Source organism: Ihubacter massiliensis (genome assembly GCF_024125305.1).
Lineage (GTDB): Bacteria > Bacillota > Clostridia > Peptostreptococcales > Anaerovoracaceae > Hominibacterium > Hominibacterium faecale.
In genome coordinates, this window is sequence record NZ_JAMXVH010000001.1 from 2,356,978 (window position 1) to 2,414,648 (window position 57,671).

Sequence of the window (57,671 nt, forward strand, 5' to 3'; positions counted from 1 at the left end):
AAGGTCGGGTAGTATTTTCGCCGCTTCGCTCTGAAAATCTCCACCCTACCCTTGACACGCCGCTAATGCGCGGAGAAAATCGACTTCGCCAGTGCGCCGGATTTGAACAGGGAGAAACAGAGGATAACGGTATAGGCTGCAAGGGAGAATATCGCGCTGTGCAGGTTGTCCGCTATTATCATGTTGTTCACCAGTACGGCATAAATGCCGACGCATATCATTATGAGGAAGCCTTGAAAGCCGATAGCGAACAGGGATTTTAGGTAGTTGTTTCCTATCTGTCCCCATTCCCGGTTAGTCATTGTTGCAAACGGGATAGGCGATACCGAACAGTAAAGGTAAATTTCTATCATTCTTCCGTAGAGGATAACGGTTATCAGTACGGACATTATCTTCATGCACAAACTCACAAGTGAGGTTTCCATGACAAGTAAGAGCAGTTCGGGGATTTCCATAGCGTCAAGCCCGCTCTGCATGGAAGCAAGGGCGGCGGCAACATCAATGTTCGTGCTGCCGCCGATTACCCCCGCCGCGCCGGAAACAACGTGCTGCGCCATATCGAACACCGCCATAGTGATGTCAAAGGTATGCGTCACAAGGTAGACTGCGACGTATGCCTTGAATACCCACTTGAAGAACATGGAAGTGTCAACGTCGTGCATATTGTTCTTTTCCGTTACCATGCTGATAAGCTCATAGCATAGGACGTAGGTAATGACAAGCCCCGCAATGGGTACGATTACATTCTCCGATAGCGTCCGTATCATGGAGAAGATACCCGCGTTCCACCCTTGCGGGGTCTGCCCTACCTCTGCGGCGATAGTGCCGACTTTCTCGTTCACGTCCCCGAACATAGTTGACAGATTACCGTTTATGGCTCCTATGAGGATTTCCTTTATCCATTCGTTAATCGCGTCAAGTATGCTCTGCATAAGCCTTTACCCGCGCTTCTTAACCGAACAGGCCGGAAAGCAGCGGTACAAGGGTCATGCCGATAAGGGCAACGCCGCCGCCCGCCATGAGCTGCTTCATGCCCTGGCTTTTCGCGCCCGGATTGTCGTTGCCGTAGCCCTCCATGAGGTTAATCACGCCCCAGATACCAAGGCCAGCTCCAAGAGCGATAACAAGGGTCTGCAAAACGCCTACTGCCGAATTAAAAAATGCCATAAAGTTCTCCTTTCTTGCCGCGTGTGCGGCTGCCCGAAAAAGGGCATAAAAAACGGCGGCCAGTTTTGGTAACTGCCGCGGTCATAAGCCCGCCGGGGTTCGGCGGGTTCCCCACGCCGCCTAAATGTCTGCGGCGCGGCGGTATTCAGTTGTAAGGGCTGCGGCTTCTGCCGCTGTGTGCTGCGCCGGGGGAGTGGGGGCGCGTATCATGTAGCCTGTGTTTACGTTTCTGATTGTGATACCTCCTTTAAGTTTTTTTGCTCTTATGAATGAAAGAAAGAGAGGGTGCGGTTTTCGTCGTAGCAGTCGGCATTGTGGGAATGTGTATAACTGCCTTGCTTATGGAGTTGTGGGAAACGCTGTTTGCAGGACGTGGGAAAGCTGCCCTTTGCTTTTCCATGTGCTGTGAACGGCGTTTTCCATGACGGAATAGGCAGTTATGCACATTTCCATAATGCAAAGGTCTTTTCCCTGTCCTTTTCTTTTACGCTTCTGTATCTTCCGGCAAGTCTGCCGCGTCAATCTCGTAATAGTCAAAGACTTCATCGGGCTTGACGATAGCGGGGCGGCGGCGCAAGTGCTTCTCCATGTCAAAGGCGTTCTTCGGGTCTGCATCGGACAGGTACTTGTATTTCGGGTGCTTCGTTATGTCGAATTTGTCCGAAAAGAACGGGCGCACCCCGCGTAGCTGCAAGATACATTTCCCTCCGTCCATGACCGCGATTTCGTCCTGTGTCATAAGCTCCTTTCCCAATTTCTGATAGTTCAGCCCATGCGAAAGCTCCCGCCCTCTGGTTTCGGAAGTGTTGAAGCTGTCGATTGTTTCCTTGCCTAAAATTTCCGATATTTCTTTGAGCGTCGTTTTCTCCTTGCCGCCCAAGAAAAGCGTGGTGTCGCAGTTGCCGACTATGGTATCGGCGTTGTCCTTGTAAATGGCTTTTAGCTGTGACTGGCTCTGCAAGATGATTGACGCGGATATTTCCCGGCTCCTTATGGTGGCTATGAGCTTTTCAAACTTCGGTATCTGCCCGATATTCGCAAATTCATCAAGTAAGCACCGTACATGGACGGGAAGCCGCCCGCCGTACACATCATCTGCCTTGTCGCACAAGAGGTTGAATAGCTGTGTGTAGAGGATACTCACGACAAAGTTAAAGGTATCGTCGGTGTCACTGATAATGACGAAAAGGGCGGTCTTTCTGTCGCCTATGGTGTCAAGCTCCATTTCGTCGGTTTCCATAAGCTCGCGCAGCTCCTTAATGTCGAATGGGGCTAACCTCGCGCCGCATGAGATAAGTATGCTTTTTGCTGTCTTGCCCGCCGCAAGTTTGTATTTTTTGTACTGCTTGACCGCAAAATGTTCCGGGTCTTTTTCTTCCAGACGTTCAAACATGAGGTCAACCGGGTTCTGGAAGTCCTCGTCGTCCTCGCGGGCTTCCGACGCATTTATCATTTCAAGCAGCGTCGTGAAGTTCTTTTCCTCGTCCGGGGCTTCGTACCAGATATAGCCGATTAGCGCGGTATAGTAGAGCTTTTCCGCTTTCACCCAAAAATCCTCGCCGGATTTCTCCCCGTCGCCTTTGGTGTTGGCGATAATGGTATTGACTAACTTCAAAATGTCCTTTTCGCTCCGCAGATAGGCAAAGGGATTGTAGCGCATACTCTTTTTGAAATTGATTGTGTTCAGCACTTTTATCCGATAGCCGCCCCGCTGTAAGAGCTTCCCGCACTCGATTAAGACGGTGCCTTTCGGGTCTGTGACGACGTATGAGCTGTGCATTTGCATAAGCGACGGTTTGACGAAAAATCTCGTCTTGCCGCTGCCGGAACCGCCGATTACAAGAATGTTCTTGTTGCGGGCATATTTCGGCTGCTTCGGTCGGCTGTTCATGGTGAGCCGTTCCGTCTGCGTGAGGGGGATATTGTTCTCAAATACCGGGTCTGTGTACGGCTTTATGTCCTCGGCTGTCCCCCAACGTGCAGAGCCGTATTCCATGCCTTTCCTGTACTTCTTCGCGTTCTTGCCCTTGACGTAGATAATCAGCCGGACAATGACCGCCCCCGCAATGCCGATAAGCAAATCGGCGGGGTGGAAGCTCGGCGCGGCACTGGAAAAGGCGGCGGTAAAACCGTCCCCAAGATGTAACAGCTTCGCGCTCGTGTCCGCGCCGGGGGATAAGCGGACAGCCGCGCCCACTTTATCAAAGAGCCAGACAAAGAGCAGATACGGGAGATTGAGGATAAGCAGCTTCTTGATTTCCGGCTTCATAATTCCCGCCCCCTGTCTTTGTTTTTTACTTTCTCTCGCTGTGCGTTTCTGCCCTGTGCGGCTTCTTTAAGGCTTGTCAGCAGCTTTCGGATAGAGGGCTTCCTGTCCTGTGTCAGCTTCTTTGCGGAAAACTCCTTAAAGGCTGCGGTCAGCACGTCCGCGTCCCGCCCCTTGAAGAAAACAAGATAGCGGGGCGGGCTTTCCGTCGTGTCCTTTTTCAGCGCGAAGTCGATACCGTACTTTTTCGCCGTACTCTCAAAGGCTTTGATATTGCCCTCGGTAATCTCAATGTTGGAAACGCCCGCGTTCTGCTTCATAAGCTGCTTTAAGCTCTGCTTGCCCTGTGGCTGTTTCGCAAGCTGCTTCTTGCCCTTTGACAGTATGGCTTTCATTGCCTTTTGGAGCGTCTGCGCGGTCAGCTTCCCGGTCTTGATGTAAAGGGCTATGGTCTTTTCGTTTACTTCGTCTTGCATTTACCGTCCTCCTTTCGCGGTAGTCAGATAGTGGTTAAGGGGGAACGCCGCTTCTGGGGCTTCCCATAGGCTTTAGATACGGACGCGCAGACCGTTCAAGTCCTCGGCTCTGATACCCACAAGATACCAGTTGTCGCCGTATTCAATCCGGGTAGGCTTCCACTTGCCCCGCACGAACACGTCAAAGCACTCGCCGCAATGCAGCCCGCCATAGTAAGTATTGAGGTCAAAGCGAATGTCGTAACGGTCAGTGCGCTCGTCAAATACCAATGCTCCTGTTCTCTGTGCCATAATAAAATCCTCCTTTTGTTGTTTACAGGCTTTCGCCCGGTTTGAATGAATAAGGGTCGTGCGGCTCCTGTGGCGCAAGTGCGCCGCTTGCCATGTCATGGGCGACAAGGGAAGTGTAATAGTTGCCGATTGTGGACGGGGCATTGAAAAGGGCTGCTTTCAGATATTGCTTGATGTTGCGGATTTTGGTTGTGTTCTCCCGCATACAGTCAAGCACAAAGCGGATATGCTCGCCGTCCAGTTTCATAAACTTTGACTTCACAAGCTCTGCCGGGTAGTCGTCCCCCGCAATCCGCACCCGCTTTCTGGCGGTGCATACCGTTTCAAGCATGAGGTCTACAATCTCGTCAAGCCTGTCCCCGTCAAATTTCATGTCCTGTTTGAGAATGTCGTAGTCGATATTGTCCTTGATGATTTCCCGGTATATCTCTACTGCGCTCTGTGCTGCCGCTTCCGTTCCTTTCCGTTCCGGCGGCGTAGCCGCTCCCCCGCAAGGTGAGGGGTTAGGGGAAAGGATAGGAATGGAATGGGTACTTGATAAATCCGTATTTGATTTTTCTTTTTTTGGTAAGTCAGTTCTTTGTATATCTTTATTTAATTGCGTTGGATTTTCCAACGTAGGTTTTTCCAATGTTGGTTTTCCCTGTGTTGGATTATCCAATGTTGGATTTTCCAATGTAGGTAAATCCGGCGTAGGCGGCTGCGGCTGCTCGAATATCACATAGTCCGCGCCCCGCAAGCGTCCTTTCTCGTCGCGCTCCCTTGAACGGACGATATACCCGGCGCGTTCAAGCTCCCGTATGGCTTCGCGGATAGCGTCTATCTTCTCCCGGTTGATAAGGGATAAGCCTTTCAAGGTGTAGTCCCAATCTTCGGGGAGTGACAGCATTTGCGACAACAGCCCCTTTGCCTTTAGAGAAAGCTCCTTGTTGCGTAGGTGGTGGTTGCTCATTACGGTGTAGCCCTTGTTTCGTTCCACCCGGAAAACTGCCATAGTAAATCACTCCTTTTGCTGTGGATTTGTTACGCAGTAGAAGCGCGGTTTCGGGGGATAAGGTATAAATCCCTTGCCGCGTCAGATACGCGCCCGGAAAGCCGCTTGTAGCAAGGCTTTTTCTGCCCCTACTGCGTAACAAAGGGCATGAAAAAAGCGGCGTTCCTGTTCTCCCTGTGTAGAGAGTGGGAAACGCCGCTTTTGCGTCGTATTCAGTTTTTAGTACAATACCCGGCTTGTCCGTCGCTCGAAAAACCTTGATTTTCCAGTGTTTTCAAAAGTATCGTTATCTAACGTCAGCTTTCAACCGTCCTGGCTTCCAGCGGATGCTTGCCGACATCAAGGCGGGCAAGATCAAGCGTGTCATTGTAAAGGATATGAGCCGCTTGGGGCGCGACTATCTGCAAGTAGGAATGTATACGGATATTGTCTTTCCTGAATTTGGCGTTCATTTTGTTGCCGTCAATGATGGAGTGGACAGTACGCGGGGCGATAATGAGTTTACCGCGATCCGCAACGTCTTTAATGAGATGTACGCCCGGGATACCTCAAAGAAGATACGCGCCACTTGGCAGAGCAAGGGGAAATCCGGCGAACACCTCACTACAATCCCGCCTTATGGGTATATGAAAGACCCGGAGGATAAGAAAAAATGGATTGTGGACGAGGAAGCTGCTGCTATTGTTCAGAAGATATTTTCCCTCTGTGTGGATGGGCTGGGGCCAACGCAAATTGCAAAGTGGCTGTGTAAAAATCAAGTCTTAAATCCTACCGCTTACTGCCACACTAAAGGGCTACCGGCAAGCAATAAGCCTACGGCTGATCCTTACAAGTGGACAAACGAAACGGTATCACGCATTTTGTCTCGTATGGACTATCTGGGGCATACGGTGAATTTCAAGACCAAAAAACAGTCCTACAAAAGCAAGAAGAAACTTTGGAATGACCCGACGGATTGGATGATCTTTGAGAACACCCAGCCGCCGATCATCGAGGAAAGCGTTTTTCTGATTGTGCAGAACATCCGCAAATCCCGCCGTCGCCCCACCAAAATGGGTGATATGGGAATGTTCTCCGGGCTTCTTTACTGTGCGGAGTGCGGCGGAAAGATGTATCAATGCAGAGCGACACACTTCACCGAGGAACAGAAATACTTTATCTGCTCCACCTATCGCAAGGATCGGACGCTTTGCACGACACATTCCATCCGTAACGTGATTCTGCATGAAATCGTCCTGCGGAATCTCCGCGAGGCCATCCAGTATGTCAATGAGCATGAAGCCGCGTTTGTTCAGGACGCAGCAGACAGCAGCATGAGGGATCAGAGCGCAGACCTGACAAGGAAACGAGAAACGCTCTCTAAAGCAGACCTGCGGATCAGCGAGCTTGATACGATTATTTCCCACCTGTACGAAGATAATGTTACTGGTAAGCTGACGGATGAACGCTTTATCAAACTGTCCCATGACTATGAACATGAACAGCGGAACTTGAAGAACATGGCGGAGGTTTTGCGGCAAGACCTGAAACAGCAGGACAAGCAGCAAACCGATGTCAAGGCGTTTGTATCTGTGGTTAAGAAATACACAGACATGAAAGAGCTTGACGCCACCATTCTCCGGGAGTTCATAGACCACATCGAGGTTTCCCACGCTGACAGGAAATCCAAGACGCGGGAGATCACCATCGTTTACAACTTTATCGGTGCATTTGACTTTTCACGGGCTATCGAAGAAGCCCACCATTCCAATCAAAAACAGCAAGAAACGGCATAGCCGTTTGAGCTATACCGTTTCCTGCTTCAATGTTTTCTTAATTCACCGCCCCTAACCGGTGGTCTTTTTTAATATCAATCTTTAATTACTCGATGATCTCGGATACGACGCCGGATCCGACTGTTCTTCCGCCTTCTCTGATGGCGAATCTCAGTCCTTCTTCGATCGCGATCGGTGTGATCAGCTCGATTGTCATGGTGATGTTATCTCCAGGCATGCACATTTCTGTTCCTTCTGGCAGCTGCAGATCTCCCGTTACGTCCGTTGTTCTGAAATAGAACTGCGGTCTGTATCCGTTGAAGAACGGCGTATGTCTTCCGCCTTCTTCCTTCTTCAGCACGTATACTTCGCCTTTGAACTTTGTGTGCGGATGAATCGTTCCCGGTGCGGACAGTACCTGCCCTCTTTCGATTTCATCTCTCTGCACGCCTCTCAGCAGCGCTCCGATGTTGTCTCCGGTTTCCGCTACGTCCAGCAGCTTTCTGAACATTTCGATTCCCGTTACAACGACCTTTCTCTTTTCTTCGGTCAGTCCTACGATTTCTACTTCTTCTCCTACCTTCAGGCAGCCTCTTTCGACTCTTCCAGTCGCTACTGTTCCACGGCCTGTGATGGAGAATACGTCCTCGACCGGCATGATGAACGGTTTGTCGTTATCTCTCTCCGGTTCCGGAATATAGCTGTCTACTGCTTCGAACAGTTCCACGATCTTGTCTCCCCATGGGCCGGCAGGATCTTCCAGCGCGCCCAGCGCCGACCCTCTGATGATCGGTGTGTCGTCTCCTGGGAATTCGTATTCGTCCAGCAGTTCTCTTACTTCCATTTCTACCAGATCCAGCAGTTCTTCGTCATCTACCATGTCGCATTTGTTCAGGAATACGATGATATATGGTACGCCTACCTGTCTCGACAGCAGGATGTGTTCTCTTGTCTGAGGCATTGGTCCGTCGGTCGCTGCTACTACCAGGATCGCTCCGTCCATCTGAGCTGCTCCTGTGATCATGTTCTTTACATAGTCCGCATGTCCCGGGCAGTCTACGTGCGCGTAGTGTCTGTTGGGTGTTTCATACTCTACGTGAGCGGTCGCGATGGTGATTCCTCTTTCTTTTTCTTCCGGAGCTTTATCGATCTGGTCGAAAGCTACCTTTTCACCCAGCTGGTATCTCTGCTGCAGGGTCGTTGTGATCGCTGCCGTCAGAGTTGTCTTACCATGGTCTACGTGTCCAATGGTTCCGATATTGATATGTGGTTTGTTTCTTTCAAACTTTGCCTTTGCCATTTTTATTCTCCTTTCTCTCGACCCGCACCTGGCGGATCGCAATCCCTTCTTCCCACGGCCATGCCGTTTTCGTGGAAGAAAGGTTATTTATTGATGGATTCCACCAAGTTATCGGGCAGTTTCTCAAAGTGGTCGAACTGCATAACATAAACGCCTCTGCCCTGTGTCTTTGAACGCAGGTCTGTCGCATAACCGAACATTTCGGAAAGGGGCACATAACCTCTTACCGCAACTGCGCCGTTGTTCATGTCAGACCCTTCGATTCTGCCTCTTCTTGAACTGATGTCTCCGATTACGTCGCCCATGTATTCATCCGGAACTGTAACCTCAACTTTGAAAATCGGCTCAAGGAGTACAGGTTTCGCTTTCTTGCAGGCTTCTCTGAATGCCATGGAAGCGGCAATCTTGAAGGCCATTTCAGAGGAATCGACTTCATGATAGGATCCATCATAAAGTTCAACGCCAACGTCAACAACCTGATAGCCGGCAATCGGACCTGTCTGCATCGCTTCCTTAATACCTTCTTCAATTTTGCCGATGTATTCCTTCGGAATCGCACCGCCCACAATTGCATTGGTAAACTCGAAGCCTTCGCCCGGTTCTCTCGGGTTAATTCTGATTTTAACATGTCCATACTGTCCACGGCCGCCGGACTGCTTCGCATACTTATGGTCAACATCAGCAGGCTGTGAAATCGTTTCTTTGTAGGATACCTGTGGCTTACCTACGTTGGCCTCTACTTTGAATTCACGCAGCAGTCTGTCTACGATGATTTCAAGGTGAAGTTCACCCATACCCGCGATGATGGTCTGACCGGTATCTTCGTTGGTATAAGTCTTGAAAGTCGGGTCTTCTTCCGCAAGCTTTGCAAGCGCGATACCCATTTTTTCCTGACCGGCCTTTGTCTTCGGCTCAATGGCGATTTCAATTACCGGATCGGGGAATTCCATAGATTCGAGGATGATCTCATGTTTATCATCACACAGAGTATCCCCTGTCGTAGTATCTTTCAATCCTACTGCAGCTGCAATGTCTCCGGAATAAACCTCTTCGATTTCTTCCCTCTTGTTGGCGTGCATCTGCAGGATTCTGCCAATTCTTTCTTTCTTGCCCTTCGTTGAGTTGTAAATGTGGGAGCCTGCTTTGAGACTGCCGGAGTACACTCTAAAGAAGGCCAGTTTTCCCACAAACGGGTCGGCCATGATCTTAAATGCCAGAGCAGAAAACGGACCTTTATCATCAGCAGGCCGTTCTTCTTCCTCTTCTTTTCCCGGAACAATTCCCTTGATCGGCGGAATGTCCAGCGGAGAAGGCATATAATCCACAACAGCATCCAGCATCATCTGAACACCTTTGTTTCTGTAAGCGGAACCGCAAGTTACAGGAATCATTTCGCCGGCCAGAGTCTGCACTCTGATGGCGTCTTTGATTTCTTTCTTTGTCAGTTCTTCGCCCTCCAGGAATTTCATCATCAGCTCCTCATCCGTTTCGGCAACGGATTCCACCAGCTTGTCTCTCCATTCCTGAGCAGTATCTTTCAGGTCTTCCGGAATTTCCTCAACAGCAAATTCCTTTCCTAAGTCGTCTTTGTATATCTCTGCTTTCATCTCTACTAAGTCGATAATCCCAATAAAATCTTCCTGGGCACCGATTGGCAGCTGAATAGGCACTGCATTGGCCTTCAGTCTGTTTTTTACCATGTCTACGACTCTGAAAAAGTCAGCTCCCATGATGTCCATTTTGTTGACGAAGATCATTCTCGGAACACCGTACTTTTCCGCCTGTCTCCAAACAGTTTCGGACTGGGGCTCAACCCCGCCCTTGGCGCAAAGTACAGTAACCGCTCCGTCCAGTACTCGCAGGGATCGCTCTACCTCAACGGTGAAGTCCACGTGTCCCGGTGTATCGATAATATTGATTCTAACGTCTTTCCATTGTGCTGTAGTAGCAGCAGAGGTGATAGTGATACCACGTTCCTGTTCCTGTTCCATCCAGTCCATTGTGGCGGCGCCTTCATGCGTTTCGCCGAGTTTGTGCGTTCTTCCTGTATAGAAAAGAATTCGTTCTGTGGTTGTGGTCTTACCGGCGTCAATGTGCGCCATAATCCCAATATTTCTAGTTTTTTCTAATGGAAAACTTCTAGGCATCATATCCTCCCTTCTACCTGTTTTTACGCATTACCATCTGTAGTGAGCAAAGGCCTTATTGGCTTCTGCCATCTTATGCGTATCTTCTTTTTTCTTCACGGATGCGCCCGCATTATTGGATGCATCGATCAGTTCTTTGGCCAGTCTGTCGGCCATCGTCTTTTCGCCTCTGGCTCTGGTGTATTTTGTCAGCCATCTCAGTCCCAGGGTCTGACGTCTTTCCGGTCTTACTTCTACCGGTACCTGATAGTTGGCACCGCCGACACGTCTGGCTTTTACTTCCAGAACCGGCATGATGTTGTTCATTGCTTTTTCAAATACTTCCAATGGATTTTCGCCAGTCGTTTCTTCTACCTGTTTGAAGGCACCGTAAACGATCGCCTGGGCTGTTCCTTTTTTGCCGTCTAACATGATGCTGTTGATCAGCTTTGCTACAACGACACTTCCGTATACTGGATCTGGAAGCACTTCACGCTTTGGTACGTTTCCTTTTCTTGGCACTTCTCTTCCCTCCTTGCCATATTACTTCACTTTCCACGGTCTCGTGGAAAATTACTCTCCCCGCTTTCCTGAATACTCGAATTGAAAACGGGCAAGTGTGCTTTCGGTACTCGAGAGTATCAGCCTTATCCCGCCGAAACTCCCGCGGCGCTCATGACATAATAGTCTGTCCAGCAAGCGTTAGCAAGCTGCAAGACAAAGTTTATGCTAGAAATCCCAGCGAACTAAGTGAGCGCATGGATTTCATCGTATACATAAATCTATGATCAAGAACACGCTTTATTTCCCGATTACTACTTCTTAGGGCGTTTAGCGCCGTATTTGGAACGGGCTTTGCCTCTGTCTGCTACGCCAGCAGTGTCAAGTGTACCGCGAACGATGTGATATCTTACACCTGGCAGGTCCTTAACTCTTCCGCCTCTGATGAGTACAACACTATGTTCCTGCAGGTTGTGGCCGATACCAGGAATATAGGCTGTTACTTCGATACCATTCGTAAGACGAACCCTTGCAACTTTTCTAAGAGCTGAATTCGGCTTTTTCGGGGTAACGGTCTTTACAGACGTACATACGCCTCTTTTCTGAGGTGAATTAACGTTGGTCGGAACTCTTCTAATGGAGTTCATACCCTTACCCAGAGCCGGTGCAGTTGACTTTTTCACGCTGCTGGTTCTGCCCTGACGTACTAATTGGTTGATAGTAGGCATTCTTTTCTCCTTTCTTGCGCTGCTGTCCGCAGCCTGTTTGTCTATTTCAAACTCGATTTGAGCTTAAAATCTTTTTATGCACTCGAATCTCGGGCTTTGTCAAGCCCGAGACCGAAGTTAATTCTATCATAGGTTTCCACAAAAAGTCAATTTAATTCAAATATTTTTTATAATACAGGAAATATCCATTGCGTAGCATTTCCTGTATTTCAAAAAAGTTTACCTTGTGAAAGTGAGCGCGAAGCGCGAATAACGTTTCCGAAGGAAACTTTTTTATTCTTCATCAAACTCGATGATCTCGGAAGATTCTCCTTGAATCGGCGCCTGAGCTGCTTCTGCGTCGGCATCTGCCAGTTCCAGATCAGCATCATCCTCCAGCTCAAAGATTTCTTCGATATCGGCTTCAATTTCGTCGACTTCGATTTCCGGCTGACGGCTTACAGCCTCCATTTCCGGAGCTTCTGCCAGAAAATCATCATCCTCTTCTTCCTGCTCAGCCATCATCGCCGTATAGGCCTCCATGAGAGCTGTATTTACACCATAATCCAGGTCGATATTCTTATAACGTTTCATACCGGTTCCCGCAGGGATAAGTTTACCAATGATAACGTTTTCCTTAAGACCAAGCAGCTTATCGTTTTTACCCTTGATCGCCGCGTCGGTCAGCACTCTTGTGGTTTCCTGGAAGGATGCCGCAGACAGGAAGGAATTGGTTGCCAAGGAGGCCTTGGTAATACCAAGAAGAATCCTTTCGTATTTAGCCGGTTCCTGATCCTCCGAAAGCGCCGCATTGGCCTCCTCGATCTCATGCTTGCTGTACTGTCCTCCCGGGAGCAGCTTGGTTTCACCCGCATCGGTGATCTTGCACTTGGAAAGCATCTGACTTACGATTACTTCTACATGCTTGTCGTTGATATCTACACCCTGTTGCTTATACACTCGCTGCACTTCCTTGAGCAGGTACTGATATACACCCTCTACGCCGTTGAGCCTTAAGATATCCTTCGGATCCAGCGGTCCTCTGGTAATATTCTGTCCTGCCAGCACATAGTCGCCTTCTTTCACATTGAGTCTGGCGCCGTAAGGCACGATATATTCCCGTTCCTCTTCGCCGCGGACTTTAACCAGCGTCTTGTTGTCTTTTCTGGCTTCGATGGAAACCACCGTGCCGTCCGCTTCGCAGATTTCGGCCAGACCTTTCGGCTTTCTGGCTTCGAACAGCTCCTCAACTCTAGGCAGACCGTGGGTAATGTCGGAACCCGCTACACCGCCAGTGTGGAACGTTCTCATGGTCAGCTGGGTACCCGGTTCTCCGATGGACTGGGCGGCTGTGATGCCGACCGCCTCACCGATATTAACCGCTTCGCCGGTGGCCAGGTTGCGGCCGTAGCACTTGGCGCAGATTCCCGTCTTGCTGTGGCAGGTCATTACCGAACGAATGGCTACGGATTTGATGCCCGCATCTTCGATGGCCTGTGCCTGATCTTCTGTGATCTCTTCATTCTGCTCCACCAGCATCACGCCAGTTTCCGGATGATAGATATCCGTAAGCGAGGTTCTGCCGATGATACGCAGTTTCAGCGATTCGATTACTTCCTTGCCGTCTGTGAAGGCTCTTACTTCGATACCTTCGTCTGTGCCGCAGTCAAATTCGCGGACAATGACGTTATGGGAAACGTCAACAAGTCGTCTTGTCAGGTAACCGGAGTCAGCCGTTCTCAGCGCCGTATCGGCCAGACCCTTTCTGGCGCCGTTGGAGGAAATAAAGTATTCCAGTACGGACAGCCCTTCACGGAAGTTGGCTTTGATCGGCATTTCGATGGTTTTACCTGTGGCGTTGGCCATCAGACCACGCATACCGCCGATCTGTCTGATCTGGTTCTTGCTGCCTCGAGCTCCTGAATGGGCCATGATGAACAGATTGTTCAAAGAACCCAGGGAGTCCATCAGAGCGTCGGCCACATCGTCGGTCGTCTTGTTCCAAATCTCGATAACCTTCTCATATCGTTCCTGGTTGGAAACAAGTCCTTTACGGAAGGCTTTTTCATATTTGTCAACCATTTTTTCCGATTCTTCAATGATCCCCTGTTTTGCTTCTGGGATCTCCATGTCGGAAATACCAATGGTAATGGCTGCTCTTGTGGAATAGTGGAAGCCCATGTCTTTGATATAGTCCAGCATGATGGCCGTCCCGGTGTTTCCGTGGATCCGGTAGCAGCGGTCGATGATCTGTCCCAGCTTTTTCTTATCGCACAGGAAGTCGATTTCCAGCGCATAAGGATCGGCTTCCCGATCGACAAAGCCCAGGTCCTGCGGAATTTCCTGGTTGAAGATAAATCTTCCAACCGTGGATTCCACCAGCTTGCCCCGCTTGTCGTCTTCGTCCTTATACATGCGGACTTTTACTTTGGCGTGAAGCCCCACTTCTTTATTCTGATAAGCCATCAACATTTCGTCGATGTCGGTAAATACTTTTCCGTCGCCCTTTTCGGCCGGCGTGTCTCTTTCATCCACGCCAGGATGGGTCAGGTAGTAGCTTCCCAGGATCATATCCTGCGTCGGCGTTGTGATCGGAGAACCATCCTTGGGCGCCAGAATGTTGTTCACGGAGAGCATGAGGAATCTGGCTTCCGCCTGAGCTTCAACAGAAAGAGGTACGTGTACCGCCATCTGGTCGCCGTCAAAGTCAGCGTTGAAGGCTGTACATACCAGCGGATGAAGTTTGATAGCTTTTCCTTCCACCAGCACCGGCTCAAAGGCCTGGATACCCAGTCTGTGAAGGGTCGGAGCACGGTTGAGCATAACCGGGTGTTCCTTGATGACGCCTTCCAGCACATCCCACACTTCCGGCCTTACTTTTTCAACCATTCTCTTGGCGCTCTTGATGTTGTGGGCGTAACCGTTTTCCACCAGCTTTTTCATGATGAAGGGTTTGAACAGTTCCAGAGCCATCTTCTTAGGCAGACCGCACTGCCAGAAGCGCAGCTCCGGTCCGACTACGATTACGGAACGGCCCGAGTAGTCGACACGCTTACCCAGCAGGTTCTGTCTGAAACGTCCCTGTTTTCCTTTGAGCATGTCAGACAGGGATTTGAGCGGTCTGGATCCCGGTCCTGTTACCGGCCGGCCTCTTCTGCCGTTATCGATGAGGGCGTCCACCGCTTCCTGGAGCATTCTCTTTTCGTTTCTCACGATGATATCGGGCGCGCCCAGCTCCAGCAGACGGTTGAGTCTATTGTTACGGTTGATTACTCTCCGATATAAATCGTTCAGGTCGGAGGTGGCGAATCTGCCGCCGTCCAGCTGAACCATCGGTCTCAGATCCGGCGGGATAACGGGAATCACTTCCAGGATCATCCACTCCGGTTTATTGCCGGATGCTCTCAGAGCTTCGAGAACCTCCAGACGTCTTACAATACGGATTTTTTTCTGTCCGGTGGCGTCCTTCAGCTTGCCCCGCAGTTCTTCAGACAACTCTCCCAGGTCGATATGGGTCAGCAGCTCTCTTACTGCTTCCGCGCCCATGGCAGCCTTGAATTCATTTCCGTATTTCTCTTTTGCTTCTCTGTACTGCTGTTCGGTCAGCACTTCTTTATACGCGAATTCCGTGGAACCGGGATCGAGCACAATATATGCGGCAAAGTACAGGACCTTTTCCAGATTTCTCGGCGATATGTCGAGAACCAGTCCCATTCTTGACGGGATGCCCTTAAAGTACCAAATATGGGATACCGGCGCGGCCAGCTTGATGTGGCCCATCCGCTCTCTTCTAACCTTTGCTTTTGTAACTTCAACACCGCATCGATCGCAGACGATTCCTTTGTAACGAATCCTCTTGTACTTTCCGCAGTGACATTCCCAGTCCTTTTGAGGTCCAAATATCCTTTCGCAGAAAAGGCCTTCCTTCTCCGGCTTTAAGGTCCTGTAGTTAATAGTTTCAGGTTTTGTAACCTCTCCGTGCGACCATTCCAGGATCTTCTCTGTGGAAGCCAGGCCGATCTGCAGGGATTCAAAATTATTTAACTCATAGTTGTTGTTTTCACTCATTGGTCACTTCTCCTTCCCTATTCCCTATAACCGTTCATCCGGATCTTCGGCCAGCACGTCGTCTTCCAGGTCATCCTCCAAATCGTCATCGTCCGGCCCCTCTTCTGAGAAACCGCCTTCATCGAAGATTTCGTCTTCGTCGGCAACATCAGGATCAGCGTCGATAATATCTTCGATGGCGGACAAACCTTCCATCTCTGGCGCCTCCTTGATTTCAATCTCTTCGTTGTCCTCGGTCAGAACTTTTACATCAAGTCCCAGACTCTGCATTTCTTTGATCAGAACCTTAAAGGATTCGGGGATTCCCGGTTCAGGAATGTTCTCGCCCTTGACGATTGCTTCATAGGTCTTGACACGCCCTACGATATCGTCAGACTTAACCGTAAGGATTTCCTGCAGAGTATATGCAGCACCGTATGCTTCCAGTGCCCAAACTTCCATTTCCCCAAAACGCTGTCCGCCGAACTGGGCTTTTCCTCCCAGAGGCTGTTGGGTAACCAATGAATACGGACCTGTACTTCTGGCGTGAATTTTGTCGTCTACCAGATGGTGAAGCTTCAGCATATACATGTAGCCCACGGTTACCGGATTATCGAACTGCTCGCCAGTACGTCCGTCTCTTAATTTCAGTTTACCGCTTTTATCAACGCCGACTTCATCCAACAGCTGAATGATATCCTTTTCGTTTGCTCCATCAAATACCGGCGTAGCGATATACCAGTCTTTTCTCTTGGCCGCCAATCCCAGATGAACCTCCAGCACCTGTCCGACGTTCATTCGGGAAGGTACACCCAGAGGGTTGAGCATGACCTGCAGGGACTGGCCGTTTTCCATAAACGGCATATCTTCTTCCGGCAGGATTCTGGAAATAACACCTTTGTTTCCGTGGCGTCCGGCCATCTTGTCTCCCACGTTGATTTTCCTCTTGGTGGCAATATAGCAGCGCACCAGTTTGTTTACGCCTGGAGGCAGCTCATCGCCGTTTTCTCTTGAGAAAATCTTTACGTCGACTACAATACCAGTCTCTCCATGAGGAACACGAAGCGAGGTATCTCTAACTTCTCTGGCTTTCTCTCCGAAAATAGCCCGCAGCAGTCTTTCTTCCGCAGTCAGCTCCGTTTCTCCCTTTGGAGTTACTTTGCCAACCAGAATATCGGATGCGTTAACTTCAGCACCAATTCGGATAATGCCTTCTTCATCCAAGTCCTTGAGCGCGTCTTCGCCCACATTGGGGATATCTCTGGTGATCTCTTCCGGTCCCAGCTTGGTATCCCTGGCTTCGGATTCATATTCTTCAATATGGATGGATGTGAGAACATCCTCCATAATCAGTCTTTCATTGAGTATGATTGCATCCTCGTAATTGTAGCCTTCCCAAGTCATGAAGCCGATCAGCAGGTTTTTGCCCAGTGCGACTTCACCGTTTTCAGTGGAAGGACCGTCGGCAATTACTTCTCCGGCCTCTACATGTTCGCCGTGACAGACAATCGGTCTCTGGTTAATGCAGGTTCCCTGGTTAGAACGTTTAAATTTAAGCAGTGTGTATTTATCCGTTCCTTTTCCGTCATCCCTGCGGATGGTGATTCTATCGGCATCGACGAATTCTACCGTACCGGAATTTTTAGCCAGCTGTACGACACCCGAATCCTTAGCAGCCTTGTGCTCCATTCCGGTTCCGACGATCGGCGCTTCCGTTACCAGAAGCGGAACAGCCTGACGCTGCATGTTGGAACCCATCAGCGCCCGGTTGGCGTCATCGTTTTCCAGGAAGGGGATCATCGCAGTAGCCACAGATACAACCTGCTTGGGCGAAACGTCCATATAGTCGATTTGATCTCTCGGCATCAGGTCGATTTCTCCGCCTACACCGCGGGAAGCTACCTTCAGATTGACGAAGTGTCCTTCTGAATCCAGCGGTTCGTTAGCCTGGGCTACGATTTTATCTTCTTCATCATCGGCCGTCAGGTAATGGATTTCATCCGTTACACGGCCTGTCTCTTTATCTACTACACGATACGGAGTTTCGATAAATCCATATTCATTGATAATTCCATAAGTTGTTAAGGAGCCAATCAGCCCAATGTTAGGGCCTTCTGGTGTCTCGATGGGGCACATTCTTCCATAATGGGAATGATGTACGTCACGTACTTCGAATCCGGCTCTCTCTCTGGACAGTCCTCCCGGACCCAGAGCCGACAGTCTTCTCTTGTGTGTCAGCTCGGCCAGCGGATTGGTCTGGTCCATAAACTGGGATAGCTGGGAGCTTCCGAAAAATTCTTTGATGGAAGCCGTCACAGGACGAATGTTCATCAGCGCCTGAGGCGTTGCGATTTCGATATCCTGTGTGGTCATTCTCTCTTTAACGGTTCGCTCCATTCTGGCAAGACCGATGCGGAACTGATTTTGCAGCAGTTCGCCCACGGTTCTCAGTCTCCGGTTGCCCAGATGGTCGATGTCATCAACTTCTCCAATTCCATAGTTCAGGTTGAGGATATAGCTGACTGAGGCGATGATATCGGCGATGAGAATATGCTTGGGCGACAGGTCATGCTTTCTGGAAACCAGGGCTTCTTTAAGAGATGCTTCATCGCTTCCTTCGTTTTCACTGAGTATTTCCATCAGTACCGGATAATAAACCTTATCCGGAATCTTGGTGTCGGAAAGGTCGAATTCCACGTAGGTGCTGATGTCGACGAACTGGTTGCCGATTATTTTTGTCACGGTCTCTTCATCGTTTCCATACGCGAAGATATGATGGACGCCGGCGTTTTCAATCTGGCGGGCCATCTGTGCATCGATGCGCTGGTCTTTTTCAACCAGAATTTCACCGGTATTGGGGTCTGTCACATCTTCTGCTGCGACACGATCCACGATCCGGTTGAAGAGTCCCAGTTTTTTATTGTATTTATATCTGCCTACTTTGGCAAGGTCATATCGTTTCGGGTCAAAAAATAAGGAATTGAGCAGAGACTCGGCGCTTTCCACGGTAGGCGGCTCTCCTGGTCTGAGCTTTTTATAGATTTCTTTCAAACCTTCTTCGTAGCTGTCAGTCGCATCCTTTTCCAGGGTTCTTCTAAGTCTTGCGTCTTCTCCGAAGGTATCAATAATCTCCTGATCGCTTCCCATCCCCAGTGCTCGAAGGAGTGTTGTGACAGGCTGTTTTCTGGTACGGTCAACTCTTACTGAGATGATTTCATTGGAATCCGTCTCATATTCAAGCCATGCCCCCCTGTTTGGAATAATCGTCGTCGAGAATAGATTTTTACCCGACTTGTCTATTTCTACCGCATAATAAGGTCCCGGAGAACGCACCAGCTGAGTTACCACCACTCGCTCGGCGCCGTTATAGATGAAGGTACCTTTTTCGGTCATCAGCGGGAAGTCCCCCATGAATACTTCCTGCTCTTTTACTTCCCCTGTTTCTTTATTGATTAATCTTACTTTTACTTTAAGTGGAGCTGCATATGTTACATCGCGTTCCTTACATTCCTCCTGCTCGTATTTGGGAGGATCGTTTAAGGAATAGTCGATAAATTCAAGCACTAAATTTCCTGCATAATCCTTAATCGGGGATATGTCCTCAAAGACTTCCTGCAGGCCTTCTTTGATGAACCAATCGTAGGAATCCGTTTGAATCTGGATCAGATTTGGCATTTCCGCGACTTCATTGATCTTGGAAAATGTCATACGGTCTTTTCTACCTAATTTTACTGGCTTTGGCATATTTATCACTCCTTATATCTCTAACAAATTACATTTGCGTGGCAGTCTAATATGATATCACGGAGGTGTCAATTTGTCAACATTATTTTTGGAAATTTCTAGTTTTTTGCTTTTGAGTGAATAGATTTGGTCATTTGCGATGGGGATTTTGCCCGATAGGCGGGGCGTGATCGGGTGCAGCCCAGCGAGGGGAGGCGACGCATAGAAATAAGGAATATTTATTTTTACAGCAACCGATTTTGCCTGATGTGCCGCATTGTTCAAGCCGCCGCTTGATTGATCAGCTACCTGGCCTTGGCCCTATCAGCCTTGGCACGAGATTTAGACCAGCCCGCCAGGATCCAGTCAGGTTCTGGAAGCAGGCTGCGATCCGGGAAACGTTCTGTAAAAAACAGCATTTTTTATACGCAAAAGCAGGCGGGAACGCATCCCGCCTGCCAGATTGTCCATAACTGCGCTTATTTCAGTTCTACCTTTGCGCCAACTTCTTCCAGCTGACCCTTGATTGCTTCGGCTTCTGCCTTTTCAATGCCTTCTTTTACGTTGGACGGAGCTCCGTCAACCAGCTCTTTTGCTTCCTTCAGTCCCAGGCCGGTGATTTCTCTTACAGCCTTGATAACCTTGATCTTTTCTCCGCCAACTTCTGCCAGAACAACTGTGAATTCAGTCTGTTCTTCTGCTCCGCCTGCTGCTGCTCCGTCAGCTGCCGCTACTACAACGCCTGCTGCTGCGGACACACCAAATTCTTCTTCGCAAGCCTTTACAAGCTCGTTTAATTCCAGTACGGACATTTCTTTTATAGCTTCAATAAATTCAGCTGTTGTTAATTTTGCCATTCTAATTTACCTCCAATTAAATTTTAATGATTCATAATAAAACTTTCGTTTAAATTGTTTCTCTTAAGCTTCTTCTGCCGGTGCAGCTTCTGCTCCGCCTTCGCCTTTTTCAGCGATCTGGTTAAGCACACGTGCAAAGTTGGTGATCGGGGACTGGATGCTTCCCATGAACTTTGCGATCAGGTTTTCCCTTGACGGGATCTTGGCGATCTGTTTTACGCCTTCTGCATCAAAGAATTCACCTTCAATGACACCTGCTTTGAATTCCATTTTTTTGTATTCTTCGATCACTCCATTGATGACTCTGGCCGGAGCCGTAGCATCGTCGTAGCTGATGGCGAATGCGCTGGGTCCTTCCAGGGCCTGACCCAGGGACTCATAGGGAGTGCCTTCGATAGCTCTCTTAGCCAGCGTATTCTTGTAGACGGTATAGTCCACATCTGCCTCACGAAGCTTTCTTCTCATTTCGTCAGCCTGCGCAACTGTGATTCCCATATAGTCGATCACTATGGCAGCCTGCGCTTTTTCCAGCTTTTCTTTTATCTCGTCAATGATGACCTGTTTTTCCTGCCATGCTTCTTTTGACATACGTTTCTCTCCTTTCCTGAGATTTGGTTTGCGGTACGCCGTAAATGAAAAGCCTTGATCTGCGAAGACAAATCAAGGCCAATATACATTCATTTATATTGTACCTCGGCGGGATGATTAAGCTCGTATCAACATACTCGCCCCCGCTGTCTACGGTTATTATTCTTATTTTGTTTTAAATCTTAGCCAAGCTTCTGCGCGTTGACTTTGATTCCAGGTCCCATACTTGAAGCAACCGTTACGCTCTTCAGATACTGACCTTTAGCTGCAGCAGGTTTTGCTTTGATAACAGCTTCCAGCAGCGCATTGAAGTTATCTTCCAGCTTTTCCTTTCCAAAGGAAGCCTTTCCGATCGGTGTGTGGATAATGTTGCTCTTGTCAAGGCGATATTCCACTTTACCTGCTTTTACTTCCTGGATGGCTTTTTCAACATCCATTGTAACTGTACCGGATTTTGGGTTCGGCATCAGGCCCTTAGGACCTAAAATCTTACCCAGACGTCCTACAACACCCATCATGTCAGGAGTTGCGATAACCACATCAAAGTCAAACCAGTTTTCTGTCTGGATTCTCTGGGCCATTTCCTCAGCTCCCACAAAATCAGCGCCTGCCGCTTCTGCTTCCGCTGCCTTCGGTCCCTTTGCGAATACCAAAACTTTCTTTGTTTTGCCTGTTCCGTGCGGGAGAACGATAGCGCCTCTGACCTGCTGGTCAGCGTGTCTTCCGTCTACACCAAGTCTGATGTGCACTTCAACAGTTTCGTCAAATTTTGCCTTGGCTGTCTTAGTAACCAGCTCCATGGCTTCCGGTACTTCATATACCGCCTGTCTGTCATATGCTTTTAATGACTCTTTGTAATTCTTACCTCTTTTAGGCATCTTAAACCTCCTTGTGGTATTAGCGGCATTCTGCCTCCCACGCTCTTAGTCTTCTACTACGATTCCCATGCTTCTTGCAGTTCCCTTGATCATCTCTGTAGCTGATTCAAGGCTTGCTGCATTAAGATCCGGCATCTTTGTCTTTGCGATTTCTTCGACCTGTGCGGTTGTCAGTGTAGCCACCTTTTTCTTGTTAGGCTCACCGGATGCAGTGTCAAGTCCCGCGGCCTTCTTGAGCAGAACTGCTGCAGGCGGTGTTTTGCAGATGAACGAAAACGATCTGTCCGCATAAACAGTAATCACTACAGGAATGATCATGCCTGGCTGGTCCTGAGTTTTGGCGTTGAACTGTTTACAGAAGTCCATAATGTTAACGCCGTGCTGACCCAGAGCAGGTCCTACTGGAGGAGCCGGATTTGCGTTGCCGGCCGGAATCTGAAGTTTGATATAACCTTCAACTTTCTTAGCCATTGTGTTTCTCCTTTCTCTTAGATTTTATCTACCTGTGCGAAGTCAAGCTCCACAGGCGTATCTCGTCCGAACATGGAGATTCTAGCTTTCAGCGTCTGTTTTTCCATATTGACCTCTTCTACTACTCCCATAAAGCTTTCGAATGGTCCATTGATAACCTTTACACTGTCGCCCACTTCCACATCCAGATCGATGTATATTTTCTCGATACCCATTCTTCTCACCTCTTCTGTGGAAAGAGGGATCGGGTCGGAGCCATGACCTACGAAACCTGTTACGCCCTGGGTGTTTCTCACCAGGTACCAAGATTCGTTGGTAACAATCATTTTTACAATAACGTACCCAGGGAACATTTTCCTGGTTTTGATCTTCCGTTGTCCGTTTTTAATCTCTACCCGGTCTTCCGTCGGCACAACAACGTCAAGGATCAGATCCTGCATTCCCCGATTTTCAACGATCTTCTCAATATTCACTTTCACCTTGTTCTCGTGGCCGGAATAAGTGTGGACGACATACCACTTGGCTTCACCGTCACCCCTCAATCCTTCCAGCTCTTCGATGTTCAGCTTTTTCTTCGGAGGTTCTTCCGCAGGAGCTTCATCTGCCGTTTCGGCCTCAGCCCGTGCAGAAGGAGTTTCCTCTTCCGATACCTGATCAGAGCAGGCCCCGTCCGCAGTTTCCTCAATTACAGAGGATTCCTCCGCCGCAAGGTTTTCTTCCATGATAGTATCCTTTTCGTTCTCTCCCATTGCACCTTCAGTCCTTTTTATCTTTCATTACATAGTAATACCAAGCAAGCCTTTGAGCGCTGCCAAAAATCCGGTATCAATCGCCCAGAATGCGACAGCAAAGACAGCACAGGCAACCAGTACGACCACCGTATAGGAACCCAGTTCCTTCTTTGTCGGCCATACTACCTTTTTCATTTCCAGCTTGACACCCTTAAAGTAGTCTTTCAGGCTGCCTCTTTTTTTCTTAGGAGGAGCTACAGGAACTTTTCGTTTTACGTCCTTGTCCTTTTTTGCCATGATTACTACTCCTTATTTGGTTTCCTTATGAATCGTATGTTTCTTGCAGAACTTGCAGTATTTCTTGATTTCGATACGATCAGGATCGTTCTTCTTGTTCTTGATTGTATTGTAGTTTCTCTGCTTACATTCTGTGCAAGCCAATGTTACTTTAACTCTCATCTTGATTGTCCTCCGTTTAACTCAAAATTCAGAGCCTCAGAAAGCTCTGTTTGTAATCATCATCATAAAGTCGCTTGATAATTGTATATTAGCGGCTCGTCAATGTCAAGAGATTTTTACCAATTCTAGAGATCGATTTCTTTGGGATCGTCTTCTTCAATTTGGTACCACTCTTCATCCACGAATCCGCCTTCGCTGATTTTTTCCAAAGGCATGATCATATACTTGCCCCAGGCCTCTACTGCTACGCTGCCATCGGGAAGCAAAATTTCCCCTGTACCTTCAAACAGTTTGCGGTTCCGTTTTGTCACCCTGGCAACTGCCTTCAGGTCCGCTTCCGTTGGAATGGGCTTTTTGTACTTCATATGCAGTTCGACGGTTACGCCCCAAAAGTCATCCCGGCCGTCGGCCGCTGCCCGGCCGATCAGTTCGTCCAAAACACCTGCGGCCATTCCGCCGTGCATTCTGCCCGGGTAGCTCTGGTGCCAGTCCTCCGATCGGAATGTAGCTGCGATTTCGCCATTTTCCAATTCATAAAACCGGCAGCCCAGGCTGGCTTTATTTTGGTCGCCGCAGACGATACATCTGGCACTGTTGTTTTGTTTTCGTTTTACCCTTTGCTTCATGATTTACTCCATTTTAAAACTGCGGCGGATGCCGCAGCTTTCAGTTTCTGTTCTTATTATATTCTTTTATTCGGTCTCCGTCAAGAGATCAGGACCAGCCTTTTTGCTTTTCTCCTATTGGTGCAGCGGAATTTCTTTTCCATCCAGCAGCACGCTTTCCACCTGCTGCATATCGATTAGCTTGCCAAGCACGCCCTCCATAGTTCCTGAGGAATGACTTCCGTCGGACAGCCAGGAAGAACCGTCTATCTGAACAGGTACCGCCGCTCCATCCTTCATTTTAATCTTCAGGGCGGTCAAGGACTCCCATCCCGCTTCCACATCTTCGTAATAGCGACCGACTTTGCCCTCCACAAAACAGGAAATCGGAGAAATGGTAATTTTTTCGATCACCAGAGAACCTTCTCCGGCGGGAATTTCAGCTGACGGTTTATAGGTCTTGGAAACATCCTTGTAGGCCAGCTTAAAGTTGAGTTTCCAGCTGCCTTCGATCAGAACTTTTTCATCGCCCTCTTGCACATTGATCACTTTTCCAAGATTTTTCAGTTTTAGTTCCACTTCCCGATTATTGGCCGCTTCATCTGATGACAGCTCCATGAGCATACTGAGAGTTTTTCCATCTGCTGATACGCCGTCCTTCATCGGGCTCAAACTCAGCATACCGGTCTGCTGGGACTCCATATCAAAGGATTCAAAGCAGCACATCTGGTCCAGCTTAAGATCGGTCAAGGAAGTCACCTCCAGCAAAACAAAGACCCGGTGCCCGTCTCCCACCGCTTGTTTGGCCTCGATGCGCAGACCATTTTTTTCGACAGCCGCATTGATATCCGTTACCGATTGGGTAATCTGATCACTAGTTCCCCCCAACAGGCTTGCCAGTCTGCTGTCCAGCTTTAGCACCTTTACGGTAAACGCTCCGCAGGCAAGGAGCATGACAGCGGCAAGGGCAATGGCGGCCGTCCTTCTGAGATGACGAGTTTTTCGGGGAGTACGTTCTTTTTCTATCTGTTCCACAACACACGCAAGTATCCGCTCTTTTTCTTCTTTATTCATGACGTATCCCCCTTTCCTCCAATTTCTTTTTTAAGATCGCTTTTGAACGAAAGAGTTTATTTTCCACTTGTTTTTCCGACAATTCCAACTTTCCAGCGATTTCTTTCACCTTATATTCCTGGAAGAAACGCATGGCAAAGATGGTTCGGTCCGGTTCCTCCATTTCTGCCACTACCTGACGAACAGTCAGCTCTTCTTCTCTGCGAATCACCATATCTTCAATCCCCTCGCTGTCGTCCGGGATCTCTTCCTTCTGATAAATGTCCGCCTCAAGTCCCCCTCGCAGGCGCTTGCATTTATCCAGAGCGGCATTTCTGGCGATTCCATAAAGATAACTTTTCAGAGAAGTGCCTTTGTTGGGCTTGAAACTCTTTCGATATCGCCACAGGCGTATAAAAGTTTCTGCGATCGCTTCCTCCACATCCTCGTCTGTCCCCCAGGCGAGAATCTCTCTGCAGATGGTCTTTACCGAGTCTCCGTATAAATCCAACGCGATGGCAATGCCCTTTTCCGGATTTCGTTCAATTGTTCGAATCAGTTTTTTGTCTTCCATGCTGTGAAAAGGTCCCTTTCACTTACCTATACCTGCCTTGTCGTGAAAACCACTCACTTTTTCCTAAATTATTTTTTATCTACGTTTTCCTTTTTTTCTCAGCCTGCTCCGTTCTAATCGAAACAGCCCGTTCATGACGGCCCATATGACACCCGCTTCCAAAAATAAAGCAGTCGCCAGAAAGGAGGAGAAGCGGGTAAGCAGCATGATGGCCAGCATTGCGCCAATTAAAATTCGATTCATCATTTTAAAGACTCGGTATCCGCTTCGGTAGGCAAGCATCCGTTCTCGGATTACCGCTTCCTCGTGAAGATTGCCCTTTTGATTCAAACTGGGCCTTCGGCTGAGCTTGAAGAGCATCTTTTTTGAACACCACATTGCTCCAATAGCCGCGAAAAGGGCTATCGCCACCCATATCTGTGCGCCGTTACCTGTTTTGCTGCAAAGGAAAAAACGAATTCCTATGAAAAGGAAGGTCAGCATCATGAACAGCTCTAGAAGGTAGTCCGCGGCTTCCAGTCCTCCTTCTATTTTTTCCCACTTTCCTCCTGCTGTATCATCGCTTTCTTTCAACGCATCTTGGCTTTCAAATTTGAGGAGCCACCCAAGGGCACTGATTACCAGGTCAATGCCGATCACAATCCAGGTCAGCAGCCAAATTGAACGGATTATCTGATCGCTGGAAAAATCCAGGGTTTCACTTTTTATTTCAAAGAAAATTAAAAAGACAAAGACGCCGATGGCCGCTATCACGCACAGGATTGTCACTGCTGCCAGGAAAACAATCCCCCAATTTACTGTTCCTGCTCGTTTAATGTTCATTGTTTTCCTCCTCGTATGCAAACACGTCCTCCACCCTTACATTCAGCATTTTGGCAATTTTCAGCGCCAGGGTCACCGAAGGCGAGTAGTCTCCCCGTTCAATGAGGCTGATGGTCTGTCTGGACGCTCCGACCAGCCGGCCAAAATCCTGCTGGTTCATATTCAATTTCGCCCGGTACTCTTTTAATCGATTCCTCAGAGGCATATTCACAAACCTTTCTATTGACAACTATTATTTGCATTTTGACTATATGAGTTGTCATTATGACAAGAATCATAGTCATCTTTATTATAGTTCTGACAAAAATGCTTGTCAAGCAGACCTGTTGGCTTTTGGTGGAGTTGGGCCCCGGCGAGGAGAGTGCCAGAAAAAATCAAAAGAGTTAAGATTTATAGTAATCTTTGATGCTTTTCCGGTTTTCCACCCCCATAAAACCAGTTAAGCGCTGAAAAACTATCAGAACTAGCTCCTTTTTGCAGCAATCCCGATATCCCGGGCTGGGCCGCCCCGTTTCAACAACCATCGCACCAATACCCAGGCCGGAGCGAGGTATACCCGCTCCGCCTGAACAGCAAAAGACTGCTGCATGAAGCGAATCAATCTTTTCACTTCGTGCAGCAGCCTTCCAATCTACCATTTCTATCACCGTTCCAGGCGCACATCCTTTTTACTCATTGACCGAACCGTGGTCAAAATCAGAACCACAGCCAAAATCAGCAGGACGCAGGCAATGCTTCCCATAAGGATATTACCCGCCCCATAGAAGGACTTGGCCAGCATGACGAGAGCCGTAAGGGTCACCGCGAACATAATCACCATCGGAATAGCCGTAGGCAGCACACCCCTTCCTGTTCTTGCGAACCACGCGGTCAGCGCCAGTAGAGCCAGACCGGCCAGCAGCTGATTAGACGCGCCGAAAATCGGCCAAATCTTATCGTAGCCGTAAAGCATGAGCAGTCCTGCGCAGCCCACTGTCACCACCGTCCCCACAACCGGCTTTTGCAAAAATCGTTGAAATTGAGGCTGGTCCTTTTTCTCCCCTTTTCCCATCAGCTCCTGGAACATATACCGGGCAATCCGGGTCGCCGTATCCAGAGACGTAAGGGCAAAGGCCGAAAAAGCCAAGATGATAAACACCATCCCCACCTCTTTAGGCAGGCCGAATCCGGCCATAAACTCAGACACGCCCGCCGCGAATCTTACCGCAGGAGTTCCATCGACCTGAACAGCCGTATAAGCAACGGCAATGATCGTAACGATCGCCACAATCCCCTCAATCAACATAGCACCGTAGCCAATCAGCTTAGCATCAGACTCTTTGTTGATCTGCTTTGAAGTCGTTCCCGAACCGACCAGCGAATGAAAGCCGGAAATCGCCCCGCAAGCAACGGTAATAAACAAAATTGGAAATAAATATTGAACCGCTTTCCCATCGTTCACAGCAAATGACGTAAAGGCATCCATCTGCAAAGTCGGATGTTCAATGAAAATACCCGCAACTGCGCCGATCAAAACTGCGTAAAGAAGAAATGAACACAGGTAATCCCTGGGCTGAAGCAGAATCCACACAGGCATCACAGACGCCACCACGATGTACAGGAGAACAACCACAATCCATGCGGTTTTGGACAAGGTCAGGATGGGAAACGTGTAGCCGATCCAAATGCAGAAGAAGAGTGCCGCCACCCCGATAATCGTCGATACTACGATGTTGGCATTCTTTCGATAAACAAAAATTCCAAACAAGACGGCAAGCAAAATAAATAAAACCGACGCAGTACCGGCCATAGCCCCTGTCAGGTTGTTCGGATTTGCCGGGTCGTAAGCAAAGGTTCCCGCACAAATATCGGCAAAGGCCGCCACTACCAGGACCAGCGCCAGCCAGGAAAACAGATTGAACAGCAGCTTTCCAGTCTGACCGATATTCTGCCGCACCACTTCACCGATGGACTTTCCATCATGGCGCAGCGAAGCAAAAATAGAACCAAAGTCATGGACACCGCCGAAAAAAATGCTGCCGATTACCACCCACAAATAAACGGGCAGCCAGCCGAAAATGATCGCCTGGATTGGCCCTGTAATCGGCCCCGCTCCTGCAATCGAAGAAAAGTGATGACCCAGTATGACTTTCGCGTCCGCAGGGCAATAGTCAACATCATCCCGTAAGGTATGAGCGGGCGTCGGCCTGCAGGCGTCAATCCCCCACTTTTTCGCTAAAAATCTTCCATAAGTCACATAGGCAATGAAGAATGCTCCAATGCCAATTACCAATAATAATGCTGCATTCATCTCTCGTTCACCTCGCAAAATCGTATTCCATCACCATTGATATACCTGTTTAATTTCTTTTCCCACTTTATTAGTATACACTTTTTTTCCTTTCAGGTCAACACAAACCAGCCGCACTTTGGAAAATCCCCGCCAAAAGAAGTGAAACATTTTTTCAAACTTGAGCCTCTTGACCAGGTTTTCAGTCCCAGGGGGCAGAGTATCACAGACAAGGATTCCGGTAATATCCGTGTAAAAATGATCCTTTCCCGGACTCAGCGCCATTACTTTTTCACACATCTCACAAAAAAACGAGTCCACATCTTCCAGATCCGGCGCGGCAATTGCCTTCATATAGCAAGTTTCAAAGGTTTCATAGCGATCAATGATATCTTGCTTTGTAAGAAAGATTCTGCCGGAAACATCATGGTATCGGGCAATCATAAGATATTGCCGGCCGTTTTCTTTGCCAGGTGCTTCTATTTGAAAATTAGCTTCCAGCCGCTTTCGAATCATTTCCGCATATTGTTCCAGGTTCATACTGCAATTCTCCCTTACAGAAAAAGCGGCTGAACATGTCAGCCGCTTTTATCATATTTCTTAAATTATTTCCAGACAGTTTTTCGGGCACTGGTTCACGCAGGCTTCGCATGTCACACAAGTTTCTTTATCTACCTTCCAAACCTTTTCTTTGCGGTCTATGGTCAGTGCGTCCACCGGGCAGGCCTTGGAGCAAATACCGCAGTAAATACAGTCACTGGTTTTGCATATCAAACCTTCCTCATCCTCAGGGCAGCTGTATGTAGGCTCTTTTTCCGCTTCCGCTTCTTTTTTCGCCTCTTTCTTTTCTGCCTTTTCCTCGCTTTGGGAAGCTTCTGCTTTTCCGCCCAGCGAGAGACACTTCTTCGGACATTTTTCTACACAGACTCCGCAGCTTACGCAAGCGTCTGTATCCACCTTCCAAACCTTTTCCTTGCGATCAACAGTCAGCGCCTCGCAAGGACAATTCTTGGAACAAAGTCCGCAGTAAATACAGTCGTCCAGATTACAGGTCAGCTCGCCGCTATCGGCTTCGCCGCCGTCCTTCTCTTTGTTGAGCGTTGTTTTGTCTTGCTTAGGTATCTCAAAGGTATCCACGACTTTTTCTGGTCCCGGTTCTGTATACTGATTTTCCATGGTCAGACAAGTTTTCGGACACACTTCAACACAGCAGTTGCACTGAATGCACTGCATTCTTTCGATGGTCCATGTACGGGCGTTTCGATCAACGGTGATGGCATTGGCCGGGCACTTTTTGGCACAAATACCACAGACAATACAGTCCTCCGTACGAATACCGATCTGTCCTCTCGTCCGCTCCTGCCACTCTCTTGGTACTACTGGGTACATGAGAGTCGCAGGCTTTCTGAACAGACTTTTTAGTACGACTTTTCCGATTCTAAAAGTTGCCATTACTCTCACCTACCTTTCTGTACAACTGATACAAGGGTCGATCGTTAAGATCAGAATTGGAACATCAGCCAGATCGCAGCCCTGCAGCATTTTAACAAGTGCAGGGATGTTCATGTTGGTTGGTGTCCTGACTCTCATTCTTTCGAGGAATTTGGAGTCCGCACCCTTGGCGTAATAGAACGCTTCGCCTCTGGGCTGTTCTAATCTGACTGCAAACTCGCCCTTCACATTTCCTTTCACTGGCACATCGATCGGTCCGTCCGGAATCTGCGAAACAGCCTCTTCAATCAAATCAATGGACTGGAAAACCTCTCCGATTCTCACTTTGCATCTTGCATAGCAATCGCCTTCTGTTTCCACAATCGGCTCAAAATTCAGCTTATCATAGACTCCCGGCCCGTTCAGTCTCAAATCCTGAATCAGTCCCGATCCTCTTGCTACCGGGCCTGTGGCGCTGAGATCGATCGCATCCTCTTTCGACAACACGCCGACGCCGCACAGTCTGTTTTTAACAGAAGTATCATTGATAAATACATCTGTCAGCTCTTTGATTTCTTTTTTCAAACCCTTGAGAATATCCACGATCTCTTTCAGAGTTTCGTTATCGATATCTTTTCTCAGGCCGCCGACTTTACATACGGAAAAGATAACTCTTCCGCCGGTCGTCTTTTCAAAAATATCGAGAATCGATTCTCGGACTCTCCAGCAATGCATAAACAAGCTGTCAAAAGCAAAGGCGTCAGCCAAAAGGCCCAGCCATAAAAGATGGCTGTGAAGCCTGGACAGTTCATGCCAAATCGTCCTCAAATATTCAGCTCTTTCCGGAACCTGGATATCCATGGCCCCTTCCACGGAGGCGCAATAGCCCCAGCCGTGTCCGAAACTGCAGATACCACAGATTCTTTCTATAACATATACCATTTCGGTATATTCCTTTTTTTCCACCAGCTTTTCCAGGCCTCTATGAATAAATCCAATAGAAGGAATCGCTTCGACTACCACTTCATCTTCGAGCACAAGATCGAGATGAACCGGTTCCGGAAGCACCGGATGCTGCGGTCCGAAAGGAATAATCGTTCTTTTACCCATATCTTTCTTCCTTTCTTAGTTCTTTGGATTCCATGGAGTAGGTTCAGCCACCTTAAAGAAATGTCCGCCGTAATCCAATTCAATATTCTTAATCTTGATTCCGAACAGATCGTGCATTTCATTTTCATAAATGAACGCGCTCCAATACTCGCCGGTAACGCTCTGAATCTCTTCTTCTTCCGGAATCGTCACTCTCAGGTTAAACAGCTCATGATCCTTATCGAAGGAATAAAGGATTTCAAATCCTTCCGAAACCTTTGTCGCGCAGATCTGCAGCAGCCTGTAGCCTTCCGCTTTCATGTTTCTGGCTTTTGACAAAAGATCAGAAGCTGCAACGGGTTCAATGCTTTGTTCTCTATATGATCTCATTTAAGCTTCCTCCTTTTCTGCAGGTTCTGCGTCGATCGCCGGAGCTGCCGTATTGCCGTTCATAGCGTTTCTCTTTTCCTGAAGAACGCCCAGGCCTTTTACAACTCCATCAATGATTGCTTCCGGTCTAGCCGCGCAGCCCGGAACGTATACGTCTACCGGGATTACGGTATCGACGCCGCCTAGAATGTTATAGCATTCTTTAAAAACGCCGCCGTTGTTGGCGCAAATTCCAATGGCCACAACCACTTTTGGTTCCGGCATCTGGGAATAAATCTGCTTTACGACTTCTTTATTCTGCTCATTTACAGATCCGGTTACCAGAAACACATCCGCATGCTTTGGGTTACCGGTATTGATGATACCAAACCGCTCAACGTCGTACATAGGTGTAAGGCATGCCAGTACTTCTATGTCGCATCCGTTGCAGCTGGAGCCGTCATAATGGATGACCCATGGTGATTTTGTTACATATGACATCTCTACACCTCCTTTATACCAGATATACGATGAACAAGTTGATCATACCAAGCACCAGCGCTACAATCCACGCTGAGTTGATGGCAACCTGCCACTTCATTCTTGCGAAACAGTTATCGATGAACACTTCCAGGAAGTAGGCTGCAAGGCATACAACTACGCCGATTACAGCGCCCCAGATCGTGCCGTTGGCAAAGAACAGGAATATGAATCCCAAAAGGAAAATGTTCTCATACCAGTGAGCAACTTCGATCAGAGCCATCGTCTTTCCTGAAAATTCAGTAACCAGTCCTTTTACCAGTTCCTGATGCGCATGGTGCGACATGGACAGGTCGAAAGGCGACTTTCTGAATTTAATGGTCAAAATGAACAGGAATCCGAAAAACACTCCGATCAACGGCAGGAAGGACATAGAGTCAGTAGCAACAATCTGACGCACTTCAAAGCTTCCAACCACAATGTAAAATCCAATCGCCGTCAAAAGTACCATCGGTTCATATGCCAGCATTTGCAGCAATTCTCTCTCAGCACCGATCTGGGAGTAAGGAGAATTGGATGAAAAGGCTGCGACGATGAGGAATACGCTTGCCAAAGTCAGTGTGAAAATGACCAGCAGCAGGTCTCCGCCTGCGAAGAAGATTCCGCCTGTAACCAGCACAAAGATGAAGAAGCAAGTTACGTAGAAATCCTGTACTTTATTAACAGTAATGTCTTCTTTTTCTCTCAGCTTCAGCACATCGTAGAACGGCTGCAGAACCGGCGGTCCCACTCTTCCCTGCATTCTTGCGGAAATGATACGGTCGATACCTGCTAAGAATCCTCCAACGAGCGGTGCGAGAACAAGATATGCGACTACAAATATTATTATCTTAATCATTTTAAGCAGCACCTCCTGTCATGATCGCAACCAGTGACCCGATCATCAGGCCCAGTCCTATAATGATAACTGCCGAAGTAATGATGCATCCGATGACATTCATCTTCATTTCGCCGAAATATTTTTCCATATGCCAGTTACGCAGCGATGCATCAACCGGTCTGTCCATTGCGCCGTGGAAACGAAGGTCATCTCCTTCATTAACACCAGCCATATAGATAGGTACGATTTTTTTCTTTGTTCGTCCGAAGAAGAACGCGATCAACAGCAGTACCACGGCTACCATGATAACCATGATGATCATGTTGTCTGCGGAGAGCGCCATGGATGAAAGTCCTCCGAATACGCCTTCCAGGTAAGGAACGATGGAATAGCTGGAAATCAGCGGAAAAGCCAGACATGCAACGATGGTCAGCGCAACCAGCGTTCCCTGTACGAACCATTCTTCTTTATGTACCTTCTGCTGGATATTTTCCGTGCCAGCTACGATAGCACCCATCTTACCGAGCCATTTGGTCCAGTAGAAAGCGGTCGCCGCACTGCCGAAGCAGATGATGCCAACCAGAATCAAATTGCCGGAATCTACGAACGCTGTCATGGAGGCCCATTTTGAAATCAGCATTCCAAAAGGTGCCAAGAACATGCCTGCGATGCCGATCATCATGAAAGCTGCCAAACGAGGCATTCTTCCAAAGAGACCGTCCATATCTTCGATATCTCTGCTGCCGATATTGTGTTCCGCAGTACCTACGCACAGGAACAGCAGAGACTTGGTGATTGCGTGGAATATAATCAGCATGATGCCTGCCCATACCGCACCAGCCGTACCGATACCGCCGCAGGTTACGATCAGTCCCAGGTTGGCAATGGTCGAGTAAGCCAGTACCTTCTTGGCGTTGCTCTGCGAGATAGCCGCAAAGGATGCTAGCAGGAAGGTTACACCGCCTACAGTCATGGTCATCAGACCCGCGAAGTTGCCCATCCCCAGACATGGTGCCAGCTTAATAATCAGGAATACGCCGGCTTTAACCATTGTGGAAGAGTGGAGCAGCGCCGAAGTCGGTGTCGGTGCTACCATAGCACCGAGCAGCCAGCTGTTGAACGGCATCTGAGCCGCCTTAGTGATTCCTGCAAATGCCAGGAACGCTGCCGGGATTGCCATGATTCCGGAGTACATCATTCCGTATGTAATCATTGTACTCAGTTCCAGAGTCTGGTAAACGATTCCCAGGATGAGGATGGCGGCCGCAAAACCAACGCCGCCCAAAAGGTTCATGATCAGGGCGCGGAACGCATTGTTGGTTGCTTCCTTAGTCTTGGTGTACCCGATGAGGAAGAAAGAACAAAGGCTCGTGATCTCCCAGAAGAAGTACATCCAAATCAGGTTGTTCGATGTAACGATACCGAACATCGCTGCCAGGAAGAGAAACATAACGAAGAAGAACCAAGGTCTTCTGTCTTTTTCACCAGCGTGGTGATGCTGGAAGTCTTTCATGTAGCCTAATGCATACACGCAGATAAGGCTTCCGATGATTCCAATGATCAGAGCCATGATCACGGAAAGTCTGTCAATATACATATTGTTGACGACTTCGATGTGATGTCCTTTAGTAAGTTCGAACCATATCAGAAGCGGTGTCTGAATGGCTGCAAAAACTGATGCCAGGTATTTCTTGTGTCTGATGCCGATGATGATGATATAGATTGCCAGACAGGCTTCGATAATCATCATGACATAATTGACTGCTTCATGGCTGAAGTCAAACATTTGACCGCCATTTCTGAAATACTGTACTGCAAGGAAGATGGATCCGGCGGCGATTACAATTGCCGCAAATTTAACGATCACGTCTCTTGCTGCGTCAGCTTTAACTACTAAAAGAACAAAGGCCACAACTAATGGAAACAAGATTAGAAAAAATATAGTGCCCATTTTATCCTCCTAATAAATAAAACTTTTTATGAGTGCCAATTTCTCACACCTCATTATACCTATATATATATCCAATAACAAGCGTTAGATTATATTTTCAATCTTCTGAAATTTCTGTTTATCCGGCGCAAACGGTTGAATTTCTGCGGTTTTTATTTTTTCAGCAAAAAAGTCTCAAAAAAAAGACAATTTTTTGGCGGACCTTGGCAGAACTCCTGTGGATCCTGTATACGTTCTCATTTTAAAGATTTCCTAAAGAAGGGATATTTCTCATAGTAAGACACCCCTAACAAGAAGCATTCATCTCAAAAAATCTCTTTTTTGAGAATATATGCCATCTGCGTTTTATGATGGGGTTTGCCCCGAGATGACCGGCTGACAGGTGGCTAGCTCAAAGGTCAGCCCGCCGCGACCCGGCTTAAAGCCCATTCCGGCCCAAAGCAAAAAAGAGGCTGATCGCATTCATAACTAATTGAATGCGACAGCCTCTTTCGATAATTCTATAACAAACTTTGGCTTATTTCTCTTTCTTCGGTTCAACGCTCTTCGAAAGAATGAAGAATACGATGCACGCCACTGCACAGACTACCGTCAGAATAGCCAGACCGATCTGAATCGTTCCAACAATGGTATCCACATTGGATCCTTCCAGAATACCGTCGAAATAGTCGCCTGATTCCCAGGCATCCTCTGTGCCCCAACCTTCATACCAAGGCTCGAACAGCAGCGCAATCCCATTCATGATGGTCATTACCAGGAACAGGAAGGCAATCTTCTTTGTATCTCCAACAGCCAGACCGGTTTTTTCATTTTTCGGGAAGTTGACTGGATCTTTTTTAGTAAGACCACCGTATCTTCTCCTCCAGATAAAGTACAGAATCGGTCCTGTAATAATACCGATCATACCGCCCAAATAGTAGTCGGAACCGTTGACAAAATTGGCGAACAGCGCCACGCAGATTGGTACTATGCAGATCGCGGCCAACAGCCCGTTGCCGCCAGGAATTCTGAATACATATTCTTCTCTCGGAATTCTTCTTCTGAGCACCATCGCTGAGATGTATACCAAAATGTAGGAAGCCATCAACAGCGCGACATCCAGTATGATAATGAACCCAAACGGGAACATGCAGAAAATCAAGTTGAAAATTCCTACTGATAATACTGCCACATACGGAACACCATGTTTTTTATCACACTTTACCATTACCGGCGGAGCAAGGAAGTCATCTGCCAAAGCGAAGAATCCTCTGGATCCAGATGCGATATATGTATTATAGATGGAACATTGAGCCAAAATTGCCACAATGGCGAATATAACACCAAATGCAGGTCCCCAGAAGTGGGAGACAACCGTCGCATATCCCACAGCATCGCCTTCTGTTCCCCAGTTTTCCCAGTTGCCCAGAGAGCCCAGGCCTGCCGTTGTCGGCAGAATATAAACAGCCATGATGAGCGGAATGGTAATCAACGTACCTTTTGGAATAACCTGCGGATTGGAAACTTCTCCCGCAATGGTGGACATGGATTCATATCCGGAGTACATCCACATTCCGATGGAAATGCCTCCCGCAATATAGAAGAACCAATCGCTCAGGCCTTCTGCAGGTTCCGCCGTCATCTGGAAGGAAATCGTGGATGCCGTCTCCGCATCGCCACCCCAATTGATGAAGCCGCAAACCGCGACGACAGCAAAGGCTACCATTACCAAAATCGACAGGATTGTACTTGCAATACCTACATCTTTTACTCCGCGGATATTGATCAACGTAAAAATTAAAATCATTGCAAATTTTAGAGCAAATTCCATCCCCCATGTCATATCCCATACCGTGGCAGCATACCCGCCTGCAAGGATAACATAGGATGTGTTATCGATGTAGATGGAGATCGTTCTCCACCAGCCAGCCTGGAATCCCCAGAACTCGCCAAGGGCCTCCTGGACCCACTTGTAATAGCCGCCCTCCTGCGGTCTTACAGAACCCAGCTCGGAAGCTACCAAACCAAAGGGCAGTCCCCAAACAAAAGGCAGAACGCACAGCATAACGATGGTTAGTCCAGGGCCGCATTCCGGAATCATTTCCTCGATTCCGTAACAACCGGCGGCAACCAGACAGAAGATCATGAACACTACGGTGGACACTTTAATGTCATGTTTCTTCAACCCATGTTCGCCTACATTAACAGGCGCTGAGTTTCTTTGTTCACTCATGTCTTTACCTCCTCAAAACAAAATAAATAAAACATAATTACAAATCTAATTATACACCATTTGTTTGAATTATCAATTAATTAAGACGAATTAAAAGAGAACAGCAAACCCGTTCTCTTTTAATCTCAAAATTGTTATTTTCCTTTACAATTTCAATTCCCTTGTATACGAATGTTTTTCACTATTTAGTTAAATCCGGGAAGGTTTCATCGAAGGTCTTTTCGTCTGCGCCGAGCGAATTGATGACCCTCGTCTTACCCATGGACTTGGTAATCTTCTGCACAATCATAGGAACAATAACTGCTGCACATGCCACTGCAAATACAATGGGGCCGCCGCCGGTAATTTCCGGATCCGCAAATGCCATCAACAGCAGGCAGCATAGCTGCGCAATCATAGCAAACCATGGAACCCAGGACTGTCCTTTGCTCACGCGGGCACGCAGACAAGTATCCGGATCATAACCTCTCTGCTTAATCCTTACTCTGAATCGCTTCTGAGAAGCAATAATGCCGACCCAGGCCAGTGTTCCGGTAAATCCGGACATGGACAGCAGGTTGGTGTACAGATTTGATAAAGTGCCGGTCAGTTCTGAAACCAGACCGATGATCAGTACAATCCACATGAAAAGCAAGGTAAAAAGTACCGCATTCTTAGGAGTCGCCTTCTTATTCAGCTTGCCCAGGAATTTAGGCGCAAGACCTTCAACCGCCAGGCCGTACATACACCTTACTGTTCCGTAGAATCCCGTATTGGCACAGCTGAAGGCCGCTACCAGTACGACAGCGCTCATGATAAAGCCAAAGGGTCCCATGCCGTAAGCTTTCATGATATCGGCAAAGATTGGTGTTTCATCAGTACCCAAGTCAGTCGGATAAACCAGCAGCACCAAAAGGATAGGTACCAGGTAAAGACCTACGATACGATATGTAACGCTCTTGCAGGCTCTCGGTACAGATTTGTCCGGATCCTGAGATTCTGCCGCTGCAAGACCGACGATTTCCGTGCCCTGGAAGGTAACCAGTACAACAACCATGCAGGTCAATACGATTGCAAATCCGTTAGGGAACAGATCGGCCATAAAATCAGCATCGCCGAAATTCACGCCCATGCCTTTGAATCCATCTTCCACGGCACCCTGGACAACGCCCTGAGGATTGCCCCACAGTCCGACCCAGATACCAAAGGCCAGCAGCGCAAACAAAATGATAACACATACTTTGGTAATAGCCAGTCCTGATTCGATCTTCGCAAAGATATCGACTGCGCAAAGATTGATGATCGTCAGTGCCGCCAAGGCTCCCACTGCAAATGCAACATAAGCGATTGCGCTTTTGTTGCCCGTCAGGCTCTGCAGTACATAGGAAACCGCAATGGCTTCTGAAGGTACATAGCACACCCAGTTGAACCAGAAGGACCAGCCCATACCCACCGACATGGTCTCTCCTAGAAATTCATTGGTGTAGGCTACAAAAGAACCCTTTCTCGGTAAGTTGACTAATAATTCCGCATAAGCGATCATAAGTCCGTAAACAATAACTCCAACTACGCCGAACGCTAAAAATACTGCTGGTCCCATAGCCTGGATACACCAGCCTACTCCGAGGAAATAGCAGGATCCGATTACACCGCCAAGACCAATGAACGCTACCTGCCAGCCCTTAATGCCTCTTTTTAGTTCTTGAGGCTCTTCTGTTACCTGAACAACTTTTTTCTCTTCTGACATATTTGCCTCCTTCTCACATATTAAAAATATGATTAGATTTGCCCTCTCTTCATAGTTCCGCAGCTTTCCAAGGGGTAAAAGCATAAGCAGAATATTCAGTTTTTTAGGGCTTTTTTATTTTTTCATACTTTTCTCTCATTGTCAACGATTCTGAGAAATTTCTCAATTCTGATTTTTTCATTTCTCAACACTGAGATATCAGCAACTGCAATCGCGTGCTTTCAACGGCCTCATTAGTGTCTTCTAAAACTTACATATCCTTCTTCAAAAAAAGAAATCGAACCACATGACAAAAGCGGTTCGATCTCTTTTCTATTTTCCCTTGTTAATATGTAATTTTCTAACTATTTCGTCAAATCCGGATATAATTCGTCAAAGGACTTTTCGTCGCTTCCCAGCGCGTTGATGTCACGCACATGTCCCGTTTTAGCCAGAATCGCACGCACGATCATGGGCACGAATACGGCAGCGCAGGCCAGGCCAAAGATAGGCAGCTGTCCTTCGCCAAAGGCCAGCAACACTAAGCAAGCCAGCTGGGCGATCATAGCGAACCACGGAATCCAGGCTTGTCCCTTGCTTACTTTAGCCCGCAGGCAGGTTTCCGGATCGTAGCCCCTCTGCTTCAATCTTCTTCTAAAGAGTATCTGGGAAGCAATGATGCCTACCCAAGCCAGAGTTCCGGTAAAGCCGGACATGGACAGCAGGCTGGCGTACAAGCTTTCCAGCGCGCCGGTCAACTGAGAAAACAGACCGATGATCAACACAATCCACATGAAGAGCAGTGTAAACAATACTGCGTTCTTCGGATTGGCGTTCTTGTTGAGCTTGCTGAGAAACTTCGGTGCCAGACCTTCGATGGAAAGACCGAACATACAGCGAACTGTTCCATAGAAGCCGGTGTTGGCGCAGCTGAAGGCCGCAACCAGTACGATAGCGCTCATGATCAAAGCAAATCCATTCAAATTATAAAGTTTGAGCGTATCGGCAAAGATCGGAGTAGCATCTGATCCCAGTGCATATGGGAAGATCAGGATGAGCAAGAGAATCGGAACCATATACAGTCCCACGATACGATAGGTAACGCTCTTGCATGCTTTTGGAACCGACTGGTCCGGATTTTCCGCTTCCGCAGCTGTCAAGCCTACGATTTCCGTACCCTGGAAGGTTACCAGCACAACAACCATGGAGGTCATTACAATAGCTGCCCCGTTGGGGAAAAGCTGTGATCCGAATCCGACAGCTGCATCTCCGAAGTTTACAGTAGCACCCAGGAAACCGTCGCTTCCCCAGAGGCCTACCCAAATTCCGAAAGCCAGGATAATAAATAAAATAATTACGCAAACCTTTGTAATAGCCAGTCCCGATTCGATCTTCGCAAAGATATCAACCGCGCAAAGATTGATAATCGTCAGCGCCAACAGCGCTCCAACTGCGAAGGCCACATACGAAGTCGCGCTCGTCGCCCCCGTCAAGGACTGTAATACCGTAGCAACGGCAATGGCTTCCGAAGGACAGTAGCATACCCAGTTGAACCAGAATGCCCATCCCATGCCGGTGGATATCGTTGGCCCTAAGAACTCATTGGTATAAGCTACAAAAGAACCCTTCCTCGGAAGGTTGACCAATAATTCCGCATAAGCGATCATAAGTCCATAAACGATAACACCAACTACCGCAAAAGCGATAAATACTGCGGGTCCCATGTCGTGGACGCAAATACCAAGACCCAGAAAATAACAGGATCCGATTACGCCGCCAAGACCAATAAATGCGACCTGCCACCCCTTAATACCTCTTTTTAGCTCCTGCGTCTCTTCTCCCGCCGGAGCTACATTTCTTTCTTCTGACATTTTTGCCTCCTTCTCACATATACAAGATATGCAGATGATTAGATTCGTCCATTCTCTAGCAGGCTCAACCTTTCCAAGGGTAAAAGGTAATTCGAAATTTTCAGTTACTTAATGGACTGCTCTATTTTTTCACATTCGTGCAAAAATGTCAATATTAATGAGAATTTTCTCATTTTTAATTTTTATCCGTATCATTTTTGAGAATTATAGATTAAAAAACAATAACAGGCCCACGGCTCCCGGCAGGCCCAGAATTCCAATAATGACCGCGCTCAAAGGGTTTAAAGGCACAAATAGCCCCCAATTCCCGCCCAGAATATTGATTAAAACAATCAGCACACCTCCTATCATGCTGTTAATCAGCATCCTCCCCGCCCATTTAAGGGGCACGATCAATAGCTTTCCCAGCACGTAAATCAAAAAAAGGCATGCCGCGTAGGCCACAAAAATGCCGGCTTCCAATCCAAAGCTCATAATAACCTCCTTAAGCTTTATCTATTGTTTCTTATGTAACAGGCTATGCGCAGAGGACAAAAAAAAGACCCGTCCTATCGAACGAGTCGCACGTCTTCTTTTATTTTCAGAAAATGATTTACAATTCTCTGCGGCCTTCCATGGCTTTAAGCAAAGTAATTTCATCGGCATATTCCAGATCGCCGCCAACCGGAACGCCGTGGGCAATGCGTGAGACTTTGATTCCGGAGGGTTTAACCAGTCTGGCAATATACATGGCAGTGGCTTCCCCCTCAATATTGGGATTGGTCGCCAGGATGATCTCCTGTACATCCTCCTGCTGAAGCCTGACGATCAGCTGTTTGAGGTTGATGTCCTCAGGTCCGATCCCTTCCATGGGAGAAATCGCTCCATGAAGCACGTGATAGAGGCCGCCGTATTCTTTGATCCGTTCCATGGCTGCCACATCCCGGGGGGTTTCGACAACACAAATAACGCTGCGGTCTCTGGCGGGGTCGGAACAGACCATGCAAGGATCCGTATCCGTCAGATTACCGCAAACGGAACAGTACTTCATGTTTTTCTTGGCTTCCGTTATGGATTCTGCCAGGGCAAGCGCTTCTTTTTCGTCCATGGACAGAATATGAAAAGCCAGCCGCTGGGCGGTTTTACCCCCGATGCCCGGCAGCCTGGAAAGTTCGCTGATCAATTTGCTCAGCGGTTTGGCATAATATTTCATGACCTACAGCCCCGGAATCCCCAGACTGCCAGTCAGCTTGTTCATTTCGTTCTGCGAAATCTCTTCCATCTGCCTCAGAGCTTCATTGGCCGCAACCAAGATTAAATCCTGCAGCATTTCAATATCGTCCGGATCCACGACCTCCGGCTTGATTTCAATGTTCTTGATTTCCTTTTTGCCGGTCACCGTTACCGTCACGGCGCCGCCGCCCGATGTAGCCGTCGTTTCCATCTGATCGATTTCACCCTGCAGCTCATCCATTTTGCGCTGCATAGCCTGCATCTGCTGCATCTGTTTCTGCATGTTTCCCATGCCGCCGGCCTTTGGCTTTTTTCCGGCTCTCATTCCTTTTCCCATATTCTCCTCCTTATTCAATCTCGATATTTAATCCAAGTTTTGTCTCCGCTGTTTTGGCAAGGCGCTGAGCATCGTCGGTCTTTGGCGCGCAATCCTCGCCTTCCAGCTGACAGCGAAGCCCCCTTCGCTTGCCTGTATGTTTTTCCATCAGGTCTTCCAATACCTGTCTGTTGTTTTCCACGTATCCGCACACAGCGGCATTGGACGCCACGACTGTAAACAGCTCATCGGTCATTTCCGTCAATCTGGTTCCGCTGCGGATCAGATTGAAGCTGCCTCTGGATGCCTCAGCTTCTTCAAAAATAGCATGCCACAGGCTGTCGTAATCAAAGCTTTTTTCCGGTGCGGGGCTGCCGTCCGGATGGGTCTGCCCCTCTGCAGGTGCAGAAGCATCCACCTGATCGGGACTCTGCGTTTTTATGGCGGTGCTGGCAGCAGGCGGTGCGGTTCTCGGAACCATTCTCGGCGCTGCTCCGGCCGGGTCGATCAGATCGGTGGCCATTTTCACCATGCACAGCTCCAGTAAAATCCTCGGCTGGGTGGACCATTTGGCTTCCGACATAGTCCTGGAAAGTTCAATAATAGCATTGTTGATATCCGCCAGATCCAGGCTGTCGCTCTGGCGGCGGATCCGATCCACGTTCTCCGGGGACAGGTTGAGCATATCCTCCGGATTTTTTATAAATTTGGTGATGAGCAGGTTGCGGTAGTGGGACAGCCAGTCCTTCATGAACTGCCTTACATCCTTTCCGTCGGCCAGAATCTGTTCCAGCATCAAAAGCGCTTCCTGGGGCTGTCTCAGCGTAATTTTATCGGTCAGTTCCAGGAACACTTCCTCTCCGGCAGTACCCAGAAAATCCAGGACGTCCTCACGCTCCACACGGGTTTGTCCGCCAGAAATACACTGGTCCAGAATACTGAGTCCGTCTCTCACCGATCCATCCGCGTTGGCCGCGATCAGCCGCAGCGCGCCCTGAGAAGCGTCAATGCCTTTCTGCTGGCAGATATCTTCCATTCCTCCCACCAGGGTTTCTTCCGGCACCCGCTTGAAATCCAGGCGCATGCACCTGGAAAGAATGGTGGCGGGAAGCTTTTGCGGCTCTGTGGTGGCAAGGATGAACATCACATTTTCCGGCGGTTCTTCCAGGGTTTTGAGCAGTGCGTTGAAAGCTCCCGTGGAAAGCATGTGCACTTCGTCCACGATATATACTTTTTTTCTGCCCACGGCCGGCGGGTATTTGACGCTTTCCCGCAGCTCGCGGATGTTTTCCACCCCGTTGTTGGAAGCTGCGTCGATCTCTATCACATCCATGAAGGTACCGTCCTTGATGGCCGTACAGTTGGCACAGACGCCGCAGGGCCGTCCGCCGTCCGCCGTGCAGTTGACGCCCTTGGCCAAAATTCTGGCTGTAGTCGTCTTGCCGGTGCCTCTTGTTCCGCAGAATAAATAAGCGTGGCTCACCGAGTCGGTGGCCAGCTGATTTTTCAATATTTTAATGATATGGCCCTGACCGAGAATTTCCTCGAAAACCTCCGGCCTGTAGGCTCTGTAGAGAGCAGTATACATGTTCTACCTCACTTCATCAAAAAACAAATTGCCCTTTGAAAGCTCCGCAAGGCGTTAGCAAAGGCTGATCTGCGGCACATAAGAGCTTCCGCTTATTGCTGCTTCCTTCCGGACCTGACAAGGTTCACGGAGTCTTATTGCGCAGGACCCCAACCATACCAGACGGAGCTATCAAAGGGCAATTTCATGCTTATCAATTATATTATTTTTAAGGTCTTTCGTCAAGGGTTATTTCATGCGGCCGCTTGGAATTCGTGGTCCATGCCAGCCATGCCTGGGGCTGCACTAGCTTTCTTCACCCACCACCTTATACAGCTCATCGCTGGCAGGCGGCGCGATCTCGATCAGCTCCCCGTTGACATTCATGCAGATGCCGGCTGACGAATCCTTGATCACGCCTATGTAAGAAGCCTCCACACCCGCAGCCTTCATGGCCTCTGCCATTTCTTCCTTCTTGTCAGGCGCAACCATGATAATCATACAGCCGCTGGAAATCAGCCGCAGGTAATCGATATCAAAATAATCGCAGATTTTTCTTGTTACCGGCTCCACCGGGACCTGATCCACCCACAGCTCGGCGCCGGTGCCGGCGATCTGGCACATTTCCCAGACAGCCCCCAGCACGCCGCCCTCAGTCACATCATGCATCCCATGGGTTCCCACCTTTCCGGCCGCGACTCCTTCTTTTACAACGCTGACCTTTCCCAGCAGGCTTTTAGCTTTCTCGATCTCCTCATGGGTGAGCACCTTTTGCAGCTGCTCCTCAAAATCGCAGGCAATGATCCCAGAGCCTTCCAGACCGGCGGATTTCGTTATCATGATCAAATCCCCCGGCCGCATGTTTTCCGAATGCTGAGAAGCCCATTTTTCGCCTCTGCCGATGGCTGTGGAAACGATCACTGGCTTGGTCACAGCCGGAGTGATCTCCGTATGGCCGCCGATGATCTCCACGCCCAGCTCTTCCGAAGCTTCGCCGGCCTGGCGCATCATCTCTTCAATCTGCTCCTCCGTCGTTCCCACAGGCAGCATGACGGCCAGCATGATGCCTAAAGGCTGAATGCCGTTGGATGCGATATCGTTGCAGGAAATATGGATGGACAGCCGGCCGATCTCACTGATGGCTGCCGTGATGGGGTCCGTGGACATGATACATTCATACGACCCGAAATCCACCACCGCGCAGTCCTCCCCAATGCCCGGCCTTGTGAGGACCTCCGGCCTTTTGAATTTGATGTTGTTGAATACGATCTTTTCCAGCAGTTCACTGTCCAGTTTTCCGGTTTTAAGCATTTGTAATCTCCTTTTCAGACTTAGATTTATCCGCTTCATCAAGAAGTTCTATAAACTGTTCCTCCGTAATAATGGGGACTCCCAGTTCCTTGGCTTTTTTGTTTTTGGATGAGGTCGATTGATTATCGTTGTTGATCAGATAGTCTGTCTTTTTGCTCACCGATCCGGCCGCCTTTCCGCCCCGCGACTCGATGACCGCCTTGAGGGCATCCCGGTTTTCGTAATGGTTAAGGCTGCCTGTGATTACGAAGGTCTTGCCGGCAAACCCCTGGACTTCCTCCTGCTGAAAGCTTTCATCCAATACCAGCTCTTCCAGCAGATCGCCGATGATCCGGCGATTTTTTTCCTTCTGAAAAAACGCTGTATATCCAGCAGCCATAACATCTCCAATCCCGTCGATGGCATCCAGCTCTTCCTCTTCTGCGTTTTGTATCTTCTCCCACTTATTTTCAAAGGCCTTAGCGATAACTTTGGCGTTGGCCACGCCTATATTGGGAATCCCCAGACTGTAGAGCAGTCTGGCTGGCGTGGTGTTTCTGGCTGTCTTTAGCGCATTCATCAAGTTGTCGAAGGACTTTTCTCCAAAGCCTTCCATGGATGTGATTTCCTCTTTAAAGCGCCCCAGCCGGAACAAATCCGCCAGCTCTTTGATATACCCGCGGGCCACCAGTTTTTCCAGCGTCGCCTCCGACAAACCGTCGATGTTCATCGCATTGCGGCTGACAAAATGAGTCAGAGCCTTGATTTGTTTTGCCAGGCATTCAGGATTGGTGCAATAGAGCACTTCCACATCCTTATCCTTTTTGATCACCGCTTCCTCGCCGCACACAGGACAGGCATCGGGTATGGCCAAATCGCCGCTCTTCGTCAGGTTTTCCGCGATCTGAGGAATGATCATGTTCGCTTTATAGACTTGAATATGATCCCCCAGACCCAGGCGCAGCTCCTTTAAAATGCTCACGTTATGCACCGAGGCCCTGGTAACGGTAGTACCCTCCAGCTGGACCGGATCAAAGATTGCCACCGGATTGATGAGGCCGGTCCTTGACGCGCTCCATTCAATTTCCTTGAGCGTGGTTTCCTTGATCTCATCCCGCCACTTGAAAGCGATGGAATCTCTGGGGAATTTGGAAGTAGCTCCCAGGGAGGCTCCATAAGCGATATCGTCAAATATCAAAACCAGCCCGTCGGAAGGGATATCATTCTTCTCCACATGATCGGCAAACCATGCCACCTGCCGGGACAGATTCTGACGTGTAGCCATCTTATATTCCACCACCTGAAAGCCCTGTTTTTCCAGCCAGAGAAATTGTTCCTCCCGGGACGTCATCTCCATACCCTCGGCGCTCACCAGTCCAAAGGCGAAGAAATGTACCCTTCTCCTGGCCGTAATTTCGTTATTCAGCTGACGCACGCTGCCGCTGCAAAGGTTTCGCGGGTTTTTGTAACGGGCGTCAACATCTTCAATGGTTTCATTGATCTTTTCAAAATCCGAATATTTGATACAGGCTTCGCCCCTGAGAATCAGCTCGCCCTGAAAGGGAATATTCACCGGAATATTTTTAAAGACTCTGGCGTTGGAGGTAATCACTTCTCCGATTTCCCCGTTGCCCCTGGTAACCGCCTTGTAAAGCTGCCCTTCCCGGTAAGTAAGGACAATGGTCAGGCCATCGATCTTCCATGAAAGCAGGCCTTTCTGCTCTCCCAGCCAGTCGGCCAGCTCCCCGGTATCCTTAGTCTTGTCCAGAGAAAGCATGGGCGACGGATGGCGCTCTTTGGGCAGGCTATCCAGCACTTGGTAGCCCACATTGACCGTTGGGCTCTGGGCCAGTACGATGCCTGTTTCCTTTTCCAGCTGGGCCAGCTCATCATACAGCCTGTCGTATTCCAGATTGCTCATGATCTCCCTGCTCTCCTGATAATAAGCGCGGGAAGCCTGATTGAGCAGCTCCACTTTTTCCTGTATTTCTTTTCGTTTATCTTCCATTCTTGTCTTGCTTACCTTTCATTTTTTGGTATGTACCTGGTAAGGGGAGCGATGCCTGCGGCCAGCTTTTTTACCGATCCGTCCCGAAAGGACACTTCGATGATCTTGTCGCTTGCCTTGAGCACGGTGCCCCGTCCGAATTTGGGATGGGTTACATCATCTCCCACCTGAAAGGTTTCACCCGATGCCGCTCTCTGGCGGACCTGCTGTTTGACATATTTCAACTGATCGAAGGGGTTAAAAGGCGTCTCACGGCTGTATCCGTCAAGGGAACGGGAGTTCCTGGCTTCCTTTTTCTTTTCAAAAATAGCATCCCCATCGATGAGATGTTTATCCATTTCACGCAAAAACTGCGATTCCCTGGTATAATCGGTTTTTCCGTACAGGGTCCGCATGCTTGCGCTGGTGAGAAAAAGCCGCTCTCTGGCTCTGGTCATGCCCACATAGCAAAGCCGCCGTTCTTCCTCCAGCCCGTCTTCTTTCTCGAAAGCCCGCCAGCCGGGGAAAAGTCCGTCCTCCAGGCCAGGAAGGAACACAAAAGGAAATTCCAGACCCTTTGCGCTGTGCATGGTCATCAGAACCACCGCGTTTTCGCTTTCATCGTGGTTGTCCACTTCCGCCAAAAGGGCGATCCGCTCCATAAAGTCGGGCAGGGACAATTGCTCATCATCCTTCTCGTAATCGTAGATGACTGATTTGAATTCCATCAAGTTTTCAATTCGGCTTTCCGCCTCCAGATTGTTCTGCTCTTCCAGGGCTTTTAAATAACCCGTACCAACCAGCAGCCCGTCGTAAATATCCGAAACCCTTAAATTGGATTGTTCTTTGCTGTATTGTTGGATCACTTCAACCATGCTGCGGATACCGGCGGATGCTTTTGCCGACAGGCCGCTCACCACCTCTTCATCCATCAGCGTATCGAAGAGGCTTTCTCCCCGGACCCGCGCCAAAGCCTGCAGCTTGTCCACCGTCCTTGCGCCGATCCCGCGCTTGGGCTCATTGATAATGCGCAGCAGAGCCAGATCGTCATCGGGATTTTGTACCAGCCTCATATAGCTGACAATATCCTTAACTTCCTTTCGATCGTAATACCTCAGTCCTCCCAGAACCCGGTAAGGAATATCTCTCCTGGAGAGGGCTTCCTCAAAGGTTCTGGACTGGGCATTGGTGCGGTAGAGGATTGCAAAATCGCTGTAGCGCAGGTCCTTTCTCTTCAGATGGTCGATCTGCTGGGCCACGTAATGGGCTTCGTCCCGCTCATCATCCGCACGGTAATAGGCAATTTTCTGTCCGTCCGCTTTTGAGGTCCACAGTTTTTTCTCTTTTCTTCCCCGGTTCTTTTCAATCACCGAATGGGCCGCCGCCAGAATGTTGGCGGTGGAACGATAGTTTTGTTCCAGCTTGACCACTTTGGCATTGGGGAAGTCCTTTTCAAACTCCAGAATATTGCGGATATCCGCGCCACGCCACTGATAGATGCACTGGTCATCATCTCCCACCACGCAAAGATTTTTGTGCTTTTCCGCCAGCATTTTTATAAATGTATATTGGATAAAGTTGGTATCCTGGTATTCATCCACCATAATATACTGGAATCGATTCTGATATTCAAGCAAGGCCGCCTCGTCCTGTTTAAATACCCGGACCGCATTGAGCAGCAGATCGTCAAAATCCATGGCATTGTTTTTTTTCAGCAGCGTTTCATAAGAGCGGTAGGCCTGGTAGACAATCTTTGTCTTGGGGTCCTCACCGTATGTGGCCAGATACTGTTTGGGGTCCAGCTCTTTCTCTTTGCAGTCGCTGATAATACTGAGAAAATAGGCGGGTGTATACCGCTTATCATCCAGATTCATCTCTTTGACGATGTTTTTCATAGCCGCTTTCTGGTCCGTGGGATCGTAGACGACGAAATCCTTTTTATAGCCTAAAAGCTGCGCGTGTTTTCTCAGCACGCGCAGACAGGCCGAGTGAAAGGTGAGGATCCACATATTGACCCCGGATCCGATGAGGCTTTCCACCCGGTCCCGCATTTCCTGAGCCGCCTTATTGGTAAAGGTAACCGCTAAAATATGATACGGATTGACTCCCTTTTCCTCGATCAAATACGCGATTCGATGGGTCATGGTGCTGGTTTTGCCGCTTCCCGCGCCCGCTAAAATCAGGAGAGGCCCCTCTGTGTACAGAGCTGCCTCCCTTTGCTGCGGATTGAGATTGTCTAAGTAATCCATTTCTTCCTCCGCCTAAAATATAATATAGTTCCAGATCAGATTCATAAAAAAGTTCACGCCCGGATTCAAAATGATGCCTGTGATGTTAAACAGCACCAGGAACATCAGTATGAAAAATCCGTTGTTATAGATCGTATAGTAAAGCTGGGTATGCTTGATGTTAAAGATTTCGCTGATAATGGAAAACCCGTCGAGAGGCGGAACCGGAATCAAATTGAAGATCATCAGCACCAGGTTGATCTGAACCACGTAGAGCAGGATCGTCCACAGGGCCTCTCCGAAGCCGCCCAGCATAAAGCCCTGGCCCGCCACCATCAGTACCAGCTTCATGATAAAGCCAAAGACTATGGCTACGATCAGATTCATCACTACTCCGGCCAAAGAGACCAGGAGTTCATCCCGTCTGCGCTTCTTAAAGTTGTTGGGGTTGATTTCCACCGGCACGCCCCAGCCCCAGCCGGCGAACATGAGGGCAGCCAGGCCGATGGGGTCCACGTGAGCCGCCGGGTTGATCGTCACCCTCCCCTGATATTTGGGTGTTGGATCGCCCAGCTTATACGCTACCCAGCCGTGGGCAAATTCATGAAACGAAATTCCTACGATAACGCCCGGTATGATTAAAATCGTGTGCATGAGCCATTCCATAGGGCTGGAAAATCTTCGCAGCGATGAAAAAACCATCAATGCCAGAAATATTAAAAACACAGGGTCAACTATTCTTCTTCTCAAATCCTTCATCCTTTCTTTCTTACCTTTTGGCCGGTCCCAGCCGGCAAACTTCTGCTTAATACATAAAGTATGATATATTCTATCACAATTCCGCCGGTTTTTAAATATGATAAATAAGAAACAAATTGGCCGCAAGCGGCCAGGGAGGAGAGACAATTCTTTATGGCTAATAAATATGTCTGCGTGGATGTTTACACAGTCCGGGCAGGAGATACGCTCTATTCAATCGCACAGCGCTACAATGTGGATGTCGGCCTTCTGATGCGGGCTAACAAAGTGCACAATCCCTACAACCTGAGGATCGGAACAAACCTTTGCATACCAGGTCTTGCGCAGGAGGATCCGATTCCTCAGCCTCTGCCGGAAGTGGGTCCGGAAGAGACGCCTGAGCCGCAGCCGGATGCTTCACCCAATCCAGGCTGCAAAACTACTCACACCGTTAAGTCCGGCGATACCCTTTATATGATCGCAAAGATGCACAAGATCACGCTGGATGCGCTGATGAACGCCAATCCAAACATCGACCCTTACAACTTGCAGGTTGGAACGGAGCTTTGTATTCCTCAGTAAGAAGTTTTGCTTCGGCAAGGTCCTGGGCCTGCGCTGCGTATCCGTACGTAGGTCCGCGGAGTTTGCCTCCGGTCACAGCAAGTCGGAAAGCAGACGGGCCAGGCTTTCCTTAAAACGAATCCAAAGGGAACGCTGTTGGTACAAATCCAGCGTCAGCTCGTGGCAGTCCCCCATATCATTTTCAAATATGGCTTCCAGCTTGCGGGCTTCTTCGCCGTCGTAGAGAAAGGCGTTGGCTTCAAAATTCAGCATAAAGCTGCGCCGGTCAAAGTTGGCCGAGCCTACGCTGGCCACTTCGCTGTCGGCCACAATGGTCTTTGCATGGAGAAATCCCCGGTCGTAGATAAAGGCTCTGCCGCCGGAGCGAATCAGCTCGCCCACATAAGAATAGGTGGCCCAATAGACAAAGATATGGTCCGGCATGCAGGGGATCATGATGCGCACGTCCACGCCGCTCTGGGCGGCCATTTTCAGCGCTTCCAGAATGCTGGAGTCCGGAACGAAATAGGGGGTCTGCAGGTAAATGTTCTTTTGCGCCCCGGTAATCATCTTCAAATAAGCCCGCTTTACTTCCACCCGCTCCGAATCGGGCCCGCTGGATACGATCTGGACTCCGGTGCTTCCCACCTCGATTACATCGCTGTAGTAGGCCTGTGAAAGCTTCACATCTTCCTTTGCGGCAAATCTCCAGTCCAGCAGGAATCTGGCGTTGATATCCTGAACACAGCTTCCCATAACCCGCAGATGGGTATCCCGCCAAAATCCGAACTTCTTTTTCATGCTCAAATATTCTCTAGCAATGTTAAATCCGCCGATATATCCCACTTCTCCGTCAATGACTGCCAGTTTTCTATGATTTCTGTAATTAAAGCGGATATTGATAATTTTAAACTTGGGCGGAAAGAAATAGGCCCGTTTGCCGCCTGCTTTTATAAAGTCCTCCAGCAGCCGGTCGTTGATCTGTCTGCTGCCCATGGCATCCATCAGGAGCCGCACTTCCACCCCTTCTCTGGCCTTCTTTGTCAGGGCCTCCAGAAAGCGCCTGCCTACTGGATCGTTTTTGATGATAAAATACATGATGTTGATGGAAGTGGTGGCATTTTCAATGTCCCGCAGAAGGGTGCGAAATTTGTGACGGCCGCCGGTTAAAATGGTAATCTTGTTGTTCTGAGTGTAATACGCCCTGCCGTAAAGCTGATTGAGATGGATCATATCTTTCCAGCGCTTTGCCTCAGGATTGGCAAATTGATAGGTTCCCCGCTTTATGTCCGTCATCTGCTCCTTGAGGCTTCCGTCTATGGCCTCCTCTTCTGATCTGGTCAGTCTGAAAATTCGTTTCCTGGAAATATGCTGTGAGAACAAAAAATAAAAAATTATTCCTGCTATGGGCAGCAGGAATAAAATCATGATCCATGCCAGCGTTGCCGACGGATTTTTGCGCTCAAGGAAGATAATGGTGCACGCGATCATCAGGTTCACTATGAACAGCACGCTTGTAAATTGTGCAAAGTGCGGTAATTCCCGCCATATACCAAACCAGTCAAACATCGTTAACTCCTCTTTGCCTCCAGTATTTAACTACAGAAGCATTCTGTCATTATCGATCTCAAATTTATCAATCAGTTTCTCCACAGTCATCCGTTCACGTTCAGCTCCCGACAAATCCATGACAATCTGGCCGTCCCGCATGAGAATGGTTCTGTTTCCATGTTCCAGGGCTGCTTTCATATTGTGGGTAATCATCATTGTACACATATCCTTTTCTTGAGAAAAGAGGTCAGTCAGCTCTAGAACTTTCCTGGCGGCCGATGGGTCCAGGGCAGCGGTATGTTCATCCAAAAGCAAAAGCTTAGGCTGGGCGATGACTGCCATGAACAAGGTCAGCGCCTGCCGCTGTCCGCCTGACAGAAGCCGGGCCTTTTCCTTCATCCTGTCTTCCAGCCCCATGTCCAGCAGCCTGAGTTTTTCCCTGAACAGCTCTCTATCTTTCTTGGTAATGCCCGGCTGGAATCCTCTGCTGCGAATTTTATTGTAGGCAATGGAAAGATTTTCTTCAATCGTCATATCAAAGGCAGTCCCTTTTAGGGGGTCCTGAAACACACGGCCGATTTTTTTTGCCCGCCGGTGTTCCGGCAGCCTGGTAATATCCTGCCCATCCAGAAGAATTTTACCACCGTCCGCAGCGTGTACACCCGCAATACAATTCATCAGTGTCGACTTTCCGGCCCCGTTGCTGCCGATGATGGTAACAAAATCACCTCTTTCCAGAGACAAATTCAAATTATTTAATGCCAGCTTTTCATTGATGGTACCCGGGCTGAATATTTTTGTCAGATTGGTAATTTTAAGCATTTTTCGCCCCCCGCTTCTTCTTTCTGATGGAGAAGGTTTCTCCCAGTACGCCCATGGATAAGGCGATTACCACGATAACCGCAGAAACCAGCTTCATATCCGTGGCCTGCATGCCAAAATTCAAGGCAATGGCCAGAATCAGCCGGTATACCACGGCGCCAAGGGCTACTGCAATCAGTCGTCTCAGCAGGCTTGTAGTGCCAAAAATCACTTCACCGATGATGACCGAGGCCAGCCCGATCACCACCATACCGACGCCCATGCCAATGTCACAGTATCCCTGATACTGTGACAAAAGGCCGCCGGCGAGGCCTACAAACCCGTTGGAAACAGCCAGGCCCAAAAGCTTCATATTGTCGCTGCTGATACCGGCAGCCCGCACCATTTCTTCATTATCTCCCGTCGCCCTTAGGGCAAATCCGATTCTGGTTTTGAGGAAGAAAAAGAAAATGGCGATGACCACGATCAGCACAATTGCGCCGACGATCAATTTAGAATACTGGGCTGGGAACATCTCTCCGGCCTTTGTATACAGCGTTTCGCTTTTCATCAGCGGCAGGTTGGCTTTTCCTCCCATAATGCGCAAGTTGATGGAATAGACTCCCAACATGACAAGAATTCCTGCCAAAAGAGCTTGTATTTTTAATTTTGTATTAAGCAGGGCCGTGATGGCGCCTGCGCAGGCCCCGCCGATAAATGCCGCTGCCAGCGCCAGCAGCGGATGGACGCCTAGGGTGCAGAGCATGGCCGAAGCCGCCGCCCCTGTAACAATACTCCCATCTACTGTCAAATCAGGCGTGTTGAGTGTACGAAAGGACAGAAAAACGCCTAAAGCCAATATGGCATATATCATTCCCAGTTCTATGGAACCGATCAGTGCACCGACTGTTATCATCGCTTACTCTCCTAAGTTTTCTGCATTTTTCAAAATGTCTTCAGGTATTTTCACACCAATTGCATCTGCTGTCGCCCGGTTAATATACGCCTGCATATCATCCATAACTTTTACGGCCATGGTGCTGGTATCTCCGCCTTTGAGAACTTCCACCGCCATTTTCGCCGTCTCAGCCCCCAGTGTTTTGTAGTTAATTCCGTAAGTGGCCAGGCCCCCGTCCTTTACCATAGAGTCCGCTCCCACATAAAACGGCACCTTGGCGTCGTTGAATACAGTAGCGGCAACGGACATGGCTGATGCTACCGTGTTGTCGATGGGCGAAAATACGGCATCGCATTTTCCTGCCAGGCTCTGGGCCGCCTGCTGGATTTCATTGGAATTGGTCACAGCAGCTTCTTCCACCTTCATGCCCTTTTTCTTGGCAAAGGCTTTCAGATCGTTTACAACAGATACGGAGTTGACTTCGCTGGAATTGTACAGCGCGCCGATGGTCTTAACATCCGGTGTGATTTTAAGCGCCAGATCCATGATCTTGTCCGCCGACACTAAATCCGATGTCCCGGTGATGTTTGCGCCCGGTTTTTCAAAGCTTTCCACAAGCTCCGCCGCTACTGGGTCGGTGACTGCAGAAAAGATGATTGGGATGTCTTTTGTTTCGCCGTAAGCAGCCTGGGCCGCCGGGGTGGAAATGGCGATGATCAGGTCGCATTTGTCCGCTACAAATCCCTGGCAGATGGTCTTGAGGTTGGCCTGCTCGTTCTGGGCGTTTTGGTAGTCGATGGTGATATTGTCCCCATCTTTATAGCCGTCCGCTTCCAGCTGTTTGATAATGCTTTCGCGAATGGTGTCCAGAGATGGGTGTTCCACCAGCTGAACCAGCCCGATTTTCATCGTATCTTTGTTTGCACCGTCTTCCGATCCGCAGCCTGCCAGCACGCCGGCTGCTGCCATAATCAGCACCATTAAAATTGCAATCCGTTTTTTCATGTTCTTTTTCTCCTATCTATATTGTTTATTTTTTGGATGTTCTCTGCTCGGTAGGCGTTCCACAAAAAAACACCCGTCCCATACAAGGACAAGTGTCTTATAACCTGCGGTACCACCTTGTTTGATGCCTGCGCATCCTCTCTGCAGAGTGCCATCACACTCTTTGCCCGTTACGCCGGCTTCGCGTCTCGGCTACTTGGCCTGTCTGCATTTTACCGTCCCGCCTGGCTGACCGGTCGCTTTGTCGTTTCATTTCGCGATCGCTGTTTACTGCTTTGGCGGGCCGCTTAATGCTGCGGCTGTTCACTTCGCCCTCGGAGGCCCATTCTGCTGAAACTGTCGTCTGCCCGGCTTGCACCGCCCCGGGCTCGCTGTAAAACCGTTTCTCAGCTTTACTCCCTCGTCCTCGGTTTCGTATTGATATACAGTTATTTTACCACCTTAGTTCCCGGATTGTCAAGAGGGGATGCAGGGGTTTGGCCGGACCGTCAAGCTGCTGCGGCTTGGAGATACGATATGGGGTGCTTCGGGAAAAACTAAAACAAAATTTCGCTTTTTACGCAACTTTCAACGACCGGGCGCTTTCAAATCCGCAATGGGCCCCCAAGGGCCGCCAAGTTGCCGGGATCGTGCCCCGTAACCCTGCAGCTTTGCGTAAAAAATGCAAAGTTTTTAAAAGTTTTCCACAATCTGGCCTTTTTTCGATTTGAGGGGCCCAGACCCGGCCCCCAGATCTAGCGAGCCGGCCCCACCCCCGGAGCCGACCCATAAAAAACAAACGTTAAACCAACACACACTTACTTGCTGCGCCTGAGGCGCTCCACCACGCTGTCCTTATTCCACATACGGTCCACAAAGGCCGAGATGGCAACCGCAGCCAGCAGATACACCGGCACCAGCCCGCAGGCGGGAAGCAGCGTCATATGGTAAGACGCGAACCACCACCCGGCAGTCATCCCTTTTACAATGGTCGCAGAGACAGCAGCGCTGAGCAGGATTCCTGCGATCACGGCAGCGGCGGCGTAGAACAGCCCTTCCAGTACAAAGAGTTTTCGCAGCTGTTTTCTGGTCATGCCGATGCTTTGCATCACTGCGAATTCCCTCTGCCTTGCAATGGCGCCGGTCAAAATCACATTGAGCAGGTTGAGGATTCCGATGATCCCAAAGATGCCGGCAATCACTGCGCCGCTCATACTGAAGGTTTGCTTGAGCTCCTTAAAGTCCTTGTCCACGCTTTCTCTGGAAATGACCCGGATATTGGCGCCCGGCCGATCCTGATAGCCCTCAATGGCTTCTTTCAGCGCACCGAATTTGCCCTCCTGGGCATCAAAGATGCAGCGAATGGGCCGGTTTGCTTCCGGATAAAGGGACTGGAACTGCTCAGCCGTAAGCAGCAGACCTGCGTAGTCGCCATAGCTGGCGTCATAGAGCATGGAGTACTGGACCGCAACGCAGGCCATCACCTCATATTCCCGCTGCTTTCCGTGAAAATCAACGCTGATCCGGTCTCCAGGGTGAAGGGTAAAGCCGTCCATATCCGCTTCCTGCCCTTTATCATCCAGATACCCAATTTCCAGCACATATTTTCCGGAAGCAAATTTCTCCAAATCAAGTTTGCCGTCAAAGACTTTGCAGCGTTTCAAGGCATTCTCATCAAAGCCATAGACCTGTTTTCCGCCCGAATCGTTATCATCTTCATAAGGTTTGCCGTTCCTGGTTTTCACAGAGGCGGTTTCCTCGATATTTCCACTGGTATCATGGTAATAATAGACGTTGGACAAGTCCTTTACCTGAGGCTGTGTTTGAATAAAGCGGACAAAGTCCTGAGAAAGCATATAGTTTGATTCATCTCCTCGCCCGGAATCGGAACTGCTTGCCGCAAAATCCGCTGCCACCCGGCCTTTGACGAAGGTATTTTGATCAAAGCTGCCGGTAAAGTTGAGCACGCTGTTAAAAATCACGATACTGAGAGCGATGGACAGAACCACCAGAGCTGTCTTTCCTTTGCTGCCTGTCAGATTGGCAATCGCCATCTGGGCGATGCGCATGCGCGATTCTTTCCCGCTCTTGACCGTCTTTTTGCTCTCCTTCTGTCCGCTATACCGGAGCGCTTCGATGGGAGAAATCTTTGCGGCTGTACGGCCGGGACGCTGACAGCTGATCCATACGGTAAACAGCGCAAATAGCCCGGAAATCACCATGACCCAGATATTGGGAGGCACAAAATAAGCGGTCTTGCCGTCCAGTGTCTGCATGATCAGAGGCAGCAGCCCGTTTCCCAGCAGCCATCCAAAAATCAGACCCGCCGGTATACCGATGATCGACAGCTTTATACCCTGCCGCTTTACGATATACGCCAGCTGTTTGGGCGAAGCGCCGATGGTTTTCAGCTGCCCGTAGAGACGGATGTCCTTGAGCACCGAAATCTGAAAAATATTGTAGATAATCAGGTAGCCGGCCAGCAGAATGAGAATCGCGGCTCCGATCACGCCTGCCACAAGCCCGGGGTCCACAGTGTCCACCCGCTCGTAAGCCGGATTGACGTTAGCTTTTATGAAGTCAGCTTCGCCCACCTCTGCTGCCGGATCGTATCCGGCGCTTTGGACGATGCTGTCCAGCTGCTCCTGAATATGTGTATCATCCTTGAGGGTGCCCATGATCACCAGGGCGCCTGCTTTGGCTTCGCCGGGCCTGGGGTTGGAAACACCTGAAAGGGCTGAATCAGCAAACGACTTGGATACACCGATGTAAGTCATGGAAGCGTTTTTTTCTCCCTCCCAGAACCCGCTTACCTGGACCTGCTTCACCTTTTCTTTTCCATTCACTTCATAATGAAGATCAAAGGAAACGCCTGTCTCATGGGGAAGCTT

The 57,671-nt window shown here is 49.0% G+C and carries 49 protein-coding genes, 1 other RNA gene, 1 pseudogene and 1 other annotated feature (1 of these 52 running past the window's edge); of the genes and pseudogenes, 2 read left to right on the forward strand and 49 right to left on the reverse strand.

The window, feature by feature from the left end; genetic code table 11:
* Positions 1 to 62: 62 nt before the first annotated feature.
* The 6 genes from NIA71_RS11040 to NIA71_RS11065 form a co-directional block, all read right to left on the reverse strand.
* Entirely contained in the window at positions 63 to 932 is an 870-nt protein-coding gene (locus tag NIA71_RS11040) for a VirB6/TrbL-like conjugal transfer protein, CD1112 family (protein WP_243197713.1), read from the reverse strand.
* Positions 933 to 951: 19 nt separating this feature from the next.
* A complete protein-coding gene (locus NIA71_RS11045) occupies positions 952 to 1,167 on the reverse strand; it encodes a Maff2 family mobile element protein (protein WP_045147112.1) in 216 nt (71 codons plus the stop codon).
* 484 nt (positions 1,168 to 1,651) lie between these two features.
* Positions 1,652 to 3,436 (reverse strand): VirD4-like conjugal transfer protein, CD1115 family, encoded by a 1,785-nt coding sequence (locus tag NIA71_RS11050; protein WP_253020417.1) that lies wholly within the window; start codon positions 3,434 to 3,436, stop codon positions 1,652 to 1,654.
* Entirely contained in the window at positions 3,433 to 3,909 is a 477-nt protein-coding gene (locus NIA71_RS11055; protein ID WP_243197711.1) for a PcfB family protein, read from the reverse strand. Before NIA71_RS11055 ends, NIA71_RS11050 begins: the two co-directional genes overlap by 4 nt.
* 72 nt (positions 3,910 to 3,981) lie before the next feature.
* On the reverse strand, positions 3,982 to 4,200 hold the full coding sequence (locus tag NIA71_RS11060) for a DUF5348 domain-containing protein (RefSeq protein WP_002590558.1): 219 nt from the start codon (positions 4,198 to 4,200) through the stop codon (positions 3,982 to 3,984).
* A gap of 22 nt (positions 4,201 to 4,222) precedes the next feature.
* Positions 4,223 to 5,194 (reverse strand): DUF6017 domain-containing protein, encoded by a 972-nt coding sequence (locus NIA71_RS11065; RefSeq protein ID WP_055158529.1) that lies wholly within the window; start codon positions 5,192 to 5,194, stop codon positions 4,223 to 4,225.
* 185 nt (positions 5,195 to 5,379) lie between these two features.
* Here NIA71_RS11065 and NIA71_RS11070 point away from each other — a divergent pair, with 185 nt between their 5' ends.
* Positions 5,380 to 6,969 carry a DUF4368 domain-containing protein gene (locus tag NIA71_RS11070; protein WP_367177889.1) on the forward strand — a complete coding sequence of 530 codons (1,590 nt, stop codon included), beginning with the start codon at positions 5,380 to 5,382 and terminating at the stop codon, positions 6,967 to 6,969.
* 85 nt (positions 6,970 to 7,054) lie between these two features.
* On the opposite strand, the gene tuf is transcribed toward NIA71_RS11070, so the two are convergent.
* The 38 genes and pseudogenes from tuf to NIA71_RS11260 form a co-directional block, all read right to left on the reverse strand.
* Positions 7,055 to 8,248: an elongation factor Tu gene (gene tuf / locus NIA71_RS11075; RefSeq protein ID WP_148396131.1), complete on the reverse strand. Its 1,194-nt coding sequence runs from the start codon at positions 8,246 to 8,248 to the stop codon at positions 7,055 to 7,057.
* A gap of 83 nt (positions 8,249 to 8,331) precedes the next feature.
* Positions 8,332 to 10,395: an elongation factor G gene (fusA, locus tag NIA71_RS11080; RefSeq protein ID WP_148396248.1), complete on the reverse strand. Its 2,064-nt coding sequence runs from the start codon at positions 10,393 to 10,395 to the stop codon at positions 8,332 to 8,334.
* 30 nt (positions 10,396 to 10,425) lie between these two features.
* Positions 10,426 to 10,896, reverse strand: coding sequence for a 30S ribosomal protein S7 (gene rpsG / locus NIA71_RS11085; protein WP_148396130.1), 471 nt, complete (start codon positions 10,894 to 10,896; stop codon positions 10,426 to 10,428).
* Between the two features lie 293 nt (positions 10,897 to 11,189).
* Positions 11,190 to 11,603: a 30S ribosomal protein S12 gene (rpsL, locus tag NIA71_RS11090; protein ID WP_148396129.1), complete on the reverse strand. Its 414-nt coding sequence runs from the start codon at positions 11,601 to 11,603 to the stop codon at positions 11,190 to 11,192.
* Positions 11,604 to 11,876: 273 nt separating this feature from the next.
* A complete protein-coding gene (gene rpoC, locus NIA71_RS11095) occupies positions 11,877 to 15,650 on the reverse strand; it encodes a DNA-directed RNA polymerase subunit beta' (protein ID WP_253020419.1) in 3,774 nt (1,257 codons plus the stop codon).
* Between the two features lie 24 nt (positions 15,651 to 15,674).
* Positions 15,675 to 19,373, reverse strand: a complete 3,699-nt coding sequence (gene rpoB / locus NIA71_RS11100; protein ID WP_253020420.1) for a DNA-directed RNA polymerase subunit beta — start codon at positions 19,371 to 19,373, stop codon at positions 15,675 to 15,677.
* Positions 19,374 to 19,831: 458 nt separating this feature from the next.
* A complete protein-coding gene (gene rplL, locus NIA71_RS11105) occupies positions 19,832 to 20,209 on the reverse strand; it encodes a 50S ribosomal protein L7/L12 (RefSeq protein ID WP_148396126.1) in 378 nt (125 codons plus the stop codon).
* A gap of 63 nt (positions 20,210 to 20,272) precedes the next feature.
* Entirely contained in the window at positions 20,273 to 20,797 is a 525-nt protein-coding gene (rplJ, locus tag NIA71_RS11110) for a 50S ribosomal protein L10 (RefSeq protein WP_148396125.1), read from the reverse strand.
* Between the two features lie 37 nt (positions 20,798 to 20,834).
* Positions 20,835 to 20,971, reverse strand: a sequence feature (ribosomal protein L10 leader region).
* Between the two features lie 8 nt (positions 20,972 to 20,979).
* Entirely contained in the window at positions 20,980 to 21,675 is a 696-nt protein-coding gene (gene rplA / locus NIA71_RS11115; protein ID WP_148396124.1) for a 50S ribosomal protein L1, read from the reverse strand.
* Positions 21,676 to 21,720: 45 nt separating this feature from the next.
* Complete coding sequence (gene rplK, locus NIA71_RS11120; RefSeq protein WP_148396123.1) at positions 21,721 to 22,146, reverse strand: 50S ribosomal protein L11; 426 nt, start codon at positions 22,144 to 22,146, stop codon at positions 21,721 to 21,723.
* A gap of 17 nt (positions 22,147 to 22,163) precedes the next feature.
* Positions 22,164 to 22,697 (reverse strand): transcription termination/antitermination protein NusG, encoded by a 534-nt coding sequence (gene nusG, locus NIA71_RS11125; protein WP_148396247.1) that lies wholly within the window; start codon positions 22,695 to 22,697, stop codon positions 22,164 to 22,166.
* A gap of 225 nt (positions 22,698 to 22,922) precedes the next feature.
* Positions 22,923 to 23,174 (reverse strand): preprotein translocase subunit SecE, encoded by a 252-nt coding sequence (secE, locus tag NIA71_RS11130; RefSeq protein ID WP_148396122.1) that lies wholly within the window; start codon positions 23,172 to 23,174, stop codon positions 22,923 to 22,925.
* Between the two features lie 12 nt (positions 23,175 to 23,186).
* The gene (rpmG, locus tag NIA71_RS11135) at positions 23,187 to 23,336 is read right to left on the reverse strand and encodes a 50S ribosomal protein L33 (protein WP_148396121.1); all 150 of its coding nucleotides are present in this window, start codon (positions 23,334 to 23,336) and stop codon (positions 23,187 to 23,189) included.
* A gap of 125 nt (positions 23,337 to 23,461) precedes the next feature.
* Positions 23,462 to 23,962, reverse strand: coding sequence for a PaaI family thioesterase (locus NIA71_RS11140; RefSeq protein ID WP_148396120.1), 501 nt, complete (start codon positions 23,960 to 23,962; stop codon positions 23,462 to 23,464).
* Between the two features lie 114 nt (positions 23,963 to 24,076).
* A complete protein-coding gene (locus NIA71_RS11145) occupies positions 24,077 to 25,015 on the reverse strand; it encodes a DUF4179 domain-containing protein (RefSeq protein ID WP_253020421.1) in 939 nt (312 codons plus the stop codon).
* Positions 25,008 to 25,568, reverse strand: a complete 561-nt coding sequence (locus NIA71_RS11150) for an RNA polymerase sigma factor (RefSeq protein WP_148396118.1) — start codon at positions 25,566 to 25,568, stop codon at positions 25,008 to 25,010. The genes NIA71_RS11145 and NIA71_RS11150 overlap by 8 nt, the downstream gene beginning before the upstream one ends.
* Positions 25,569 to 25,643: 75 nt before the next feature.
* The gene (locus NIA71_RS11155; protein WP_148396117.1) at positions 25,644 to 26,390 is read right to left on the reverse strand and encodes a hypothetical protein; all 747 of its coding nucleotides are present in this window, start codon (positions 26,388 to 26,390) and stop codon (positions 25,644 to 25,646) included.
* Positions 26,380 to 26,595: a helix-turn-helix transcriptional regulator gene (locus tag NIA71_RS11160; protein ID WP_148396116.1), complete on the reverse strand. Its 216-nt coding sequence runs from the start codon at positions 26,593 to 26,595 to the stop codon at positions 26,380 to 26,382. The genes NIA71_RS11155 and NIA71_RS11160 overlap by 11 nt, the downstream gene beginning before the upstream one ends.
* Before the next feature lie 438 nt (positions 26,596 to 27,033).
* Positions 27,034 to 28,680, reverse strand: a complete 1,647-nt coding sequence (locus tag NIA71_RS11165; RefSeq protein WP_253020422.1) for a carbon starvation protein A — start codon at positions 28,678 to 28,680, stop codon at positions 27,034 to 27,036.
* Positions 28,681 to 28,710: 30 nt separating this feature from the next.
* Positions 28,711 to 29,199, reverse strand: a complete 489-nt coding sequence (locus NIA71_RS11170; RefSeq protein WP_148396114.1) for a hypothetical protein — start codon at positions 29,197 to 29,199, stop codon at positions 28,711 to 28,713.
* Positions 29,200 to 29,259: 60 nt separating this feature from the next.
* A complete protein-coding gene (locus tag NIA71_RS11175) occupies positions 29,260 to 30,111 on the reverse strand; it encodes a 4Fe-4S binding protein (protein WP_253020423.1) in 852 nt (283 codons plus the stop codon).
* A 9-nt stretch (positions 30,112 to 30,120) separates the two neighbouring features.
* Complete coding sequence (locus NIA71_RS11180; RefSeq protein ID WP_148396112.1) at positions 30,121 to 31,200, reverse strand: nickel-dependent hydrogenase large subunit; 1,080 nt, start codon at positions 31,198 to 31,200, stop codon at positions 30,121 to 30,123.
* 15 nt (positions 31,201 to 31,215) lie between these two features.
* Entirely contained in the window at positions 31,216 to 31,569 is a 354-nt protein-coding gene (locus NIA71_RS11185) for an NADH-quinone oxidoreductase subunit C (RefSeq protein WP_148396111.1), read from the reverse strand.
* Positions 31,570 to 32,049, reverse strand: a complete 480-nt coding sequence (locus tag NIA71_RS11190; protein ID WP_148396110.1) for an NADH-quinone oxidoreductase subunit B family protein — start codon at positions 32,047 to 32,049, stop codon at positions 31,570 to 31,572. It abuts the gene before it with no gap.
* Positions 32,050 to 32,062: 13 nt separating this feature from the next.
* Positions 32,063 to 32,926, reverse strand: coding sequence for a respiratory chain complex I subunit 1 family protein (locus tag NIA71_RS11195; protein WP_148396109.1), 864 nt, complete (start codon positions 32,924 to 32,926; stop codon positions 32,063 to 32,065).
* Between the two features lie 550 nt (positions 32,927 to 33,476).
* Positions 33,477 to 34,859: pseudogene (locus tag NIA71_RS11200) on the reverse strand (NADH-quinone oxidoreductase subunit L); the annotation flags it as partial.
* A gap of 517 nt (positions 34,860 to 35,376) precedes the next feature.
* Positions 35,377 to 37,071, reverse strand: coding sequence for an APC family permease (locus NIA71_RS11205; protein WP_253020424.1), 1,695 nt, complete (start codon positions 37,069 to 37,071; stop codon positions 35,377 to 35,379).
* Positions 37,072 to 37,252: 181 nt separating this feature from the next.
* Positions 37,253 to 38,797, reverse strand: coding sequence for an amino acid permease (locus NIA71_RS11210; protein WP_253020425.1), 1,545 nt, complete (start codon positions 38,795 to 38,797; stop codon positions 37,253 to 37,255).
* Between the two features lie 344 nt (positions 38,798 to 39,141).
* On the reverse strand, positions 39,142 to 40,647 hold the full coding sequence (locus tag NIA71_RS11215) for an amino acid permease (protein ID WP_148396105.1): 1,506 nt from the start codon (positions 40,645 to 40,647) through the stop codon (positions 39,142 to 39,144).
* Between the two features lie 204 nt (positions 40,648 to 40,851).
* Positions 40,852 to 41,121 (reverse strand): pro-sigmaK processing inhibitor BofA family protein, encoded by a 270-nt coding sequence (locus tag NIA71_RS11220; protein ID WP_148396104.1) that lies wholly within the window; start codon positions 41,119 to 41,121, stop codon positions 40,852 to 40,854.
* Positions 41,122 to 41,239: 118 nt separating this feature from the next.
* On the reverse strand, positions 41,240 to 41,839 hold the full coding sequence (gene recR, locus NIA71_RS11225) for a recombination mediator RecR (RefSeq protein ID WP_148396103.1): 600 nt from the start codon (positions 41,837 to 41,839) through the stop codon (positions 41,240 to 41,242).
* A 3-nt stretch (positions 41,840 to 41,842) separates the two neighbouring features.
* Positions 41,843 to 42,184, reverse strand: coding sequence for a YbaB/EbfC family nucleoid-associated protein (locus NIA71_RS11230; protein WP_336246043.1), 342 nt, complete (start codon positions 42,182 to 42,184; stop codon positions 41,843 to 41,845).
* Positions 42,185 to 42,206: 22 nt separating this feature from the next.
* Entirely contained in the window at positions 42,207 to 43,763 is a 1,557-nt protein-coding gene (dnaX, locus tag NIA71_RS11235) for a DNA polymerase III subunit gamma/tau (protein ID WP_253020426.1), read from the reverse strand.
* A 54-nt stretch (positions 43,764 to 43,817) separates the two neighbouring features.
* An RNA gene (gene ffs / locus NIA71_RS11240) (signal recognition particle sRNA small type) lies at positions 43,818 to 43,917 on the reverse strand.
* 131 nt (positions 43,918 to 44,048) lie between these two features.
* Positions 44,049 to 45,053 carry an AIR synthase family protein gene (locus NIA71_RS11245; RefSeq protein ID WP_253020427.1) on the reverse strand — a complete coding sequence of 335 codons (1,005 nt, stop codon included), beginning with the start codon at positions 45,051 to 45,053 and terminating at the stop codon, positions 44,049 to 44,051.
* Positions 45,046 to 47,040: an NAD-dependent DNA ligase LigA gene (gene ligA, locus NIA71_RS11250; protein ID WP_148396099.1), complete on the reverse strand. Its 1,995-nt coding sequence runs from the start codon at positions 47,038 to 47,040 to the stop codon at positions 45,046 to 45,048. The genes NIA71_RS11245 and ligA overlap by 8 nt, the downstream gene beginning before the upstream one ends.
* 11 nt (positions 47,041 to 47,051) lie before the next feature.
* Positions 47,052 to 49,268, reverse strand: a complete 2,217-nt coding sequence (locus tag NIA71_RS11255) for an ATP-dependent helicase (RefSeq protein ID WP_253020428.1) — start codon at positions 49,266 to 49,268, stop codon at positions 47,052 to 47,054.
* A 12-nt stretch (positions 49,269 to 49,280) separates the two neighbouring features.
* Entirely contained in the window at positions 49,281 to 49,997 is a 717-nt protein-coding gene (locus tag NIA71_RS11260; protein ID WP_148396097.1) for a site-2 protease family protein, read from the reverse strand.
* A gap of 162 nt (positions 49,998 to 50,159) precedes the next feature.
* Between NIA71_RS11260 and NIA71_RS11265 the strand changes: the two genes are divergently transcribed.
* Positions 50,160 to 50,567, forward strand: coding sequence for a LysM peptidoglycan-binding domain-containing protein (locus NIA71_RS11265; protein ID WP_148396096.1), 408 nt, complete (start codon positions 50,160 to 50,162; stop codon positions 50,565 to 50,567).
* 72 nt (positions 50,568 to 50,639) lie between these two features.
* Here the strand turns inward: NIA71_RS11265 and cls are convergent, their stop codons facing one another.
* From cls to NIA71_RS11290, 5 genes are all read right to left on the reverse strand, one after another.
* Positions 50,640 to 52,115 (reverse strand): cardiolipin synthase, encoded by a 1,476-nt coding sequence (cls, locus tag NIA71_RS11270; RefSeq protein ID WP_148396095.1) that lies wholly within the window; start codon positions 52,113 to 52,115, stop codon positions 50,640 to 50,642.
* A 30-nt stretch (positions 52,116 to 52,145) separates the two neighbouring features.
* Positions 52,146 to 52,919 carry an ABC transporter ATP-binding protein gene (locus NIA71_RS11275; protein ID WP_148396094.1) on the reverse strand — a complete coding sequence of 258 codons (774 nt, stop codon included), beginning with the start codon at positions 52,917 to 52,919 and terminating at the stop codon, positions 52,146 to 52,148.
* A complete protein-coding gene (locus NIA71_RS11280) occupies positions 52,912 to 53,811 on the reverse strand; it encodes an ABC transporter permease (RefSeq protein WP_148396246.1) in 900 nt (299 codons plus the stop codon). The genes NIA71_RS11275 and NIA71_RS11280 overlap by 8 nt, the downstream gene beginning before the upstream one ends.
* 6 nt (positions 53,812 to 53,817) lie before the next feature.
* The gene (locus NIA71_RS11285) at positions 53,818 to 54,801 is read right to left on the reverse strand and encodes an ABC transporter substrate-binding protein (protein WP_148396093.1); all 984 of its coding nucleotides are present in this window, start codon (positions 54,799 to 54,801) and stop codon (positions 53,818 to 53,820) included.
* Between the two features lie 797 nt (positions 54,802 to 55,598).
* On the reverse strand, positions 55,599 to 57,671 hold the 3' portion of the coding sequence (locus tag NIA71_RS11290) for an ABC transporter permease (RefSeq protein ID WP_253020429.1). It continues 441 nt past the right edge of the window; 2,073 of the gene's 2,514 nt are visible here — the last part of the coding sequence; the start codon falls outside the window, past its right edge — the gene reads right to left on this strand; the stop codon is at positions 55,599 to 55,601.

Bases quoted from the DNA above. Each gene is read 5' to 3' on its own strand.
- rplJ (WP_148396125.1), bottom strand. From the start codon at position 20,797: ATGTCAAAAGAAGCATGGCAGGAAAAACAGGTCATCATTGACGAGATA.
- rplL (WP_148396126.1), bottom strand. From the start codon at position 20,209: ATGGCAAAATTAACAACAGCTGAATTTATTGAAGCTATAAAAGAAATG.
- rpsL (WP_148396129.1), bottom strand. From the start codon at position 11,603: ATGCCTACTATCAACCAATTAGTACGTCAGGGCAGAACCAGCAGCGTG.
- NIA71_RS11285 (WP_148396093.1), bottom strand. From the start codon at position 54,801: ATGAAAAAACGGATTGCAATTTTAATGGTGCTGATTATGGCAGCAGCC.
- NIA71_RS11145 (WP_253020421.1), bottom strand. From the start codon at position 25,015: ATGAATAAAGAAGAAAAAGAGCGGATACTTGCGTGTGTTGTGGAACAG.
- NIA71_RS11150 (WP_148396118.1), bottom strand. From the start codon at position 25,568: ATGGAAGACAAAAAACTGATTCGAACAATTGAACGAAATCCGGAAAAG.
- NIA71_RS11245 (WP_253020427.1), bottom strand. From the start codon at position 45,053: ATGCTTAAAACCGGAAAACTGGACAGTGAACTGCTGGAAAAGATCGTA.
- rplK (WP_148396123.1), bottom strand. From the start codon at position 22,146: ATGGCTAAGAAAGTTGAAGGTTATATCAAACTTCAGATTCCGGCCGGC.
- NIA71_RS11155 (WP_148396117.1), bottom strand. From the start codon at position 26,390: ATGAACATTAAACGAGCAGGAACAGTAAATTGGGGGATTGTTTTCCTG.
- NIA71_RS11265 (WP_148396096.1), top strand. From the start codon at position 50,160: ATGGCTAATAAATATGTCTGCGTGGATGTTTACACAGTCCGGGCAGGA.
- dnaX (WP_253020426.1), bottom strand. From the start codon at position 43,763: ATGTATACTGCTCTCTACAGAGCCTACAGGCCGGAGGTTTTCGAGGAA.
- NIA71_RS11215 (WP_148396105.1), bottom strand. From the start codon at position 40,647: ATGTCAGAAGAAAGAAATGTAGCTCCGGCGGGAGAAGAGACGCAGGAG.
- recR (WP_148396103.1), bottom strand. From the start codon at position 41,839: ATGAAATATTATGCCAAACCGCTGAGCAAATTGATCAGCGAACTTTCC.
- NIA71_RS11045 (WP_045147112.1), bottom strand. From the start codon at position 1,167: ATGGCATTTTTTAATTCGGCAGTAGGCGTTTTGCAGACCCTTGTTATC.
- NIA71_RS11040 (WP_243197713.1), bottom strand. From the start codon at position 932: ATGCAGAGCATACTTGACGCGATTAACGAATGGATAAAGGAAATCCTC.
- rpmG (WP_148396121.1), bottom strand. From the start codon at position 23,336: ATGAGAGTTAAAGTAACATTGGCTTGCACAGAATGTAAGCAGAGAAAC.
- NIA71_RS11275 (WP_148396094.1), bottom strand. From the start codon at position 52,919: ATGCTTAAAATTACCAATCTGACAAAAATATTCAGCCCGGGTACCATC.
- NIA71_RS11160 (WP_148396116.1), bottom strand. From the start codon at position 26,595: ATGCCTCTGAGGAATCGATTAAAAGAGTACCGGGCGAAATTGAATATG.
- NIA71_RS11060 (WP_002590558.1), bottom strand. From the start codon at position 4,200: ATGGCACAGAGAACAGGAGCATTGGTATTTGACGAGCGCACTGACCGT.
- NIA71_RS11065 (WP_055158529.1), bottom strand. From the start codon at position 5,194: ATGGCAGTTTTCCGGGTGGAACGAAACAAGGGCTACACCGTAATGAGC.
- NIA71_RS11185 (WP_148396111.1), bottom strand. From the start codon at position 31,569: ATGAGATCATATAGAGAACAAAGCATTGAACCCGTTGCAGCTTCTGAT.
- NIA71_RS11175 (WP_253020423.1), bottom strand. From the start codon at position 30,111: ATGGCAACTTTTAGAATCGGAAAAGTCGTACTAAAAAGTCTGTTCAGA.
- NIA71_RS11205 (WP_253020424.1), bottom strand. From the start codon at position 37,071: ATGAGTGAACAAAGAAACTCAGCGCCTGTTAATGTAGGCGAACATGGG.
- NIA71_RS11170 (WP_148396114.1), bottom strand. From the start codon at position 29,199: ATGAACCTGGAACAATATGCGGAAATGATTCGAAAGCGGCTGGAAGCT.
- rpoB (WP_253020420.1), bottom strand. From the start codon at position 19,373: ATGCCAAAGCCAGTAAAATTAGGTAGAAAAGACCGTATGACATTTTCC.
- NIA71_RS11055 (WP_243197711.1), bottom strand. From the start codon at position 3,909: ATGCAAGACGAAGTAAACGAAAAGACCATAGCCCTTTACATCAAGACC.
- NIA71_RS11050 (WP_253020417.1), bottom strand. From the start codon at position 3,436: ATGAAGCCGGAAATCAAGAAGCTGCTTATCCTCAATCTCCCGTATCTG.
- cls (WP_148396095.1), bottom strand. From the start codon at position 52,115: ATGTTTGACTGGTTTGGTATATGGCGGGAATTACCGCACTTTGCACAA.
- NIA71_RS11230 (WP_336246043.1), bottom strand. From the start codon at position 42,184: ATGAGAGCCGGAAAAAAGCCAAAGGCCGGCGGCATGGGAAACATGCAG.
- rplA (WP_148396124.1), bottom strand. From the start codon at position 21,675: ATGCCTAAAAGAGGTAAGAATTACAAAGAGTCATTAAAAGCATATGAC.
- tuf (WP_148396131.1), bottom strand. From the start codon at position 8,248: ATGGCAAAGGCAAAGTTTGAAAGAAACAAACCACATATCAATATCGGA.
- secE (WP_148396122.1), bottom strand. From the start codon at position 23,174: ATGGCAAAAAAGGACAAGGACGTAAAACGAAAAGTTCCTGTAGCTCCT.
- NIA71_RS11255 (WP_253020428.1), bottom strand. From the start codon at position 49,268: ATGGATTACTTAGACAATCTCAATCCGCAGCAAAGGGAGGCAGCTCTG.
- NIA71_RS11180 (WP_148396112.1), bottom strand. From the start codon at position 31,200: ATGGGTAAAAGAACGATTATTCCTTTCGGACCGCAGCATCCGGTGCTT.
- rpoC (WP_253020419.1), bottom strand. From the start codon at position 15,650: ATGAGTGAAAACAACAACTATGAGTTAAATAATTTTGAATCCCTGCAG.
- fusA (WP_148396248.1), bottom strand. From the start codon at position 10,395: ATGCCTAGAAGTTTTCCATTAGAAAAAACTAGAAATATTGGGATTATG.
- NIA71_RS11190 (WP_148396110.1), bottom strand. From the start codon at position 32,049: ATGTCATATGTAACAAAATCACCATGGGTCATCCATTATGACGGCTCC.
- NIA71_RS11195 (WP_148396109.1), bottom strand. From the start codon at position 32,926: ATGATTAAGATAATAATATTTGTAGTCGCATATCTTGTTCTCGCACCG.
- NIA71_RS11220 (WP_148396104.1), bottom strand. From the start codon at position 41,121: ATGAGCTTTGGATTGGAAGCCGGCATTTTTGTGGCCTACGCGGCATGC.
- ligA (WP_148396099.1), bottom strand. From the start codon at position 47,040: ATGGAAGATAAACGAAAAGAAATACAGGAAAAAGTGGAGCTGCTCAAT.
- NIA71_RS11165 (WP_253020422.1), bottom strand. From the start codon at position 28,680: ATGAATGCAGCATTATTATTGGTAATTGGCATTGGAGCATTCTTCATT.
- NIA71_RS11140 (WP_148396120.1), bottom strand. From the start codon at position 23,962: ATGAAGCAAAGGGTAAAACGAAAACAAAACAACAGTGCCAGATGTATC.
- NIA71_RS11210 (WP_253020425.1), bottom strand. From the start codon at position 38,797: ATGTCAGAAGAGAAAAAAGTTGTTCAGGTAACAGAAGAGCCTCAAGAA.